General features: G+C 71.8%; 49 protein-coding genes (2 of these 49 only partly in view). 20 read left to right on the plus strand and 29 right to left on the minus strand.

Translation table 11 applies throughout. The annotated features are described in order from the left end of the window. The 11 genes from EV684_RS02415 to EV684_RS02465 all read right to left on the minus strand — a co-directional run. On the minus strand, window positions 1-1,012 hold the 5' portion of the coding sequence (locus EV684_RS02415) for a TIGR03087 family PEP-CTERM/XrtA system glycosyltransferase (protein ID WP_132644599.1). 200 nt of this gene lie to the left of the window's left edge; the window shows 1,012 of its 1,212 coding nt (coding positions 1-1,012); it begins with the start codon at window positions 1,010-1,012; its stop codon lies off the left edge, out of view. Window positions 1,013-1,014: 2 nt separating this feature from the next. After that, window positions 1,015-2,052 carry a FemAB family XrtA/PEP-CTERM system-associated protein gene (locus EV684_RS02420; protein ID WP_132644600.1) on the minus strand — a complete coding sequence of 346 codons (1,038 nt, stop codon included), beginning with the start codon at window positions 2,050-2,052 and terminating at the stop codon, window positions 1,015-1,017. Window positions 2,053-2,058: 6 nt separating this feature from the next. Continuing rightward, window positions 2,059-2,922: an XrtA system polysaccharide deacetylase gene (locus tag EV684_RS02425; protein ID WP_132644601.1), complete on the minus strand. Its 864-nt coding sequence runs from the start codon at window positions 2,920-2,922 to the stop codon at window positions 2,059-2,061. Between the two features lie 13 nt (window positions 2,923-2,935). After that, the gene (gene wecB / locus EV684_RS02430) at window positions 2,936-4,057 is read right to left on the minus strand and encodes a non-hydrolyzing UDP-N-acetylglucosamine 2-epimerase (protein ID WP_132644602.1); all 1,122 of its coding nucleotides are present in this window, start codon (window positions 4,055-4,057) and stop codon (window positions 2,936-2,938) included. Then, window positions 4,054-5,157 (minus strand): XrtA/PEP-CTERM system-associated ATPase, encoded by a 1,104-nt coding sequence (locus EV684_RS02435; RefSeq protein WP_132644603.1) that lies wholly within the window; start codon window positions 5,155-5,157, stop codon window positions 4,054-4,056. The genes wecB and EV684_RS02435 overlap by 4 nt, the downstream gene beginning before the upstream one ends. Window positions 5,158-5,159: 2 nt before the next feature. Continuing rightward, window positions 5,160-6,668 (minus strand): TIGR03016 family PEP-CTERM system-associated outer membrane protein, encoded by a 1,509-nt coding sequence (locus tag EV684_RS02440; protein WP_132644604.1) that lies wholly within the window; start codon window positions 6,666-6,668, stop codon window positions 5,160-5,162. 4 nt (window positions 6,669-6,672) lie between these two features. Then, window positions 6,673-7,608 carry an XrtA-associated tyrosine autokinase gene (locus tag EV684_RS02445; protein ID WP_132644605.1) on the minus strand — a complete coding sequence of 312 codons (936 nt, stop codon included), beginning with the start codon at window positions 7,606-7,608 and terminating at the stop codon, window positions 6,673-6,675. 7 nt (window positions 7,609-7,615) lie between these two features. Beyond that, the gene (locus EV684_RS02450; RefSeq protein ID WP_132644606.1) at window positions 7,616-9,202 is read right to left on the minus strand and encodes an XrtA system polysaccharide chain length determinant; all 1,587 of its coding nucleotides are present in this window, start codon (window positions 9,200-9,202) and stop codon (window positions 7,616-7,618) included. A 36-nt stretch (window positions 9,203-9,238) separates the two neighbouring features. Continuing rightward, complete coding sequence (locus EV684_RS02455; protein WP_132644772.1) at window positions 9,239-9,862, minus strand: XrtA/PEP-CTERM system exopolysaccharide export protein; 624 nt, start codon at window positions 9,860-9,862, stop codon at window positions 9,239-9,241. Between the two features lie 173 nt (window positions 9,863-10,035). Further along, on the minus strand, window positions 10,036-10,899 hold the full coding sequence (locus EV684_RS02460) for a ThiF family adenylyltransferase (RefSeq protein ID WP_132644607.1): 864 nt from the start codon (window positions 10,897-10,899) through the stop codon (window positions 10,036-10,038). Window positions 10,900-10,913: 14 nt separating this feature from the next. Then, entirely contained in the window at window positions 10,914-11,594 is a 681-nt protein-coding gene (locus EV684_RS02465) for a class I SAM-dependent methyltransferase (RefSeq protein ID WP_132644608.1), read from the minus strand. 42 nt (window positions 11,595-11,636) lie between these two features. On the opposite strand from EV684_RS02465, the gene pepA reads away from it, so the two are divergent. Next, window positions 11,637-12,626 (plus strand): flocculation-associated PEP-CTERM protein PepA, encoded by a 990-nt coding sequence (gene pepA, locus EV684_RS02470; RefSeq protein WP_132644609.1) that lies wholly within the window; start codon window positions 11,637-11,639, stop codon window positions 12,624-12,626. 70 nt (window positions 12,627-12,696) lie between these two features. Here the strand turns inward: pepA and EV684_RS02475 are convergent, their stop codons facing one another. Beyond that, window positions 12,697-13,545, minus strand: coding sequence for a class I SAM-dependent methyltransferase (locus EV684_RS02475; RefSeq protein WP_165908370.1), 849 nt, complete (start codon window positions 13,543-13,545; stop codon window positions 12,697-12,699). 225 nt (window positions 13,546-13,770) lie between these two features. Here EV684_RS02475 and EV684_RS02480 point away from each other — a divergent pair, with 225 nt between their 5' ends. From EV684_RS02480 to prsT (EV684_RS02515), 9 genes are all read left to right on the plus strand, one after another. Next, on the plus strand, window positions 13,771-14,463 hold the full coding sequence (locus EV684_RS02480; protein WP_132644773.1) for an ABC transporter ATP-binding protein: 693 nt from the start codon (window positions 13,771-13,773) through the stop codon (window positions 14,461-14,463). Then, complete coding sequence (locus EV684_RS02485) at window positions 14,456-15,862, plus strand: ABC transporter permease (protein ID WP_132644611.1); 1,407 nt, start codon at window positions 14,456-14,458, stop codon at window positions 15,860-15,862. Before EV684_RS02480 ends, EV684_RS02485 begins: the two co-directional genes overlap by 8 nt. Next, window positions 15,855-16,646, plus strand: coding sequence for an outer membrane lipoprotein-sorting protein (locus EV684_RS02490; RefSeq protein ID WP_132644612.1), 792 nt, complete (start codon window positions 15,855-15,857; stop codon window positions 16,644-16,646). Before EV684_RS02485 ends, EV684_RS02490 begins: the two co-directional genes overlap by 8 nt. A gap of 13 nt (window positions 16,647-16,659) precedes the next feature. Next, on the plus strand, window positions 16,660-17,913 hold the full coding sequence (locus EV684_RS23890) for a hypothetical protein (protein ID WP_165908371.1): 1,254 nt from the start codon (window positions 16,660-16,662) through the stop codon (window positions 17,911-17,913). Window positions 17,914-17,966: 53 nt separating this feature from the next. Further along, window positions 17,967-20,747, plus strand: a complete 2,781-nt coding sequence (prsT, locus tag EV684_RS02495; RefSeq protein ID WP_165908372.1) for an XrtA/PEP-CTERM system TPR-repeat protein PrsT — start codon at window positions 17,967-17,969, stop codon at window positions 20,745-20,747. A 297-nt stretch (window positions 20,748-21,044) separates the two neighbouring features. Further along, window positions 21,045-22,427 carry a TIGR03013 family XrtA/PEP-CTERM system glycosyltransferase gene (locus EV684_RS02500; RefSeq protein WP_132644614.1) on the plus strand — a complete coding sequence of 461 codons (1,383 nt, stop codon included), beginning with the start codon at window positions 21,045-21,047 and terminating at the stop codon, window positions 22,425-22,427. 69 nt (window positions 22,428-22,496) lie between these two features. Continuing rightward, a complete protein-coding gene (gene prsK, locus EV684_RS02505; RefSeq protein WP_132644615.1) occupies window positions 22,497-24,599 on the plus strand; it encodes an XrtA/PEP-CTERM system histidine kinase PrsK in 2,103 nt (700 codons plus the stop codon). Then, complete coding sequence (gene prsR / locus EV684_RS02510) at window positions 24,596-25,969, plus strand: PEP-CTERM-box response regulator transcription factor (RefSeq protein ID WP_132644616.1); 1,374 nt, start codon at window positions 24,596-24,598, stop codon at window positions 25,967-25,969. The genes prsK and prsR overlap by 4 nt, the downstream gene beginning before the upstream one ends. Before the next feature lie 70 nt (window positions 25,970-26,039). Continuing rightward, window positions 26,040-28,808 carry an XrtA/PEP-CTERM system TPR-repeat protein PrsT gene (gene prsT, locus EV684_RS02515; protein ID WP_132644617.1) on the plus strand — a complete coding sequence of 923 codons (2,769 nt, stop codon included), beginning with the start codon at window positions 26,040-26,042 and terminating at the stop codon, window positions 28,806-28,808. Between the two features lie 70 nt (window positions 28,809-28,878). On the opposite strand, the gene EV684_RS02520 is transcribed toward prsT (EV684_RS02515), so the two are convergent. From EV684_RS02520 to EV684_RS02535, 4 genes are read right to left on the minus strand one after another with little or no spacing between them, the layout of a single operon-like run. Further along, a complete protein-coding gene (locus tag EV684_RS02520; RefSeq protein WP_132644618.1) occupies window positions 28,879-29,982 on the minus strand; it encodes a nucleotidyltransferase domain-containing protein in 1,104 nt (367 codons plus the stop codon). After that, window positions 29,979-30,893, minus strand: coding sequence for an HprK-related kinase A (locus EV684_RS02525; protein ID WP_132644619.1), 915 nt, complete (start codon window positions 30,891-30,893; stop codon window positions 29,979-29,981). The genes EV684_RS02520 and EV684_RS02525 overlap by 4 nt, the downstream gene beginning before the upstream one ends. Beyond that, window positions 30,890-31,180: an HPr-rel-A system PqqD family peptide chaperone gene (locus tag EV684_RS02530; protein WP_165908373.1), complete on the minus strand. Its 291-nt coding sequence runs from the start codon at window positions 31,178-31,180 to the stop codon at window positions 30,890-30,892. The genes EV684_RS02525 and EV684_RS02530 overlap by 4 nt, the downstream gene beginning before the upstream one ends. A gap of 7 nt (window positions 31,181-31,187) precedes the next feature. Continuing rightward, window positions 31,188-31,868 carry a hypothetical protein gene (locus EV684_RS02535; protein WP_132644621.1) on the minus strand — a complete coding sequence of 227 codons (681 nt, stop codon included), beginning with the start codon at window positions 31,866-31,868 and terminating at the stop codon, window positions 31,188-31,190. Window positions 31,869-32,097: 229 nt separating this feature from the next. On the opposite strand from EV684_RS02535, the gene EV684_RS02540 reads away from it, so the two are divergent. Continuing rightward, complete coding sequence (locus EV684_RS02540; RefSeq protein ID WP_132644622.1) at window positions 32,098-33,411, plus strand: PilZ domain-containing protein; 1,314 nt, start codon at window positions 32,098-32,100, stop codon at window positions 33,409-33,411. A 120-nt stretch (window positions 33,412-33,531) separates the two neighbouring features. Next, entirely contained in the window at window positions 33,532-34,344 is an 813-nt protein-coding gene (locus tag EV684_RS02545) for a S1C family serine protease (protein WP_207184302.1), read from the plus strand. Here the strand turns inward: EV684_RS02545 and EV684_RS02550 are convergent, their stop codons facing one another. The 5 genes from EV684_RS02550 to EV684_RS02570 form a co-directional block, all read right to left on the minus strand. After that, complete coding sequence (locus EV684_RS02550; protein ID WP_132644624.1) at window positions 34,345-35,352, minus strand: NAD-dependent epimerase; 1,008 nt, start codon at window positions 35,350-35,352, stop codon at window positions 34,345-34,347. Between the two features lie 74 nt (window positions 35,353-35,426). Continuing rightward, on the minus strand, window positions 35,427-36,194 hold the full coding sequence (phnE, locus tag EV684_RS02555) for a phosphonate ABC transporter, permease protein PhnE (protein WP_132644625.1): 768 nt from the start codon (window positions 36,192-36,194) through the stop codon (window positions 35,427-35,429). Continuing rightward, window positions 36,191-37,012: a PhnE/PtxC family ABC transporter permease gene (locus EV684_RS02560; RefSeq protein WP_132644626.1), complete on the minus strand. Its 822-nt coding sequence runs from the start codon at window positions 37,010-37,012 to the stop codon at window positions 36,191-36,193. The genes phnE and EV684_RS02560 overlap by 4 nt, the downstream gene beginning before the upstream one ends. Then, entirely contained in the window at window positions 37,006-37,821 is an 816-nt protein-coding gene (locus EV684_RS02565) for a phosphonate ABC transporter ATP-binding protein (RefSeq protein WP_132644627.1), read from the minus strand. Before EV684_RS02565 ends, EV684_RS02560 begins: the two co-directional genes overlap by 7 nt. 11 nt (window positions 37,822-37,832) lie before the next feature. Further along, window positions 37,833-38,693 carry a putative selenate ABC transporter substrate-binding protein gene (locus EV684_RS02570; RefSeq protein WP_132644628.1) on the minus strand — a complete coding sequence of 287 codons (861 nt, stop codon included), beginning with the start codon at window positions 38,691-38,693 and terminating at the stop codon, window positions 37,833-37,835. A gap of 118 nt (window positions 38,694-38,811) precedes the next feature. Here EV684_RS02570 and selD point away from each other — a divergent pair, with 118 nt between their 5' ends. Then, the gene (gene selD, locus EV684_RS02575; RefSeq protein WP_132644629.1) at window positions 38,812-39,879 is read left to right on the plus strand and encodes a selenide, water dikinase SelD; all 1,068 of its coding nucleotides are present in this window, start codon (window positions 38,812-38,814) and stop codon (window positions 39,877-39,879) included. 175 nt (window positions 39,880-40,054) lie between these two features. After that, window positions 40,055-40,894: an alpha/beta fold hydrolase gene (locus EV684_RS02580; protein WP_132644630.1), complete on the plus strand. Its 840-nt coding sequence runs from the start codon at window positions 40,055-40,057 to the stop codon at window positions 40,892-40,894. On the opposite strand, the gene EV684_RS02585 is transcribed toward EV684_RS02580, so the two are convergent. The 7 genes from EV684_RS02585 to ubiU form a co-directional block, all read right to left on the minus strand. Then, window positions 40,867-42,636: a PHA/PHB synthase family protein gene (locus EV684_RS02585; RefSeq protein ID WP_132644631.1), complete on the minus strand. Its 1,770-nt coding sequence runs from the start codon at window positions 42,634-42,636 to the stop codon at window positions 40,867-40,869. The two genes, EV684_RS02580 and EV684_RS02585, sit on opposite strands and share 28 nt — an antisense overlap. A gap of 16 nt (window positions 42,637-42,652) precedes the next feature. Further along, window positions 42,653-43,834, minus strand: coding sequence for an acetate/propionate family kinase (locus EV684_RS02590; RefSeq protein WP_132644632.1), 1,182 nt, complete (start codon window positions 43,832-43,834; stop codon window positions 42,653-42,655). Beyond that, the gene (locus EV684_RS02595; protein WP_132644633.1) at window positions 43,831-45,237 is read right to left on the minus strand and encodes a bifunctional enoyl-CoA hydratase/phosphate acetyltransferase; all 1,407 of its coding nucleotides are present in this window, start codon (window positions 45,235-45,237) and stop codon (window positions 43,831-43,833) included. Before EV684_RS02595 ends, EV684_RS02590 begins: the two co-directional genes overlap by 4 nt. A 252-nt stretch (window positions 45,238-45,489) precedes the next feature. Further along, window positions 45,490-47,196: a methyl-accepting chemotaxis protein gene (locus EV684_RS02600; RefSeq protein WP_132644634.1), complete on the minus strand. Its 1,707-nt coding sequence runs from the start codon at window positions 47,194-47,196 to the stop codon at window positions 45,490-45,492. A 173-nt stretch (window positions 47,197-47,369) separates the two neighbouring features. Further along, window positions 47,370-47,822: a ubiquinone anaerobic biosynthesis accessory factor UbiT gene (gene ubiT, locus EV684_RS02605; protein ID WP_132644635.1), complete on the minus strand. Its 453-nt coding sequence runs from the start codon at window positions 47,820-47,822 to the stop codon at window positions 47,370-47,372. Next, entirely contained in the window at window positions 47,819-48,748 is a 930-nt protein-coding gene (locus EV684_RS02610; protein WP_132644636.1) for a U32 family peptidase, read from the minus strand. Before EV684_RS02610 ends, ubiT begins: the two co-directional genes overlap by 4 nt. 4 nt (window positions 48,749-48,752) lie before the next feature. After that, on the minus strand, window positions 48,753-49,772 hold the full coding sequence (ubiU, locus tag EV684_RS02615; protein ID WP_132644637.1) for a ubiquinone anaerobic biosynthesis protein UbiU: 1,020 nt from the start codon (window positions 49,770-49,772) through the stop codon (window positions 48,753-48,755). 277 nt (window positions 49,773-50,049) lie between these two features. On the opposite strand from ubiU, the gene EV684_RS02620 reads away from it, so the two are divergent. Genes EV684_RS02620 through EV684_RS02630 form a run of 3 tightly spaced genes read left to right on the plus strand, consistent with a single transcriptional unit; the run spans window position 50,050 to window position 53,019 of the window. After that, window positions 50,050-52,092, plus strand: coding sequence for a ribonucleoside triphosphate reductase (locus tag EV684_RS02620; RefSeq protein ID WP_132644638.1), 2,043 nt, complete (start codon window positions 50,050-50,052; stop codon window positions 52,090-52,092). 29 nt (window positions 52,093-52,121) lie between these two features. Next, window positions 52,122-52,340: an anaerobic ribonucleoside-triphosphate reductase gene (nrdD, locus tag EV684_RS02625; protein WP_132644639.1), complete on the plus strand. Its 219-nt coding sequence runs from the start codon at window positions 52,122-52,124 to the stop codon at window positions 52,338-52,340. Further along, window positions 52,327-53,019, plus strand: a complete 693-nt coding sequence (locus EV684_RS02630) for an anaerobic ribonucleoside-triphosphate reductase activating protein (protein ID WP_132644640.1) — start codon at window positions 52,327-52,329, stop codon at window positions 53,017-53,019. The genes nrdD and EV684_RS02630 overlap by 14 nt, the downstream gene beginning before the upstream one ends. Here EV684_RS02630 and EV684_RS02635 read toward each other — a convergent pair whose 3' ends face one another. Then, on the minus strand, window positions 53,020-54,315 hold the full coding sequence (locus EV684_RS02635) for an iron-containing alcohol dehydrogenase (RefSeq protein WP_242478389.1): 1,296 nt from the start codon (window positions 54,313-54,315) through the stop codon (window positions 53,020-53,022). A gap of 74 nt (window positions 54,316-54,389) precedes the next feature. Between EV684_RS02635 and EV684_RS02640 the strand changes: the two genes are divergently transcribed. The 3 genes from EV684_RS02640 to EV684_RS02645 all read left to right on the plus strand — a co-directional run. After that, complete coding sequence (locus tag EV684_RS02640; RefSeq protein WP_132644642.1) at window positions 54,390-56,609, plus strand: dehydrogenase; 2,220 nt, start codon at window positions 54,390-54,392, stop codon at window positions 56,607-56,609. 62 nt (window positions 56,610-56,671) lie between these two features. After that, window positions 56,672-56,812, plus strand: a complete 141-nt coding sequence (locus EV684_RS23895; protein WP_165908374.1) for a hypothetical protein — start codon at window positions 56,672-56,674, stop codon at window positions 56,810-56,812. 110 nt (window positions 56,813-56,922) lie between these two features. Next, window positions 56,923-57,186, plus strand: the start of a protein-coding gene (locus EV684_RS02645) for an endonuclease/exonuclease/phosphatase family protein (RefSeq protein WP_132644643.1). 492 nt of this gene lie beyond the right edge of the window; only the first 264 of its 756 coding nucleotides appear in the window; it begins with the start codon at window positions 56,923-56,925; its stop codon lies beyond the right edge, outside the window.

Consider the following 57,186-nt stretch of genomic DNA (forward strand, 5'->3'; position numbering starts at 1 on the left):
CCGCGCCGACCGTCGAGCCGCAGCCGGTGGCGGCGACCACCGGGCGCGCCATCGCCATCGCCTCCAGCACCTTGTTCTGGATGCCGCGCGCCAGGCGCAGCGGCGCGACGACGACGTCGGCGTGCTGCAGATACGGCCGCACGTCGGCCACGGTGCCGGTGACGTTCACCGCCTCGCCGGCCAGCGCACGCACCGCCGGCGCCGGGTTGCGGCCGACGACGTGCAGCGTCAGCCCCGGGTGCGCGGCGCGCAGCGCCGGCAGCGCCTGCTGCACGAACCAGACGACGGCGTCGACGTTGGGCCAGTAGTCCATCGCGCCGGTGAAGGCGATGGCCGGCGCGCCGGCCGGGTACGGCGAAGCACGCGCCGGGTCGGGCGCGAAGTAGTCGGCGTCGACGCCGTTGGCCAGCGCGTCGACGGCGCCGGCGCATTCGGGGGCCAGCGAGCGGAACAGCTCGGTCTCGCGTTCGGTGACGAAGTACGAACGTTCGACACGCGCGGCGACCTCGCGCTCGTAGGCCAGCAGGCGCTCGCCTTCGCGCCGGTACAGCCAGGCCAGCGGGCCGCCGCGGTCGGTGGCGAACTGGGTCCACTTGGCCGAGTCGACGTCGACGAAGTCCACCAGCGTCGGCAGCCCCAGGCCTTCGGCGTACTGGGCCATCGACGAGCAGAAGACGACGACGGCGTCGATGCGGCGCTCGGCGACGGTGCGGCGCACCCAGCGCGCCATCGCCGCGTCCTGGTAGTAGCGCAGCGTCAGCGCGCGGCCGTCGAGCAGCGCGGCCAGGCTGGCGGCGCGCGCGCGCAGCGGGTGCAGGCGCGGCGCGAACAGGCTGGCGCAGTCGCGCGCCAGCGTCGGCACGTGGGCCTCGTCCTCGGGGTCGTCGACGAAGCTGCCGACGTGCACCTCGTGGCGCGCCAGCAGGTGGCGCAGCAGGTGGTACGAACGCACCTTGTCGCCCTTGTTGGGCGGGTACGGCAGGCGGTGGGCGAGGAAGAGCAGCCGCGCCATGCTCAGCCCAGGCTGCGCACGATGTGCGGGCCGATCGTGTTGGCCATCGCCAGCGGCATCTTGCGCCAGGCGCGGATCAGCAGCTGGTACTTGGCATTGCTCGGGTTGTGCTGCGGCACCGACTCGCGCTTGAACAGCCGGTATTCGTAGGCCAGCGGCGTCGGCTCGAAACCCCAGTTCTTCTTGAAGGCGTAGGGGCCGGTGCCCTGTTTGCTGCGGCCGTAGTCGAAGGTCGCGAGGCCGCGCGCACAGGCGTGGCGCATCAGCTCCCAGTACTTGAAGTCGTTGGCCGCCAGCTCGCGTGCGGCCTCGTCGTCGCCGGCGTAGTACGGCAGGATCTCGTCGCGGAAATAGAAGCTCAGCACCGAGGACAGCGGCCGGCCGTCGGGGGCGGCGACGGTGAGCACGCTGCAGTCCTCGCCGAACTCGCGCCGCAGCGCCTGGAACCAGCGCCGGGGCATCGCCGGCGTGCCGTGGCGGTGCACGTTGTCGGCGTAGAGCGCGAAGAAGCGCTCGACGCCGTCGTCGAAGGCGCTGGTCAGGCCGTTCTTCAGCCCCTTGCGCACCATCGCGCGCTGCTTGCGCGGGATGGCCAGCAGGTTGGCCTCCTCGTCGGGCAGGATCTGCTTGCGGAAGGTGACGTAGAGCTCCTGGCGCGGCCAGCCCTCGTGGCGGCGCGCCAGCTGGCGCAGCTCCAGGTGCTCGACGCCGGTCTCGCGGCCCAGGCGCTCGGCGGCGGCCTCGAGCAGCAGCGCGGTGTCCTCGTCGTCGGCCACGGCACCGCCGTAGACGGCGAACGGCAGGCTGGTCAGCGCATGGCCGAACAGCAGGCTCTTCACGCGCGCCAGCGGCAGCACGCCGACGATGCGCCCGCCGCGTTCGGCGTAGAGGAAATGCGTGTCGTGGCGGAACACCTCGCGCAGCACACGCTGCCAGCCGGCACGGTGGAAGAAGGTCGCCTGCGGGCAGGCGAAGACGTACTCGTCCCAGGCCGCGGCGAGGCGGCCGTCTTCGGGGGCAAGACGCTGGACCGTGGTCACGGCGGCTCAGGCCGGGCGCGCCGCGTCGGCGTCGCGGGCGAGGAAGATGTGGTCCATGCGGCCCCAGCGGAAGTCGTCGAGCAGGCTGGCGAGCTTGCGCTCCATGCGGGCGATGTTCACGTAGTGGCGAAAACGCGTCTTCGCGTCGATGCCGGGCACACGCGGCTGGTCGGCGTCGATCTCCCAGGGGTGGAAGTAGAAGACTGCCGCCTGGCGGTCCTCGCGGTTGACGCGGCCGATCAGCCAGCGCGATGCGGCATACGGCAGCAGCCGGAAGTAGCCGCCGCCGCTGGACGGCAGGTTGCGGCCGGCCAGGCGCACCGTGGTCACCGGAACCTCCAGCAGGCCGCCGGCGACGCGGTGGGCGAAACGCGGCGCGTCGGGCATGCCGTAGTGGTCGTGGCGGATCGGGTAGAGGCTGCTGCTGTAGGCGTGGCCGGTCTCGGCCAGCGTGTCGAAGGCCCAGAGGTTGCGTTCGCCGATCGAGAAGCTGGGCGCGCGGTAGCCGCGCACGGCGACGCCGCCGAGGTCTTCGAGGATGGCCTTGGCGCGGGCGACGTCGTCGCGGAAGGCGGCGCGGTCCAGGTCGCTGGCGCGCTGGTGGCCGTAGCCGTGGCTGGCCAGCTCGTGGCCGCCGGCGACGATGCGGCGCACCAGCTGCGGGTAGCGCTCGGCGACCCAGCCCAGCGTGAAGAAGGTGGCCTGCACGCCGCGTGCGTCGAGCAGCGCCAGGATGCGCTCGACGTTGCGCTCGACGCGGCACTCGCGTGCGTCCCAGTCGCTGCGGCGGATGTAGGGCGCGAACGCCGAGACCTGGAAGTAGTCCTCGACGTCGATCGTCAGCGCGTTCGTGATCGCGGGGGCGAGCATCGGCAGCCGGGCCTCACGACAGCCAGTGCGCCAGATCGGCGGCGATGCGCTCGGCGGCGTGGCCGTCCCAGAGCTCGGGCACGCGGCCGCGTTTGCCGCGGCCGGCGAGGATCTCGTCGACGCCGGCCAGGATCGCGGCGCGGTCGCGGCCGACCATCGTGTTCGTGCCTTCGTCGACGGTGATCGGGCGCTCGGTGTTCTCGCGCATCGTGAGACAGGGCACGCCCAGCGCGGTGGTCTCCTCCTGCAGGCCGCCGGAGTCGGTGAGCACGACGGTGGCGCCGGCCATCAGGCCGAGCATCTCCAGATAACCCTGCGGCGGCAGCAGCGTCACGCGCGCCGGATCGAGCAGGTGGCCGAGGCCGAAACGCTCGACGTTGGCACGCGTGCGCGGGTGCAGCGCGAAGACCAGCGGCAGCCGCTCGGCCACCAGCGCCAGCGTCTCGAGCACGTCCTGCAGCGTGGCGGCGTCGTCGACGTTGGACGGCCGGTGCAGCGTGACGACGCCGTAGCCGGCCGGGCCGGCCAGGCGCGCCGACGCGTGGCCGTGGGCCTGCATCGTGGCGGCCGCCGTGCGCGCACGCTCGCGGCAGGCGAGCAGCGTGTCGATCATCACGTTGCCGACGAAGCACACGCGCTCGGCGGCGACGCCTTCGCGCAGCAGATGCCCGAGCGCGCCGCGTTCGGTGGTGTAGAGCCGGTCGGCGAGCTGGTCGGTCAGCACGCGGTTGATCTCTTCGGGCATGCGCCGGTCGAAGCTGCGCAGGCCGGCCTCGACGTGCACCACCGGCACGCCCTTCTTGGCGGCCACCAGCGCGCAGGCGAGCGTGGAGTTGACGTCGCCGACGACCAGCACGCAGCTCGGCCGGTGGGCGTCGATCGCGGGCTCGAAGCGGCGCATGACCTCGGCGGTCTGCACCGCGTGGCTGCCCGAGCCGACCTCCAGGTTGAGATCCGGGTGCGGCAGGTTCAGGTCCACGAACAGCTTGTCGTTCATGTCCTGGTCGTAGTGCTGGCCGGTGTGCACCAGCAACGCGGGAATCGGCGGCTGGTGCGCGGCGAAGGCGCGCAGGATCGGCGCGATCTTCATGAAGTTCGGCCGCGCGCCGACGACGCAGAGCACGGGGCCGTTCACGGCTTCTCCGACGGCTTGGCCGGCGCGGCGGCCTCGACGAGCCGGGTCAGCATCGCCAGCGTCTGCAGGTTGATGCGCTCCAGGCGCAGCAGGCTCTTCTCCAGCCGCTGCAGCTGGTCGCCACGCTGGTCGGCGGCCAGGGCCTGGATCTGGCGCGTCATCGCCTCGGCCTCCTCGGCCGGCAGCTGCAGGCTGGACAGGTCGACGTCCAGCGAGGCGCTGACCGCGGCCGCGGCGGCGGCCAGGGCCTCGGCCCCGGCGACGGCCTTGACCGGCTTCGTCGGCACCTCGGCTTCCTGCTGGAACTCGCGCACGACCTCGGTGACGTCGTCGGCGCCCAGGTGCGTCTTGCCGGCCAGGAAACCGGCCAGCAGCAGGCGGTCGCAGACGGTGTTGACGCGCCGCGGGATGCCGCCGGTGGCCTGGTAGATGCCGTCGAAGGCCGCCGGCTCGAAGCTCGGCTTGCCGGTCGAGCCGGCGCACTTCAGGCGGTGCTCGATGTAGCGCTGGGTTTCCTCGGCGTCGAGCGGGCCGATGTGGCAGGTGGCCGCGACACGCTGGCGGAACTGCTCCATCTCCGGGCGCTGCAGGATCTCGCGGAACTCGGGCTGGCCGACGAGGAAGCTCTGCAGCAGCGCCTGGTTGCCGAACTGGAAGTTCGACAGCATGCGCAGCTCCTCGACGGCGCGCGGCGTCAGGTTTTGCGCCTCGTCGACGATCAGCAGGCAGCGTTTGCCCTTGCTGGTCTGGCTGATCAGGAAGGCTTCCAGCGTGATCAGCAGCTCGCTCTTGGGCACGTCCTTGACGCGGAAACCGAAGGCCGCGCCGACCATGCGCAGCGTGTCCTCGGCGCCGAGCTGGGTCGTCACCAGGTGGCCGGCGATGACGTTGCTGCCGTGCAGGCCGTCGATCAGCGAGCGCAGCACGGTCGTCTTGCCGGCGCCGATCTCGCCGGTGATGACGATGAAGCCCTCGTTGCGCGAGACGCCGTACTCCAGGTAGGCCTTGGCGCGGCGGTGCTGCTTGCTGCCGAAGAAGAAGCTCGGGTCGGGGTTGAGCTGGAACGGCTTGCTGCTCAGCCCGTAGAACGCTTCGTACATGGTCAGAACCGGTAGTTGAGCGATCCGACGATCGCGGATTCCCGGTAGGGGTTCGTCTCGCTGTCGAACCAGACGCGGCGCACGGCCAGGGTGCCTTGCGTGCGTGCCCCGAGTTCGTTCGAGACGGACAGCTCCAGGCGGCGGAGTTCGGTGCCCGGCTGGGTGTCTTCGTCGAGGGTCTTCAGCAGCGTCGCCGTCAGCGACATCGAGGCCTTCGGCGTCAGCCGGTGGCCCAGCCCGGCCGTCAGGCCGTACTGGCGCACACGCGGCACGATGGCGAGGTCGCCGGCGTCGTACTGCTGGTCGCCCAGGCGCTCGGTCTTGGAGCTCGTCGCCGCCAGCGTCAGCGTGTTGCGCACGCCCTGGACGGCCAGCGTCAGCGTCTGGCTGCGCTGCAGCGACGGGGCGCTGTTGAGGAAGCCGAGCGAGTCCAGGCCGTCCAGGCCCAGGCTGTTGCGGGTGATCGTCGTGCAGCGCACGCTGTCGTTGAGCACCGCCATGCAGGTGTTGAAGACCGCCAGGTAGAGCTGGCGCAGCGTGCCCAGGGTCTCGTTGTTCTGGCCGCTGACGCCGCGCGTGTCGGTGTAGGTCAGATGCGCGCGCCGGAACCGGTGGCTGAGGCTGAAGCTGTGCGAGTTGCCGTAGAAGTGGCGGTCGGCCTGCGCCGACACTCGGGTGCGCACCGACGGCAGCCAGGTGAGCCCCCAGCCGTTGGTCGACGACTTCTGCTCGCCCGACCCGAGGATGTCCGAGCGGTCCTCGCCGTGGCGGCCGAAGACCTGCAGCCGGGGCGTCAGCGACACGCTCAGCGTGGCGGTGGCGTTGTCGCTGATGTAGCGGTCGCCGCCGTTGTAGGCGTTGGTCTGGCGCGTGCCGCTGAGGTTCCAGCCGAAGATGCCGTGCGTGGCGCCGGCCTGCACGGTCGCGTCCCAGTCGGTGCGGTCGCCCAGCGTGCTGTCCTTGGCGCGCGTCGCATCCCAGTTGGCCACCGCCGACAGCTGCACCTTGCCGCCCAGCAGCGCGCGCGCGGACGGCGAGACCGACACCGTGGCGACGTCGGTGCGGTTGTCGTTGTCGACGCCGCTGGCGCTGGACTGCTGACCGAAGGCCGAGATCGACTGCTGCGACACGCTGGCCGAGGCGTCGAGGAAGACGTGGCGCGGCACGAGTTCGGCGGCGCCGTCGGCGTTGAGCTGGTGGTGGTAGGTGCTGCGGCCCGATTCGCGCGCGTACTGCACGAGGTCCAGCCGGTAGTCCAGCGAGCCTTCGACACGCCCGGATCGCCCGGAGGCCCGGATGCCCGGGCGGATCTCGGTGATCGCTTCGGACTTGCGGTCGTCATCGCTGAGCCGGCCGTTGTCGGTGAGGGTCTGCTGCAGGTCGATGGAACGCTCGACGACGATGCCGGCACGCTCCTGCGCCAAGGCCGGCGCCGCCAGCATCGCGACGAGGCCGAACACCGCCAGGGACACCGGGTGCGGACGCGGCGCCGGATTCGTCGGGCGCTTCATGGCGCTAGTCTCCCGTCCGCTGCGCGGCCGGCTCGGCCCCCGCGGGTTCGACCCCCGGCTCCTGGTCGTAGCCGTAGCCGTAGCCATAGCCGTAACCCTGGCCCGAGCCGTAGCCCGCGCTGTCGGAACGCGCCTTGTTGAGCACCAGCAGCCGCACCGGGCAGGCGTCGATGGTGTCCAGCGCCTGCTGCACCGCCGACTGCTGGGTGCGCCCGGCCGCCACGACGACGACGATCTGGCCCATGTGCGAAGCGAGCACACGCGACTCGGTGGTCAGCAGCAGCGGCGGCGAGTCGAAGATCACGATGCGGTCGGGATAACGCGTCGCCATCTCGTCGAGCAGGCGCTCCATCGCGTCGCTGGCGAGCAGTTCGGTGGCCTTGGCGTGCGGCGTGCCGCTGGGCAGCAAGGTGAGCTTGTCGACGTTGGTGCGCAGCAGCACGTCGGACAGTTCGGCCTTGCCTTCGAGCACGTCGAGCAGGCCGGCGCTGGCCGGCAGGCCCAGCATGCGCAGCAGCGAGGGCCGCGCGACGTCGGCGTCGACGAGCACGACGGTGTGGTCGAGCTCGGCGGCGATGCTCATCGCCAGGTTCACCGAGGTGAAGCTCTTGCCCTCGCCGGCCATCGCGCTGGTGACCATGATGAGGTTGCCGTGCTTGAGCGTCGCCGCGCCCTTGCCGACGGCGTTGGCGATCAGCGGGCGCTTGATGACGCGGAACTGGTCGGCGACGACGGTGCGCGGCGCGCTCGGCGTCACGATGCCGGCCTCGTTGAGCTCGTCGAAATCGAGTTCGACGCGGCGCGAGGTGACGGCCGGCTCGGTGCGCTCCGGCTCCGGGCGTGTTTCGGGCGAGGCCGGCGCGCCGACCTCGGGGATCGCGACGCCGGCCTGGCGAAGCTGCTCGAGGCGCTGCGCGGCCTGTTCGATCAGACTGGTCATACGGGTCTCACGCGGCGATGGCGCGCTGGGCCATCAGGGCCACCGCGACGATGCCAAGGACGTACAGGCCGACGAGCCCGCCGGAAGCCCCGAGGAAACGCAGCGTCATCCTGCGTTCACGGCGGCGCTCGTCGTCGCTGAGCACCATCGACACGACGCCCAGCAGCGGCAGGCCGGTCTTGGTGCGCAGTTCGGTGGCGTCGTTGTAGACCGGGCGCAGCTGGCTGGCGGCGAACGCCAGGCCCAGCCCGGCCGCCAGCGCGACACCCAGCGCGCCCAGCAGCAGCAGCAGGCGGTTGGGCGCCACCGGCTCGGGCGCGACGCGCGGCGGGTCGATGAGGCGGAAGTCGGCCACGCCCGAGGCGACCTCGAGCTCGCCGGACATGATGGCCGACTGGCGCCGCGCCACCAGGTCCTCGTAGTTCTTCTTGTAGACGTCGTAGTCGCGGTTGAGCTGGGCGGCCTCGGCCTCGATCTGCGGCGCCACCTTGAGCCCGGAGCGGGCCTGCGCCAGGCGCGACTGGAACTCGCCGACACGGGTGCGCAGCGAGGCGACCTGCACTTCGGCGGCCGCGAGCATGCGCGCGAGTTCCTGCACGGCCGGGTTGCCGCCCGCCGCCGGGTTCGCCGACGCCGCCGCCTGCGCGGACTTGCGCAGCTCGGCCATCTCCTTCTTCTTCTGCTCCTCGAGGTCGCGGATCAGGCGCTTGGTGATGATGACCTCGGGGTGCTGGTCGGTGAAACGCTGCTCGAGGTTGTCGAGGTTGCGCTTCTGGGCGTCGATGCGCGCGTCGAGTTCGGGCGTGGAGATGCCCAGCGCGGCGTCGTCGGCCGCGACGTGGCCGGTGCCGGCCTCGGCGTTGCGCTTCTCCTCGGAGAGCTGGGCCTTGACGGCGTCGCGTGCGTTCTCGGCCTCGCGCAGCTCGAGCTGCGCCTGCTGCAACGCCGCCGAGGCCTCCGACAGGCGCGAGGTGGCGCTCTTGCCGTCGTCGGGCTGCATCTCGATGTTGCGCAGCTTGAACTCCTTGAGCCGCGCCTCGGCTTCCTCGAGCTTCTGCTCGTACTGCTTGATCTGCTCGTTGAGGAAGGTCTTGGCCGAGTCGGTGTCCTTGCGGCTGGCGCCCAGGCTGGACTCGACGAAGATCGACACCAGCGACTGGATCACGCGCTTGGCCTTCTCGCTCTCGCGGTCGCGGTAGGCCAGCGAGTACAGGTTGTCGCGGCCGGTGTTGCGGATCTGGACTTCCTTGGTCAGGCGCTGGATCAGCTCTTCCTGCTGCACCGCCGAGCCCTCTTCGAGGTCGAGATCGGCCATGCGGATCAGCTTCTCGATGTTCGGGCGGCTGATCAGCGTGCGGCTGAGCATGGAGATCTGCTGCTCGACGTTGGGCTGCACCGTCAGGCCGGACATCAGCGGCTTGAGGATCGACTGGGTGTCGACGTAGATGCGCGCCGACGCCTCGTACTGGTCAGGGATGCGGAACACGAGCACCGCGGCGACGAGTCCGACGACCCACGAGGCGATCAGCCCCTGCCAGCGGTAGTTCCACATGCCCCGCAGGACGGCGAGGGCTTGGCGAACGAGATCTTGCATGCGTACGGCCGGACGTCGGGCGGCGCGGGGCCTGGGTCAGAAGAAGCTCTGCGGGACGATCAGGATGTCGCCGGGGCGCATCTCGACGTTGGCCGAGACGTCGCCGTCCTTGACTAGGTCATCCAGGCGCACCGAGTACTGCTGGTTGCCCTCGGAGGTGCGCAGGATGGTGGCGCGGTTGCCGGCAGCGAAGTCGGTGAGGCCGCCGACGGCGATCATCACGTCGAGCACCGTCATCTTGGTCTTGAACGGCAGGAACTGCGGCCGCGCGGCCTCGCCGACGACGCGGATCTGCTCGCTGTAGGGGCCGACGAAACCGTTGACGAGCACCGTGACGATCGGGTCGCGCACGTACTTGGAGAGCACCTGCTCCAGGTCGCGCGCCAGCTGCACCGAGGTCTTGCCCTGGGCCATCACCTCGTCGACCAGGGGCGCCGAGACCTTGCCGTCGGGACGCACCGGCACCGACATCGACAGCTCGGGGTTGCGCCAGACGATGATGTTGACCGAGTCGCCGGCGCCGATGATGTAGGTGTAGTCCTGCTGGGCGGCCTGGGCAGGCGCCGGCGGATACGACTTCAGCGCCGAGCACGCCGCCAGGCTCGCCACGGCGACCAGGACACCGAACACGCGGCAGACCGAGGCCGCCGTTGCAGACATGAGCTTCACGCGAGATCTCCCGGGGAATTCCGTGTGGCCGAGGGCCGAATCTGGCCGGGAATCATGTCATATCCGATTGACGCGAATTCCGCCCGGCGCCCCCCCGAACCAAGGTTCCAGGCGGCAAGATTCCACGTTCCGTGGGGGGCGGGCCGAGCGCCGTCGCGCCGCGCTCAGTCCAGGCCGAGCTGGGGCCGTATGAAGCGCAGCAGCAGGCGCTGCAGCGGGTTGGCGTTGCCGCCCGGGCGCCAGGTGAACGACAGCTTCTGACGGTAGGCGTCGAACTGCATCGCCCAGGGCGCGGGCTTGAGCTCGCCGCGCCCGCACAGCAGCTTGAGCACCGCCGTGCCGGTGACGCCGGCGCACAGGTCGCAGGCCATGATCGTCGACGGCCCGCGCTGCTCGGCGAAGTTCACCGCCTGCGGATGCACCAGGTAGCCGCGCTGCAGCATCGCCGGCGACAGCCCGGCGATGAAACGCGCGAACTGCTCCTGGCGGGTGCAGCCTTCGAGCCGGAAGTAGTCCTCGAAGCTCATGCCGCGCGGCGAGAAGTACAGCAGCGACACGCCCATGCCCAGCGGCGCGGCGGTCACCGCCGGGATGCCGCGCGCGTGGCAGGCGGCGAACAGCATGCGCCGGGCCTCGACGGCGAAGAAGTCGATCGCGTCGACGTAGACGTCCACGCCGTCGAGGAAGGCGTCGAGGTTGTCCTCGTCGACACCACGCTCGAAGGCGACGACCTCGGCCTCGGGATCGACGTCGCGCGCGATGCGCGCCATCACCTCGCACTTGGGCTGGCCGATGGTGGAAACGAAGGCGCCGGCCTGACGGTTGAAGTTGTGGACCTCGAAACGGTCGAAGTCGGCGATGCGAAAGCGCCCGATGCCCAGCCGCGCCAGCGTCACGAGGTGCGCGCCGCCGACGCCGCCCAGCCCGGCGATCGCCACGCGCGCGCCCCGCAGGCGCTGCTGCTCGGCGGGCGTGAGCCAGCCGATGTTGCGGGAGACCGCCGCGTCGTAGTCGAAGGGCTGGGCCACGGTCCGACTCGCGCCTAGGGCTGCGGCTTGCGGGCCATCACGTCGTAGCAGTTGCCGACGACGCGCTCGCTGAGGATCTCGAAGCCCGCCTCGACGATGCGGCGGCGGATCTCCGTGGACTCGTAGGGCGTGTAGAGAATGCCTTTGCGGATGCCCCAGCGGTTGATGGCGTCGGCCAGCGGGCGCAGCGGCCAGGAGCCGCGCGGGAACAGCAGCACGTTGGCCGCCAGCGTGCCGCCGGGCTTGAGCACACGCAGCATCTCGCGCAGGCTGGCGTCGACCTCTGGCAGGCAGTGCACGGCGTTGGCGATGTTGACGGTGTCGAACTCGCCGGTCTGGAACGGCATCGCCGCGGCGTCGGCGTGCCTGAAGCTCAGGCGCGGCTGGCCGCGGAAACGGTGGATCGCGCCGGCGAGCATCGACTCGGCGTAGTCCGCGCCGACGATGTCGACCTCGGGCAGCTTCTTCCAGCGCCGCCAGCGCAGGAAGAGCTCGAGCAGCGTGCCGGTGCCGCAGGCCAGTTCCAGGTGCCGCGGGCCGAAGTGCGGGCCGAAGAAACGCAGCTGCGCCGGCAGCGTGCTGTTGTAGGCGAAGGTCAGGATGAAGAAGCCCCGGACGTCGTACCACCACGGCTCCGACTTGTAGGCCGTGGCGATCTCCTCCTTCGATTTGGGTCCGCGGGGGGCGTCGCTCATCGCTGACTAGTCTACTCAAGGAAGACCCCGCGTTACGCCTTCTTGCGGCGCGATCCGCGCCCCGCCGCGGGCAGTGTCGGACGGCTTTACACCGCCTGGCCAGCGAAGCCGAAACATAAACGCAAGCCGTTGTTTTTCAAGGATTTTCCCACTCTGGCACGGCAGCTGCTTTATCCACCGCGCAACCTTCCCGGTTCAACCCACGGAGTCCTCAACATGTTTCTCAAGCGCGCTCTCTCCATGATCGCCGTCGGTGCGGCCGTGGCGTTCGGCCCGGGGCAGGCCTTCGCCGCCGCTGCGCCGGTTCCGTTCTGTATCGACGACTCGGCGGCCAACGGCGGCGCGCTGAGCACCAGCAGCAACTGCTCGAACGGCTCGGGCACGAACGGCTTTGCGGTCGACCTGATCAACGGCGGCTACGTCGAAAAGGCCCTGGTCACCGACACCGGCTCGGGCCTGGCCTTCAACGCGACGATCGTCGTCGATTTCGGCCAGTACCAGCTGGGCGGCAGCGAGGTCGATGCGGGCCTCGGCGGCGTGTACGACCTCTACGCTGTCGTCACGGCCAGCGGCGTGCTGACCGGCGCGAACACCTTCAAGGCCAACACCGCCACGCTGAGCTTCTACCTGGACACCGGCGACAACACGACGCTGGACCTGACGTCCATCGACAGCGGCACGCTGGCGTTCACGCCGGGCCTGGGCGACCTGCTGCTCGGCACCTCGACCACGCTGCTCAGCGGCTCCGGCTCCACCGCCTCCAGCGGCGGCAGCGACGGTTTCGCGGTGACCTTCACCGACTTCGGCCTGAGCCCGGACGGCGAAGAATTCTTCATCGCCCCGCGCCCGTTCTACTTGTCGGTCTACAGCGACGGCGACATCAACGACGGCACCGTCGACGTGGTCGGCCCGGGCCTGCTGGAACTTCGCGGCGACGTCAGCGCGAACTTCTTCATCCCGGAACCGGGCACCCTGGCCCTGGTCGGCCTGTCGATGCTCGGCCTGGGCATCGCCCGCCGCCGCAAGGCCTGAAGCGGTTCACCCGCACGGCAAAAGGAGCGCTTCGGCGCTCCTTTTCTTTTGTGCGGCGCGCGGACGCTTCTCAGCGCAGCGCCTGCAGGCGCCGCAGCATCGTCTCCTCCAGGCGCACGCCGGCGTCGCAGCGTGCGCGCATCGCACGCACGTAGGCCTCGACCACCGGCGACGGCGGGCAGCGGTCGGGGCTGGAGATGAAATAGAAGAAGTCGACGAAACGGCTGGAGGTGGCGCGCAGCGGGCGACGGAACTGGCGCCGCGCCGCGCCGATCACGGCGTCGATCGGGAAGGCCGCGCGCAGCGAATGCGCGTAGTCCACCGCCGTGACCGGCGGCGCCTTGCGCGCGACCTCGGCCACCAGCAGGTCGCGCGTGTGCTGCGAGCGCACCAGGCCGAAGTCGAAGAAATAGACCGCGCCATCGGCCGCGAGCACGTGTTCGGCACGCGCGAACACCTGCTCCAGGCAGTCCAGGTCGGGCAGGTGGTGCAGCGCCGAGGTGGAGATCACCACGTTCACCGCGCCGGCGTCGATCCCGGGCAGCTCCCGGATGTCGGCACACAGCGTCTCGATGTTGCGGATGCCGCGCTCGCGGCATTGTTCGGCCAGCGCGTCGAGCATCGGCGGGGACAGGTCCGCGCCGATGAAGCGGCAGTCGGGGAACAGCGGAGCCAGCTCGAGCAGCAGCGGGCCCGGCCCGCAGGCCAGGTCGAGCACGGTGTCGCCGGGCCGGATCAGCGTCGACAGTCGCGTCAGATGGTGCAGTTGCAGCGCCGAGGTCGGCCCGCCCCACTCGTAGGCCTTGACGTAGGCGCGGATCTGCCCCGGATCGACCATCGCCTCGGAGGGCTCGGGAACACGCGGCGCCGGCGCCGCCGAACGCCATTCATGCCACACGAGTTTGTGAATGGGCAGCATCAGTGATCCCCCGACGTGACGCCACGCCGCCGAAACCGAGTATGGCGGAAGTGCCGCATCCCACCCTGAACAGTGGGTCGCCGCCGCCGGCGGCGGCTTGCACGGCGACATCGCTGACGCAATGATCGGAGGATCTAGACTGCTTCGCCGCCCTGGAGCCCGCCCTTGTCGACAGAACCTGACCAGCCGGTCGCCGTGCTGAGCGGCATCGTGAAGTCCTATCAGATGGACGAAGTCACGGTGCCGGTGCTCAGGGGCATCGACCTGCTGGTCCGCCCGGGCTGCTTCACGGTGCTGCTGGGCCCCTCGGGCAGCGGCAAGACGACGCTGCTGAACCTGGTCGGCTGCCTGGACCGCCCCGACGCCGGCACGCTGACGGTCGCCGGCCAGGACGTCGCGGCGCTCGGCGACGACGAACTGTCCGACTTCCGCTCGAACAACATCGGCTTCATCTTCCAGAACTTCAACCTGATCCCGGTGCTGACGGCCGAGGAGAACGTGGAGTACCCGCTGGTGCTCGCCGGGATGCCGGCGGCGCGCCGCAAGCGCCGCGTCGCGCGGCTGCTCGAGGCCGTCGGCCTGGCCGACCGGGCCCGCAACCTGCCCGGCCAGCTCTCGGGCGGCCAGCGCCAGCGCGTGGCCATCGCGCGTGCGCTGGCACGCAAGCCGCGGCTCGTGCTGGCCGACGAACCCACCGCCAACCTCGACACCGAGACCGGCCGCGCGGTGCTGCGGCTGATGCGCCAGATGCAGGAGCGTTTCAGGATCTCCTTCCTGTTCTCCTCGCACGACCGCGAACTGCGCATGGCCGCCGACGACCTGGTGATCCTGCGCGACGGCGTCATCCAGTCGATCCGCCGCGGCCCGGGCTCGGTCCCCGCTGCCGGCCCCGACAGCGAGGCGGCCCTCGATGAATGAGTGGTCGCTCGCGCTGCGCAACCTGCGCCGCAACCGCCGGCGCTCGCTGTCGACGCTGATCGCGCTGGGCCTGGGCCTGATGGCCGTGCTGCTGTTCTCGGGCTTCAAGGCCAACCTGATCGACACCGGCCTGACCACCTACGTGCGCGCCGGCGGCCACCTGCAGGTGCAGCACCGCGACTACGCGCTGTTCGGCAGCGGCAACCCGACGGCCTACGGCATCGAACACTACGAACGCCTGGTGCGCACGATCCGCAGCGACCCGGAACTCGCGCCGATGCTCGCGGTGGTGACGCCGTCGCTGCGTTTCGGCGGGCTGGCCGGCAACTTCACCGCCGGGATCTCGCGTGCCGTGATCGGCAACGGCTATGTCGCCCCCGAGGTGCAGCTGATGCGCCGCTGGAACGAGTTCGGCGTTCCGATCGCGCGGCCCGACTTCCCGCTCGTGGGCACCGCCGACGACTCGGCGGTGCTCGGCGAGGCGCTGGCGCGGGTGCTGCAGCTGTGCGCCGCGCTGCGCATCGCCGACTGCCCCCAGCCCCAGATCGCGCCGCCGGCGCCCGCTGCCGCCGCCGCTGCGCTGCCCGACGACATCGCCGCGCTCGCGGCGCAGGAGCAGCCGGCCGCATCCGGGCCGTCCGCCGACGGCGAGCCCCGGGTCGAGCTGCTGGCGAGCACGTCGCGCGGCACGCCCAACGTCGCGTCGCTCGTCGTCGCGGCGGCCGAGAACCAGGGCTTTCGCGAACTCGACGAGATCTCGGTCGTGCTGCACCTGGAGCAGGCGCAGAAGCTGGTGTTCGGCCGCGATGCGCCCAAGGTCACGTCGATCATGGTGCTGCTGCAACGCAGCGCCGACCGCCCCCGGGCCTACGCCAGGCTCAGGCAACTGGTGGCCGACGACCCCGAAGGCGCGACGCTGGCGGTGCGGGACTTCGAGGAACTGAACCCGTTCTACGTCCAGACCGAGCGCATGTTCGACGTCATCTTCGGCTTCATCTTCGTGCTCATCTCCAGCATCGTGCTGTTCACGGTGGGCAACACGATGAGCGCCGCGGTCATCGAGCGCACCGTCGAGGTGGGCACGATCCGTGCGATCGGCCTGCGCCGCGGCGGCGTGCGCCGCCTGTTCGTCATCGAGGGCTTCATCCTCGGCTGCACCGGGGCGCTCGTCGGCCTGGCGGCGGCCGTGGGTGCGGGCGAACTGATCAACATGTCCGGGCTGACCTGGCTGCCGCCGGGCAGCGCGGAACAGCTGCCGCTGCAGCTGCGTGTGCTGCGCGACGTGCCGGCGGTCGCCGGCTCGACGCTGGGGCTCGTGCTCGTGGCGACGGCCTCCGCCTGGTGGCCCGCCTGGCGCGCCGCCCGGCTCGAAATCGTCAACGCACTGCGCCATGTCTGAACACTCGCCGCGGCGCCGCCGCTTCGCCCTCGTCGCCGCCCTGCTGGCGGCCCTGCCCTTGGCCGCCGCCGCCCAGGCCGACGCCCAGCAGCTGCTGAGCGCCAGCGACGCGATCCGCAACCCGGAGCGGTCGTTCCGCGCCACCGTCACCGTGACGGAGTTCGAGAAGGGCGCGCAGGTGAACTCGCTCACGCTGCTGAGCTTCGCCCGCATGGCCGAAGGCGGCGGCCAGTTCGCCACGCTGATGCGCTTCACCCAGCCGCCGCGCGACGCCGGCAAGGTGATGCTGAAGAACGGCGCCGACCTCTGGTTCTACGACCCGTCGACCAAGGCCGCGGTGCGCATCTCGCCGCAGCAGCGCCTGATCGGCCAGGCCGCCAACGGCGACGTCGTGACGGTGAACTTCGCACGCGACTACCAGGCACGCCTGGCGGGCGAGGAGACGATCACCGACGGCGAGCGCAAGACGCGCGCTTCGCAAAAGCTCGAGCTGCGCCCCTCGGGCGACGGTGCGGTCTACGCGGCGATCGAGCTCTGGATCGACGCGGCGAGCAAGGCGCCGATCAAGGCGCGTTTCTTCGCCGACTCCGGGCGCCTGCTGAAGACCGCGTACTACCGCAAGTTCCAGCGCCAGCTCGGCGCCGACCGGCCGACCGAGACGGTGATCATCGACGGCGTGGACACCCAGTCGGTGACGCTGGTGCGCCTGTCGGACTACGCGGTCCGCGACCTGCCGGCGGCCTGGTACCAGAAAGAGTTCCTGCCCCGATTCAACGCCGAATAGAAGAACCCGCTCCATGCGAACGTTTCCGCTGACGGCGCTGGCCGTCGTGCTCTGCGCCGTTTCCGCCGGGCCCTGCCTGGCCCAGGACTTCGACCCGCTGGCCCTGGAGGCCGAGGCACCGCCCGCGGCCGGCAGCTCGCCATGGCGCATCGGGCTGGATCTCGCCGCCGGCCGCCTCTCCACGCGCGGCGGCGCCAGCGACGACACGTCGCGCGCGTCGGTCGACCTGCGTTACACGCACGCGTTCTCGCCGGCCTGGCAGTTCGTGCTGTCCGACCGCGTCGACCGCGTCGAGCCGCCGCTGCCCGGGCGCCCGAACACGACCAACAGCCTGCGCGAGCTCGCGCTGGGCTGGCGCAATGCCGACGCCACGACCAGCGTCGACCTGGGCCGGGTCACGGTGCGCCAGGGGCCGGCCTACGGCTACAACCCGACCGACTTCTTCCGCGACGGCGCGCTGCGCGCCGTCACCACCACCGACCCGGTCGCGCTGCGCGAGACCCGCCTGGGCACGGCGATGCTCCGCGCCGGCACGCTCTGGGACGACGGCGGCCTGTCCGTCGCCTACGCGCCGCGGCTGGACGACCCCGATCCGGCCACGGCCTCGGTCGACCTGGGCAGCACCAACCATCGCGACCGCTTCGTCGCCACGCTGGACCGCCGCTTCGGCGAGCGCAGCAGCGTGCAGGGCCTGGTGATGCTCGAGGCCGGGCGCGGCGCGGCGCTGGGCGCCAGCGGCAGCACGCTGATCGGCGACGCGCTCGTCGCCTACGGCGAATGGAGCTGGGGCAAGAGCGGGAAACTGCTGCCCCAGGTGCTCGGGCTGGACGAGGCGCTCGAGCGCCATCATCGTGCGGCCACCGGCCTGACCTACACCCTCCCGACCGGCCTGGCCCTGACCGTCGAGGCCGAGTACAACGGCGCCGGCCTGGACGAGGCCGACTGGCGCACGCTGGCGGCCATCGGCGCCCCGGCCTACGCGTCCTACCTGGGCGTGACCCAGCCCAGCCAGGAGATGGGCGCGCGCCGCGCCTGGCTCGTCTACCTGTCGCAGAAGTCGCTCGGGACGAAGAACCTGGACCTCACCGCGTTCGTGCGCCACAACGCCAGCGACGGCAGCCGCCTCGCGTGGCTGGAGCTGCGCTACCACTTCAGCGCGCTGGACCTGGCGCTGCAGTGGCAGCACAGCAGCGGCGACGCGGCCTCGGAGTTCGGCGCGAATCCCTATCGCCGGGTGCTGCAAGCCGTCGTCGGCGCCGTCTTCTGACGGCTGCCGGCCAGAGCGCCTCCCCTGACCCGTTCGCCAAAGGAACCGACCCCGTGTCTGCCATCGCCTTCAGACAACTCGCCGCCCGCAGCCTGCTGGCCGGTGCCGTCGCCCTGGCCGCCGGCTGCGGCGGCGAGTCGGAGCAGGAACTCACGACCGCGGCCAGGAGCTCGCTGGAACAGAACAAGCCCGACACGGCCATCGTGCAGCTGAAGGCGGCCCTGCAGAAGAACCCCGACTCGGGCGAGCTGCGCTTCCTGCTCGGCGACACCCTGATGAAGACCGGCGACGCCAAGGCCGCGGTCGTCGAACTCGGCAAGGCCGCCGACCTCAAGTTCGACGACAAGCGCGTGCTGCCGGCGCTGGTGATGGCGATGATCGCCACCGGCCAGTCCAAGCAGGCCGTTCACCTGTACGGGCGCACGACGCTCACCGAACCCAAGGCCGCCGCGGAGCTGAGCGTCGCGCTGGCGACGGCGCACGTCGTGCTCGACGAACGCGAGGCGGCCGAAGCCGCGGTGCAGCGCGCCCTGGCGCTGGACCCGAAGAACGAGGCCGCGCAGCTGCTGGACGCGCGTTTCATGGCCGGGCACGGCCTGACGGCCAAGGCGCTCGAACGCGTGCGTCCGCTGACGCAGCAAGGCGGCAAGCGGCGCGAGGCGCTGCAGCTGGCCGGCGAGATCCAGTGGAAGGGGCTCAACGATCTGGACACGGCGGCCAAGAGCTTCCGCGAGGTCATCGCGCTGGACCGGCGCTACGTCAACGCCTACACCGCGCTGCTCGCGATCGATCTGCGCCGCCAGGACCACGAGGGCCTGCGGCGCGACCTGAAGGCGATGAAGGAAGCGCTGCCCAACCACCCGGAGACACGCTTCTACGACGCCCAGCTGGCGCTGATCGACGGCGACGTCAAACGCGCCCGCGAGACGGTGCAGCAGCTGCTGAAACTGAACCCGAACAACGTCCGGGTGCTGCAGCTGGCCGGAACGATCGAGTCGGCAGCCGGCTCGACGCTGGTCGCCGAGACGCACCTCACGAAGGCGCTGCAGCTGTCGCCGGAACTGTCGTTCGCACGCCGGCTGCTCGCCGAGGTGCTGATCCGGGCCGGCCAGCCCGCGCGTGCGGTGACGACGCTCAAGCCGCTGCTGGACCAGGACGCGCCTTCGGCCGACGTGCTGGCGCTGGCCGCCGAAGCCCTTCTGATGACCGGCGACGCGGCGCAGGCGGAGCGGCTGTTCGTGCGGGCGTCACGCGCAGACCCCAGCAACCTGAAGCTGCAGGCCAACCTGGCGCTGACCGAGATCGCACGCGGCCGCACCGACGACGGCTTCGCCCAGCTCGAGTCCGTGGCGCAGCGCGACCGCTCTGCCTATGCCGATCTGGCGCTGATCGGCGCCCGGCTGCGGCGCCAGGACGGCAAGGGCGCCCTGGCGGCGATCGACCGGCTGCAGGCGAAGACGCCGGACAAGCCGCTCGCGGCGCAGCTGCGCGGCCAGGTCCTGATGCAGCAGGGTGACCGGGCGGGCGCGCGCAAGAGCTACGAACGCGCGCTGACGATCGATACGCAGTACCTGCCGGCTCTGGCGGGGCTGGCGACGATCGACATGGCCGAGAAGAAGCCCGAGGCGGCGATCAAGCGCTACGAGGACCTGATCCGGCAGGAGCCGAAGAACAGCCGCGCCATCACCGCGCTGGCCGAACTCAAGCGCGCCAACGGCGCTCCGGCCGAGGAGGTCGCCAAGGCGCTGCAGGAGGCGATCCGCCTCAACCCGACCGATCCGACCCCGCGTGCGCAGCTGGTGGAGCTGCACCTGTCCACGCGCAACACGAATGCCGCGATGGCGACCGCCCAGGAGGCGGCCGCCACCTTGCCGGATGACCCTCAGACGCTGGTCGCCCTGGGGCGTGCGCAGATCTTCGCCCAGGAGGTCCAGCAGGCGATATCGACCTTCGGCAAGCTGGCGGCGTCGCGGCCGTCGGACCCCCGGTTCCAGTTGCTGCTGGCCGACGCCTACGACCTCGGCAAGGACAGCGCCGGGGCCGAGCGGGCGCTGGTGAAGGCACTGGAACTCGACCCGGACCTGCTGGCAGCGCAGAGCCGCCTGGTGCAGGGCCGCGTCGCCCAGAAGCGTTACGAGGCGGCGCTCCAGGTCGCGAGAACCGCCCAGAAGCAGCGCCCGAAGGAAGCCGCCGGCTACCTTCTGGAAAGCAACGTGCACGTCGCGACGAAGGCCTGGCCTCAGGCCATCGGCGCGATGCGCGCGGCGCTCGATCGCCAGCCGAGCGCCGACAACGCCATGAAGCTGCACGGCATCCTGCTGCTGGCCGAGCAAGCCCAGGAGGCCGAGCGCTTCGCGGCCGACTGGATGCGCACGCACCCTCGCGACCCGGTGTTCCTGGCCCACCTGGGCAACGTGTCCCTCACGCGCGGCCAGTGGGCGCGCGCCGAGACCCATTACCGCAGTCTGGCCGCGCTGCACCCCGACGACGCCACCGCCCAGAACAACATCGCCTGGCTGCTGCTGCAGCAGAACAAGCCCGGCGCGCTCGCGGTCGCACAGCGCGCCGTCGAGCTCGCGCCCGGGCGCCCCGACTCGATGGACACGCTGGCCAGCGCCCTGGCCGCCGAAGGCCAGATGGCCAAGGCCATCGAATGGCAGCGCAAGGCGGCCGAAACGCCGAACGCCTCGCCCAGCTACCGGCTGAACCTCGCCCGGCTGCTGATCAAGGCCGGTGACCGCGCGGCCGCACGCGGCGAACTGGACAAGCTCGCCAAGCTGGGCGACAAGTTCCCCTCCCAGAAGGAAGTCGGCGACCTGATGAAGACGCTGTAGCCCCGAGACCGGGCTCGCCTGCCGCGATGGCGTCGCTTCCCGTGCGACAGCCTTGCGACAGCCACGGCATTTCATGACCGAAATCACGATCCGCAGCGCTACAGCGCGCTAGGGGCACCGATCCCGCGAGCCGGGGGTTGTGACGCCCTCGCGCCGATCCCTACAGTGGCCGCACAGGTCACGCCTGCTTGCAACCGCAACAAACAACCGGCCGGGCGCACCGGTCTGCCGACATCACCCAGAAGCGCTCGCGCGCGGGGTGGTCGTCGCCTCGGAGCCGTCACCCCGGTAGCGAACATGATCCGCATCTTCAGCCACTACGTGCATCGCCAGACCGTTCTGCAGGTCTCGTCGGACTGCGCCCTGCTCGTGCTGATGCTGGTGGCGGTGTTCTTCGTCCCCTTCGGCCATGCGCCCGAGCTGCTGTCGGTGGCCGGCCCGCACGTGCTGTCGCTGGCCGCCGGCATGGTCGTCATCAGCGCGGCCACCGGCATCTACCAGCGCGGCCCCCACCTGACGCCGGTGCAGTCCTGCGCACGCGCCACCGCGATGCTCGTCATCGCGCTGCCGCTGGCCTGGCTGACCTTCGGCCTGCTGCCCGAGGCCACGCCCGACCGCCACGTGGTGCAGGTGGCGGCGATGGCCGGCATCGCGGCGGTCGTCACGCGCCGCGTCTACGTGACCCACTGGGGCGCGCATGACCGTGACCGGGTGCGCGTGATGGTCTTCGGCTCGGGCACGGCGGCACACATCGTCGGCCAGACGCTGGAGTCCTCGGACCCGAGCGTCGAGATCGTCGGCTTCGTGCCCGGCCCGAACGAGAAGGAACCGGCGGTGCCGGAAGAACGCATCCTGCGCTCGGACCAGCCGCTGCCGGCGCTGGCCGAGCAGCTCGGAGTCGACGAGATCATCGTCGCGCTCACCGAGCGCCGCTCGGGCAGCATGCCGCTGCGCCAGCTGCTCGACTGCAAGCTCTTCGGCGTCAAGGTCTACGACCTGTCCACGCATTTCGAGAAGCGCCTGGGCCAGATCCGCATCGACTTCGTCAACGCCGGCTGGCTGATCTTCGGCGAAGGCTTCAACCAGGGCGCGCTGCGCACCGCGATCAAGCGTGTCTTCGACATCCTCTTCAGCACGCTGCTGATCGTGCTGGCGACGCCGGTGATGCTGCTCACGGCGCTGGCGATCAAGATCGACAGCCGCGGCCCGGTGTTCTACAGCCAGGAGCGTGTGGGCCTGGGCGGCGCGAGCTTCATGGTGACCAAGTTCCGCAGCATGCGCACCGACGCCGAGAAGGACGGCAAGCCGCGCTGGGCCACGGCGCAGGACGACCGCGTCACGCGGGTCGGCCACGTCATCCGGCTGCTGCGCATCGACGAGCTGCCGCAGCTGTTCAACGTGCTCAAGGGCAAGATGAGCCTCGTCGGCCCGCGCCCTGAACGGCCCTTCTTCGTCGAGCAGCTGACGCGCGAGATCCCCTTCTTCGCCGTGCGCCACAGCGTCAAGCCGGGTGTCACCGGCTGGGCCCAGGTGCGCTACCAGTACGGTTCCACCGTCGAGGACTCGCAGCAGAAGCTGCAGTACGACCTCTACTACGTGAAGAACCACTCCCTGTTCCTCGACCTCGTCGTGCTGTTCGAGACGGTCGGCGTCGTGCTGACGGGCAAGGGCGCGCGCTGAGCCGCCGGCCGGGGCCCTAGAATTTCCCGCTCCTCGCACGGAGCGCCCCCGCCGGTGCACGCCTGAACCATGGAACGCCCCGAGGCCGGACTCGCCCTGCTCGGTTTCGCGCTCGCGGCGCTGGTGCATGCCGGCTTCGTGGCGCTGCTCGTGCGTGCCCAGGAGTCGGCGCAGGAGCGCAGCCCGCACCGCGGCCTGTTCCTGGCGGCGCTGCTGGCCACGGTCGCCTGGGGCCTGGCGTCGGCCTGGCAGACCGGCGCGCCCACGGTCGCCGGCGGCTATCTGGCGGCGCTGGCCGACCTGCTGCGCCTGGGCCTGTGGCTGGCCTTCATGCTGGCCCTGCTCGAACCGGGGCTCGGCTCCGAGCCCGACCCGGCGCTGCGGCCGCTGCGCACGGCCGCCGGCGTTGCGCTGATCGTGGCCTTGTGCGGCGTCGTCGGTTTCGGTCTGGCGCGCGAGGCCGGCTCGATGCTGCGCCTGGTCTTCGCCGGCTGGCTGCTGATCGCCATCGTCGGCCTGGTGCTCGTCGAGCAGCTGTTTCGCAACCTGCCCGAGGACTCGCGCTGGAACGCCAAGCCGGTGTGCCTGGGGCTGGGCCTGCTGTTCGCGTTCGACCTCTACGTCTACGCCGAAGGCGTGCTCTTCGGCCGCCCGGACCCGGACGCGCTGGCCGTGCGCGGCTTCGTCGTGGCGCTGGCCATGCCCTGGCTGCTGGTGGCGGCACGCCGGCGGCGCGACTGGATCCGCCGGCTGCAGGTCTCGCGTTCCGCCGCCTTCTATTCGGCGACGCTGATCCTCGTCGGCGCCTACCTGCTGGTGATGGCCGGCGTCGGCTACTGGGTGCGCGACTTCGGCGGCGACTGGGGGCGCGGGCTGCAGATCGTGCTCGCCGCGGCCGGCGTGCTCGGCCTGGCGCTGCTGGTGCTGTCGGGCGCGGCGCGCTCGCGGCTGCGCGTCTTCGTCGGCAAGCACTTCTTCAGCTACCGCTACGACTACCGCGAGGAATGGCTGCGCTTCACGGCGATGCTGTCCTCGCGCGGTTCGCCGCAGGAGATCGGCGGCCTGGTCGTGCGCGGGCTGGCGAACATGGTCGAGTCGCCTTCGGGCAGCCTGTGGCTGCGCGGCGGCGCCGACGGCGCGTATCGCCAGTCGGCGCGCTGGAACACCGCCGAGGTCGACGCCGCCGAGGCCGCCGACTCGGCGCTCGCCGCCTTCCTCGCCGAACCCGGCTGGGTGGTCGACCTCGACGAGTTCCGCGACGCCCCGCGCCGCTACGGCAGTCTGGCGCTGCCGGCCTGGCTGCAGCCCGGCGGCGACACCTGGCTCGTGGTGCCGCTGCCGGTGGCCGGCGAACTGCTGGGCTTCGTCACGCTGGGCCGGCCGCGCACGCCGCAGGAACTGAACTGGGAGGTGCGCGACCTGCTCAAGACCGCCGCGCGCCAGGCCGCCGGCATCCTGGCGCAGATGCAGGCCACCGAGGCGCTGCTGGAAGCCCGCAAGTTCGAGGCCTTCAACCGCATGTCGGCCTTCGTCGTGCACGACTTGAAGAACATCGTCACCCAGCTCTCGCTGATGATGAAGAATGCCCAGCGTCTGCACGCCAACCCGGAGTTCCAGCAGGACATGCTGATGACGGTGGAAAGCTCGCTCGAGAAGATGCGCCGCCTGATGCTGCAGCTGCGCGAGGGCGCGACGCCGCCCGGCGGCTCGCGCGGCGTCGAGCTGGCGGCCGTCGTCGGGCGCATCGCCTCGGGAGCCCGCAGCGCCGGCCGCCATGTCGAGACCGACTGCGCTGCGGGCCTGGCCACGCGTGGCCACGAAGACCGCCTCGAGCGCGTGCTCGGCCACCTGGTGCAGAACGCACTGGACGCGACACCGGCCGAGGGCCGCGTCTGGGTGCGTTGCTCGCGCCACGGCGGCCAGGTCAAGCTCGAGATCGGCGACACCGGCTGCGGCATGAGCGAGGACTTCATCCGCAACAAGCTCTTCCGCCCGTTCAGCAGCACCAAGACGAGCGGCATGGGCATCGGCTCCTACGAGAGCTTCCAGTACCTGCGCGAACTCGGCGGCAGCGTCGACGTCGACAGCCGCGTCGGCGAAGGCACCGTCATCACGCTGCTGATGCCGCTGTTCGAGCCCCACGCCTCTTCCGACCTCCGGATGTCCGCATGAGCCTGACCCCCGACACCGCCGGCCGCGTGCTGATCGTCGAGGACGATCTCGCGCTGCAGAAGCAGATCAAGTGGTCGCTCGACCGCTACGACTGCGCCACCGCCGCCGACCGCGAAGCCGCCGTGCTGCAGTACCGCCGCGTGCAGCCCACCGTCGTCACGATGGACCTGGGGCTGCCGCCCGACCCCGACTCGGTCTCCGAGGGCTTCAAGCTGCTCGAGCAGCTGCTGGACCTGGACCCGCACGTCAAGGTGATCGTGCTGACCGGCCAGAACGACCAGGCCAACGCCCTGCGCGCCGTCGCCCTGGGCGCCTACGACTTCCTGGCCAAGCCCTTCGACCCCGAGGTGCTGGGGCTGACGATCGAACGTGCGATGCGCCTGGCCGAGCTGCAGGCCGAGAACCGCCGGCTGCAGGCGCTGCAGCAACCCGACGCGCTGTCGGGGCTGATGACGCGCGACCCGGAGATGCTGCGCATCTCGCGCATCGTCGAACGTGTCGCCTCCAGCGACGCGACGGTGCTGCTGCTGGGTGAGAGCGGCACCGGCAAGGAGGTGCTGGCCCAGGGCCTGCACCAGGCCTCGCGGCGCAGCGGGCGTTTCGTCGCGATCAACTGCGCGGCGATCCCCGAGAACCTGCTCGAGAGCGAACTCTTCGGCTACGAGAAGGGCGCGTTCACCGGCGCGGCCAAGACCACGCCGGGCAAGATCGAGACCGCGCACGGCGGCACGCTGATGCTCGACGAGATCGGCGACCTGCCCGCGTCGCTGCAGGCCAAGCTGCTGCGCTTCCTGCAGGAACGCAAGATCGAGCGCCTGGGCGCGCGCCAGGAGATCGCGGTGGACGTGCGCGTCGTCGGCGCCACGCACCAGGACCTGCAGACGCTGATCGCCGAAGGCCGCTTCCGCGAGGACCTGTACTACCGCCTCGCCGAGATCGAGGTGAAGATCCCGCCGCTGCGCACGCGCCAGGGCGACGCGGTGCTGCTGGCCCACGCCTTCCTGCGCCGCTTCGCGCAGGAGCAGCGCCGCGGCTCGCTGGTCTTCAGCGAGGACGCGCTGCAGGCCATCGCCGCCCACGCCTGGCCGGGCAACGTGCGCGAGCTGATCAACGTCGTCAAACGCGCCTCGATCATGGCCGACGGCGCGCGTGTCACCGCGCAGGACATGGGTCTGAAAGTGCCGGCACGCGACGACGGCGCGGCCACGGCCTGCGAGTTCGACCTGCGCGCCGCGCGCGAGGCCGCCGAGCGCCAGACGGTGATCGCCGCGCTGGCGCGCGCCAACAACAACATCGTCAAGGCCTCCGAACTGCTGGGCATCAGCCGGCCGACGCTCTACGACCTGATGCACCGGCTGGCGATGAAGTGACGACGGCGCCCCGGGCGACGCCGATCCCTGCGCCCGAAGACCGCGCCGACTCCGGCCTCGAACACCCGACATGAACACCTTTGCCCGCACCGCCGCCGCGATCGCCGTCGCCACGCTGCTCGCCGCCTGCGGCGGCCCGTCCGAGGCGGAACTGCTCGCCTCGGCCCAGGACTCGCTCGCGCGCCAGGACACCAAGACGGCGACGATCTCGCTGAAGTCCGCGCTGCAGAAGAACCCCGAACTCGCCGAGGCCCGGCTGCTGCTGGGCACCACGCTGCTGGCCAGCGGCGACGCCGCCGGCGCCAGCGTCGAACTGCGCAAGGCCTCGCAACTGAAGCTGCCCGAGGCGCGTGTCTTGCCGCCGCTGGCCCGCGCGCTGCTCGCCAGCGGCGAGGACCGCCGCATCGTGCAGACCTGGGCCGCCACGCGGCTGGACACGCCCGAGGCCGACGCCGACCTGTCGACCACGCTGGCCCAGGCCTACCTGAGGCTGGACCAGCCCACCCAGGCCCGCGAGGCGGTCGACGCCGCGCTGCGGGCCCTGCCGGCCTACGCGCCGGCCAAGCTGCTGAAGGCGCGCCTGCTGGCCGCCGACCAGGACGTGGACGGCGCGATCGTCCTCGTCGACGAGATGACCGCCGCCGACACGCGCCAGGCCGACGCCTGGCTGCTCAAGGGCCAGCTCGAACAGTACGGCCGGCGCGACGCCCAGGCCGCGATCGCCGCCTACCGCCGCGCCGTCGAGGCCGATCCGCGCCGCATGGCGGCGCATCAGGCCCTGGTCGGCCTGCTGGTGGCCGGTGGCGATATCGCCGCCGCCGAGGCCCACGTGCAGCAGCTCGTCAAGACCCAGCCCGACATCGCGGGCACGCAGCTGCTGCAGGCCCAGATCGCCTACCTGCGTGCCGACTACGAAGGCGTGCGCCGCCTGGTGCAGCCGCTGGTGCAGGCAACGCCGAACAACCCCGTCGTGCTGCAGCTCGCCGGCGCGGCGGAGTTCCAGCTGCGTGCGCTGCCGCAGGCCGAGACACTGCTGGCCAAGGCCGTGCAGCTGCAGCCGGGCATGCCGCTGGCGACGGGGCTGCTGGTGCAGCTGTACCTGCGCACCGGGCAGGCGGACAAGGCGCTGGCGCTGCTGCAGCCCGAACTCGACGGCGGCAAACCGCGGGCCGAGACGCTGCTGCTGGCCGGCCAGGCCCACCTGCAGAACGGCGAAGCGCGCCAGGCCGAAGCCGCGTTCGCCCAGGCGGCCAGGCTCGCGCCGCAGGATCCGCGCGCCCGCACCGCGCTGGCGCTGGGCAAGATCGGCCGCGGCGAAGCCGCCGCCGGGCTCGGCGAACTCGAATCGCTGGCCGCCAGCGACGCGGGCATCGGTGCCGACATGGCGCTCATCGCCTCGCAGCTGCGCCGCGGCGAGCGTGCCAAGGCGCTGAAGGCGATCGACGCGCTGGATGCCAAACGCCCGCAGGACCCGACGCCCCAGCTGATGCGCGGCCGTGTGCTGCTGGCCAGCGGCGAGCGCGCCGCTGCCCGCAGCGCGTTCGAGAACGCACTGGCACGCGACGCCGCCTACTTCCCCGCCGTCGCCGGCCTGGCCGCGATCGACCTGGCCGAGGGCAACACCGCCGCGGCGCGCCAGCGCTTCGACGCCGCCCTCGCGCGCGACCCGAAGAACTGGCGCGCGATGCTCGCACTGGCCGAATGGCTGGAGCGCACCGGCGCCGGCGCCGACGCGGTGAGCGCGCAGTACGCCGCGGCCGTGAAGGCGGCCCCCGGCGAGGTGCTGCCGCGGCTGCGGCTGATCGACGAGCGCCTCGCGCGGCGCGACACCAGCGGCGCCCTGGCCGCGGCCCGCGAGGCCGCAGCGGCCCTGCCGTCGAACCGCGAGCTGCTGGGCGCGCTGGGGCGCGCCGAACTCGCCAACCGCGACTACCAGCAGGCGTTGACCCGCTTCCAGAAGCTCTCCCAGCTGCAGCCGCGTTCGCCGGCCGGGCTGCTGGGCCAGAGCGACGCCTACATCGGACTGAAGGACATGGCGGCGGCCGAACGGGCGCTCAAGTCGGCGCTGGAGCTGGTGCCGCGCCTGCTGCCCGCGCAGCAGGCGCTGGTGGCGCTGTACACCGGCGAGGGCCGCTATGCCGAGGCGGTGGGGCTGGCACGCGAGATCCAGAAGCAGCGCCCGGCCGAGGCCGCCGGTTACTTCGCCGAAGCGGCGGTCGAGCAGGCGCGCCGCAAGCCCGAGGCCGCCCTGGCGATCTACCGCACGGCGCAGCAGAAGGCGCCGGGCGCCGAGACGGCGATCCGGCTGCACGCCGCGCTGCACGCCGCCGGCCAGGCCGAGGAGGCCGGACGTCTCGCCGCCGGCTGGCAGAAACAACATCCGCAGGACCTGGCCTTCCGCTTCCACCTGGGCGACCTCGCGCTGACGCGCCAGGACTGGGCCGGTGCCGAGGCGCGTTACCGCGAGGTGCTGGCGCGCCAGCCGGACAACCCGCTGGCGCTGAACAACGTCGCCTGGCTGATGCTCAGGCAAGGCAAGCCGGGCGCCCTGGCGCTGGCCGAGAAGGCCAACACCGCCGCGCCCGGGCAGCCCGCGCTGCGCGACACGCTGGCGCTGGCGGCCGCGGCCGAGGGCCAGCTGCCGCGGGCCCTGGCGCTGCAGAAGGACACGGTGCAGCGCGCACCGGAAGCCCCGGCGCTGCGGCTGACGCTGGCCAAGCTGCTGCTGCAGTCGGGCGACAAGGCGGCGGCCCGCGTCGAGCTGGACAAGCTGAACAAGCTGGGCAGCGGTTTCGACGGCCAGGCCGAGGTCGCCGAACTGCTGAAGAAGGCAAGCTGAGCCGGCACCTGCGAGGCCGCAAGGCCTGGCACGCCCGCCGCCGGGCGCGACATCACCCCGACCGGCCGGGTCAGCCTTCCTGGCGCTGCGCGGCTTCCTGCTCGCGCAGCTCGGCGCCCGTGACACGGCGCCAGGCCTTGCGCGCGAGGTGGCGCACGAGCAGCGGCAGCGGCATGCGCAGCCAGTGCGAGCGCAGATACAGCGCCAGCCTCGCCGCCGGCGCGCCCGGCGTCTCGCAGCTCGGGTGCTGCGGCTGCAGCACGCGTTCGTAACACGCGTCCAGCAGCGCCGGCAGCGGCCAGGGCGGGGCCGAGCGCGCCAGTTCGCGCTGCACCTCGGGCGGGACCGGCGTGCCCAGCACACGCGCGCTGTGGCGCAGCGCGTAATGCAGCGGCCGGCGCAGCCCCAGCCGGCCGGCGCGTTCGACCGTGCGGTCCCAGTAACCGGGCTCGGCGCCGCCGTGGCGAACCAGTGCGTCCAGGTCGAACAGGTCGCGCAGGCCGTTGGCGAACTCGCCTTCGTGGAACAGGTGCGTGGCGCTGTGCAGCAGCAGGTCCGGCGGCGCGAAGGTCGACAGGCCCGGCCAGTCGGCCAGCGGACGAAGGTCCTCGAACAGCGCCGGCGTCGCCAGCGCGGTGCGCGAGGTCAGCGGCAGCAGCGTGTGGTGCACGTCGAGCACGGTGCCGCGGCGGCGGTGGCGCATCGGCGGCAGCTCGTGCATCCAGCGCCGGTAGTACTGCTCGTCGTAGGGCGACAGCGGCTCGACGACCCAGCCGTGGCTCAGCAGCCGGCTCTCGACTTCGGCCAGGGTCTCGCGTGGCACCAGCAGGTCGAGGTCGCCGTACAGCCGCGAGCGCGCCAGCGGCAGGTCCAGCGCCAGATAGGCGCCGCCCTTGAGCACGACGGCCTGCGCCGCCCCGTCCAGCGCCTGGGCGACACGGTCGAGCTCCCAGCGCATGCGCTGGCGCTGGGCGTCGGCGATGCGGCGAGCCGCTCCCAGGTGCACCCGGGCCACGGCGGGCGCCTCGAGGCCGGCATCGGCCAGCGCGTCGTGCAGACGGGCGAGCAGGTTCGCGCGCCGCGCCTGGCGCAGCAGCAGGTCCCAGCCGGGCAGGGGCAGCGAGGCCGCGCGTGCCGGATCGAGCAGCACCTCGACGAGCAGGCTGCGATTCACGGCAGATCCCCCGCGGCGAGCGCGTCGAAAGCCGGCGCCAGCTCGTCGAGCGCGCCATAGCTGAAGCGCAGGCAGGCGGTGTGGCCGACCATCGTCGTCAGCGCGTCGAAGCCCTGCAGCCCGAGCACGTGGTAGTTGAACGACTGCTCGGCCAGCAGCAGCGCCGCCTCGGCGCGGTCGATGCGCTCGAAGGCGGCGCGCGCACCGGCCTGCCAGCGTGGCAGCACGACCCAGGCCGGCCGTGCCGGCTCGGCACGCCGGCTCACGGCTTGGGCCGGCGGGCGCATCAGCGCGATCGTGCCCTTGAGCGTGTCGGGCACCGGCGGCGAGATCACCGCCTCGGGCACGAAACCGGCCACGAGGCCGATCGACGCGTTCTTCAGGTTCACCGCGCGTGCCATGCCATGCACCAGGCCCGTCGCCGGGTCCAGCAGCGCGAGCTCGTCGGACAGCAGGCGCCAGCCACGGTGCGCCAGCACCGCCGTCAGCGTGCTCTTGCCCGAGCCCGGCGGCGCCGGCAGCACGAGCGCGCGGCCGTCGCGCTCCAGAACCGCCGCGTGGCAGACCAGGAACTGGTGCGCGTGCGCGGCGACACACCAGTTCAGGCCCCATTCGAGCATCGTCGGCGCCTGGTTCGCCGGCAGGCTGACGAAAGCCGGCAGGCCGTCGAAGACGAAACGGGCGCGCCGCCGCCCGGGCAGCCCGAAACGCGACGCCCGGATCTCGAGGTGGTAGTCGACGAAACCGTCCTGCGGGGCGAGCGGGAAGTCGGCGTACAGCAGCGCCACCGCGTCGGCGACGGCCGGCAGGCCCGAGCGCACGCAGGCCACGAAAGGCAGGATGTCCAGGCGCAGCCCGTCGGCACGGAGGCGGCGCAGCAGCGACGCCCGGTCAAGGTCGGATACCTTCAAGGCGCAGGCAGCAGCGTGGCGAGGCCCCGGGTCGACAGACGCAGGAGTTCGACCTGGACGTCGCTCGCGAGCGAGCCCGGAGCGGCAGCCCCGAGATCCCGGGCCAGTTCATCGACCAGATCCTCGAGCACGCCCGCCGGGTGCTCGGCCAGGCGCAGCAGGAGCTCCTGCGCCAGGGCGCTCAGCAGGAAGGTGTCGCCGCTGCGATCGTCGTAGGCGATGGCGCTGCCGTCGTCGCCGAAGGTCCGGATGTGCACCGCCGGCTGCGGCACCAGGGCCCAGCGCACGACGGCGTCACTTCGGTCGCGCCAGGTTGTTCTGGACCACGTAGTCCGTGATCTCCGAGCGACCCCAGGCGGACTTGCCGGACTTCGGATCGAAGCTGCCGGTGGCCATGTCCCGGACATGCGAGGACGGGGCGCAATTCGTGGGCGAGTAGCTGCTATTGGACAGCAGCTTCTGGTTCAGCAGGGCGACGAGGACCGCCCGCGTGAAGTCGCTGGAGCCGCTGCAGCGGCCGTTGAGCGCGGCGTCCAGAAGCTCGGTCTTGGCCAGCCCCGACGGCACCGCGTCGAGACCGCACTGCTCGAGCGTCAGCTTCTTCTTGGCGTCGGTGTAGTTGAAGTTGCCCCACTTGTCGTAGTGCTTCTTCAGGTTCGAGCACAGGACGTTCCAGGGCTTGCCGTAGCCGGCGTAGTCCTGGTTGCCGCACCAGTGCGTATGCGACCAGCCGTCGATCTTGGTGCCCGCCGACGAGCCGGTGCCCGCGCTGGCCGAGGCCATCGCCGAGCCCCAGGCCGAGGTCGAGATGCAGTTGTAGGTGGCGTGAACCGGCCGCCCGACCAGCAGCAGCGAGGCCGGCGCAGCCCCGCCGGCGATCTTCAGCAGGCGCCGGCGGCGTGCAGCGAACGCGGCCGACGCGGCGGCGTCGGGGCGCGGTTCGGGGGATTCGACGGGGTGTTGGCTGTCGTTCATCGCGGCTCCCTCGGAATGGGCGCAGGGCGTGGCCCTGGAGCGGGTCCGGTCAGCCGGAGTGTAGACCGCCACCCCCGGCGGACACACCTTGCAACGGGCCCTTGAATCGGTGGTCGAGGCCAGCGTCGGGCGGCCATCCGTGCGGAGTTCCTCGGCTGGCGCCCGGCACTCAATTGCGACAAGCTGTTGCAGGGCCTCAATCCGGCGCCGCGCGCGCCGTAACCGTGTCATGAGCACCCGCCTGCGCAAGAACCTCCACGCCGGACTGCGTTCGGCGATGGGCATGCTGCCCCAGACCACGCGGCACGCGATCTTCCGGCGCATGGTCGACTGCGACCCGGCGCCGGACGACCGGCTGCAGGTGCGCATCGTCGACGCGCGGCAGGACCTGGAGGCCTGTTTCGGGCTGCTGCACGACGCCTACGTTGCCAGCGGCTTCATGAAGCCCCACCCCTCGGGCCTGCGCGTGACGCCCTACCACGCGCTGCCGACGACGACGACGATCGCCGCGTTCTGGGACGGCGAGGTCGTCGGCACGATGTCGATGATCCGCGAAGGCGTCTTCGGCTTTCCGCTGCAGTCGGTGTTCGACCTGAGCGCGGTGCGCGCCCAGCCCGGCCGCGTGGCCGAGATCTCGGCGCTGGCGGTGCACCGGAAGTTCCGCGCCAGCGGCGGCAAGATCCTGTTCCCGCTGATGAAGTTCATGTACGAGTACTGCTCTCAGTACTTCGACACCCGGCATCTGGTCATCGCGGTCAATCCGAACAAGATCGAGCTCTACGAGTCGCTGCTGTTCTTCCGCCGCCTGCAGGCCGCCACGGTGGAGAACTACGACTTCGCCAACGGCGCGCCGGCCGTGGGCGCGACGCTGGACCTGCACCAGGCGCCCGAGACCTTCCGCGCCGCCTACACCGGCCGCGAGGGCCGCAAGGACCTGCACCACTACTTCGTCGAGCAGCGCCTGCCCAACCTGAAGCTGCCCGAGCGCCGCTACTTCACCACCAACGACCCGGTGATGACGCCGGCGCTGCTGGACTACTTCTTCACCCAGCGCACCGACTGTTTCGCCCAGCTCGACCCGCGCCGCCTGGGGCTGCTGCACAGCATCTACGACAGCCCCGAATACGCCGCGGTGCTGCCGCCGCTGCCCTACGGCCACCAGGCCGGCAGCGCGGCGCTGCGCCGCCATCCGCGCTACTCGATCAAATGCCCGGCGGTGCTGACGCTGGAGGACCGCCCGCAGGCGCTGGAAGTCGTCGAGCTGTCGCAGCAGGGCTTCCAGGCCCATGGTGCCAACGACCTGGCGATGGGCGCCCGCGGCTGGATGAAGGTGCAGCTCGGCGAGGGCGTCGAGTCCACCGTGCTGGCCGAGGTGGTGCGCCGCGTGCCGACGGCCGTCGGCCACTTCCACGGCTTTCGCGTCGAGGCGCCGGACCCGGCCTGGCTGCGCTGCGTGCGCCTGCTGGAGACCGGCACCACACACGCCGACCTGGCCGCCGAACGCCCCGCCGGCAGCCTGCCCTCCGAACGCCGGGCGGCCTGAACGCGGGGGCGGCCCCGGCCCGGCCGGGTGCTATGCTGGCCGCACCGTGCGTGCCCCGCTCCCGATCCGGAATCCAGGCCCGTCCGTCCGCGTGATGACACGCGGCCGACGGACAGACGTTTGAAACCCGATACCCGTCGCCGCGCGTGGCTCGCCGCCACGCTGCTGGCGCTGGCACTGCCCGCGCGCGCCGGGCTGCCGGAGGTCATCGCCGTGGCCAAGCCCGGCGTCGTCGCCGTCGGCACCTTCAACCCGCTGGACAGCCCGCGCTTCGCGTTCCGCGGAACCGGTTTCGCGGTGCACGACGGCAGCTACGTGATCACCAACCAGCACGTGCTGCCGTCGCCCGGCGAAGCCGAGCAGCTGTCGCGGCTGTCGGTGCTGGTGGCGCGCGGCGGCCGCGTGTCCGAGGCGCGGTCGGCGCGCATTGCCGGCACCGATCGCGCCCACGACCTGGTGCTGCTGAAGATCGAGGGCCCGTCGCTGCCGCCGCTGGCGCTGGGCGACGCCGACGCCGCGCGCGAAGGCATGTCGATCGCGCTCGTCGGTTTCCCGATCGCCGGCGCGCTCGGTTACTCGCCGGTCACGCACCGCGGCATCGTCTCGGCGATCACCGCGATCGCGCTGCCGGCCTCGACCTCGCGCCAGCTCGACCCGCGCGCGCTGCAGAAGCTGCGCGAGGGCCCGTTCGACATCTTCCAGCTCGACGCGACGGCCTATCCGGGCAACAGCGGCGGGCCGGTGCTCGACGCCGAGACCGGCGAGGTGGTCGCCGTCGTCAACATGGTGCTGGTACGCGGCACGCGCGAGAACGCGATCCAGTTCCCCTCGGGCATCAGCTACGCGATCCCCGTGCGCCACGTGCACGAGCTGCTGCAGCAGGCCACCACGCCGGCGGCTGAGCCGACGGCCTCGGCTCAGCCGCCGCGCTGATCAGACGCGGTAGTAACCGCGGTACCAGTCGACGAAACGGCCGATGCCGGTGCGCAGGTCGGTGGCCGGCGCGAAGCCGGTCCAGGCGCCCAGCGCGTCGACGTCGGCGTAGGTCGCCGGCACGTCGCCGTCCTGCATCGGCAGCAGGTTCTTCTTCGCCTGAAGGCCCAGCGCGTCCTCGACATGGCCGATGAAGGCCATCAGCTCCACCGGCTGGTGGTTGCCGATGTTGAAGACGCGGTAGGGCACGTTGCTGGTGCCCGGGTCCGGGGCGTCGGGCAGGTAGGCCGGGTCGGGCTCGGCCGTGCGGTCGAGCACGCGGATCACGCCTTCGACGATGTCGTCCACGTAGGTGAAGTCGCGCTTCATGCGGCCGTGGTTGAAGACGTCGATCGCACGCCCTTCGAGGATCGCCTTGGTGAACAGGAACAGCGCCATGTCCGGCCGGCCCCAGGGGCCGTAGACGGTGAAGAAGCGCAGCCCGGTGGTCGGCAGGCCGTACAGATGGCTGTAGGTGTGCGCCATCAGCTCGTTGGCCTTCTTCGTTGCCGCGTACAGGCTGACCGGGTGGTCGACGCTGTCGTGTTCGGCGAACGGCATCTTCGTGTTGCCGCCGTAGACGCTGGAGCTGGAGGCGTAGACGAGGTGCTGCACCTTCGTATGGCGGCAGCCCTCGAGGATGTTCATGAAGCCCACGACGTTGCTGTCGATGTAGGCCTGCGGGTTCTGCAGCGAGTAGCGCACCCCGGCCTGGGCGGCAAGGTGGATGACGCGGTCGAAACGTTCGGCGGCGAACAGCGCCTCCATGCCGGCGCGGTCGGCGACGTCGAGCTTGACGAAGCGGAAACCCGGCAGCGGCTCGAGCCGCGCCAGCCGGTCGAGCTTGAGCTGGACCTCGTAGTAGTCGTTGAGGTTGTCCAGCCCGACCACCTCGTCGCCGCGTTCGAGCAGGCGCAGCGCGGTGGTCATGCCGATGAATCCGGCAGCGCCGGTGAGCAGGATCTTCATGTCGGCGACGATTCTGGCATGCGGTCCTGGCCGCCGCCGCCCCCGTGCTCGCGGGCGGCGGCGTGCAGTTCTGCTCAGCGCATCAGCATTCGTCGCGCGAAGACGCTGGCCGCGTCGACCGCCAGCACCAGCACGATCATCGCCAGCAGCACCGTCGCCGTGCGCCCCATCTGGAACAGCCCGAGGTGAAAGGCCAGCATCTGCCCCAGCCCGCCGGCGCCGACGACGCCCAGCACCGCGGCGGCGCGGATGTTGTTCTCCCAGCGGTACAGCGTGTAGCTGACGAGCTGCGGCAGCACCTGCGGCAGCGTCGCCCAGGCGGCGACGCGCCAGCCCTCGACGCCCTGGGCGCGCAGCGCCTCGGCCGGACCGGGCGGCGCGTTCTCGATCGCCTCGCCGAACAGCCGGCCGAGCACGCCGGTGGTGTGCAGCGCCAGCGCCAGCGTGCCGGTCATCGGCCCCAGGCCGGCGGCCACCAGCAGCAGCGCCGCCCAGACGAGTTCGGGCACCGCACGCAGCGCGTTCATCAGCCAGCGCGCCAGCCAGCGCCCGCGGCGCGGCAAGGCCAGCGCCAGCCCGCCGACGGCCGCCAGCGCGGTGCCCAGCAGCGACATCGCCAGCGTCTCGCCGGCGCCGCGCAGCACCTTGGCGACGAACACCGGGTCGTGCGCCGGCGGGAAGAACTCGGCGACGAAGCGCGCCATCGAGCCCAGCGCCTCGGCCGAGAAGAAGGCCCGCCACTGCAGGTCCAGCGAGACGAAGCTGGCGACGACCAGCGCCGCCAGCGCGGCCAGCAGCACACGCGTGCGGACGTCGGTGCGCGGAGGGCGGCGCGGGTTCATCCGAGCACCTTGCGGATCGTCGCGCTGGCGCGGTCGGCCAGCGCCACCAGGGCGACGAAGACGATCAGCATCGTCGCCACCTCGGCGCCGGCAAACATCTTCAGCGAACCGTCCAGCTCCTGGCCCAGGCCGCCGGCGCCGACGAAACCGAGCACCACCGACGAGCGGATCGCGCATTCCCAGCGGTAGACGGTGTACGAAGCCAGTTCGTGCGCGTTCTGCGGCAGCAGCGCCCAGAAGAAGGCCTGCAGCCGGCCCGCGCCCTGGCGCAGCAGCGCCTGCGCCGGCGCCGCCTCGCCGCTGTCCAGGATCTCGGCGTAGACCTTGCCGAGCATGCCGCCGTAGGTCAGCGCGATCGCCAGCACACCCGCGGTCGGCCCGAGGCCGACGACGCGCACGAAGACCAGCGCCCAGACGAGTTCGGGCACGCTGCGCAGCACCACGAGCAGCGCGCGCACCGCCTGGCGCAGCACCAGCGGCGCGGCGGCCATCGGCCCGGCCAGCGCCGAGAGCGACAGCACACGTGCCGTCAGCAGCGCGCCCGGCACCGCGATCAGCAGCGCCAGCGTGATGCCGGCGGTGGCGATGGCCACCGTGCGCCAAGTCGCTTTGGCGACGAGTTCGAGGAACTCGGGCGAGAGCGCCGGCGGGAAGAAGGCGGCCAGGAATCGGCCGCTGACGGCCAGCGTCTCGGGCTCGAACAGGCGCAGCGGCCGGAACTCGGTGGCCACGACCAGCGGCCACAGCAGCACCAGCACGGCGCCGGTCCAGAAGACCCGGCCGGCCCAGGCCGGGTCGCGGCGCGCCGGGTTCAGCATCGGCCGGCGACCAGCGGGCGTTCGGCCGACAGATCCTCGATCACCGGCGCGAAGTCCTCGCGCGCCGCGTACAAGGCCTGCAGCCGCGCCGGCGTGACCTCGGCGGCCGGCAGGTCGAAAGCCAGGCGGCCGTCGCGCAGGCCGACGACCCGCGGGAAGGCGGCCAGCGCCGCGTCGACCTGGTGCAGCGACGCGACCAGCGTCACGCCGCGCGCCGCGGCCTCGTCACGCAGGGCGGCCAGCGCCTGGGCGGCACGCGCCGGGTCCAGCGCCGACAGCGGCTCGTCGACCAGCCACAGCGCCGCCGGCGACAGCAGCGCCCGCGCCAGGCCGACGCGCTGGCGCTCGCCGCCGGACAGGCGGTCGACACGCTCGAAGAGTTTGTCGGCGAGGTCGAAGCGCGCCAGCGCAGCCTCGGCCGCGCCGATGTCCTGCGCGTGCACCAGCGCCGCCAGGCTCTGCCAGAAGCCCATCGCCGGCAGCCGGCCGGCCGTCACCGCGGTGACGACACGCTGGCGCGGCGGCAGCGGCGGCGTCTGCGGCGCCAGGAACAGCTGGCCGCGCAGGCGCTGCAGCGTTGGGCGCGGCAGCGTCCACGGATCGCGGCCGTCGAGCACGACCTGCCCGGCCGAGGGCCGCAGCGCCGCGGCGATGAGCTGCAGCAGCGTCGTCTTGCCGGCGCCCGACGGGCCGATGACGGCGACCGCCTCGCCGGGCGCGATGTCCAGCGTCAGCGCGGCTATCGCCGCCGGCGCGTCGGCCCGTGCCGCCGGGTGGCGGCCGACCGCGGCGGCCAGCGCGATGCGCATCGGGCCTGCGCTCAGATCAGGCCGGCGGCGCGCGCCGCGGCCTCGATGCCCTTGTAGTTGTCCGGGCTGGTCGGCACGAAACGCGTCGCGCGCTGCAGCTCCAGCACTTCGCGGCCTTCGGCGCTGTCGCGCGACAGCGCCAGGAACGCGGCCTTGAGCTTCTCGCGCAGCGCCGCCGGCATCTGGGCGTGCACGGTCCAGTTGTAGTCGTAGTAGGTGGGCGTCGTGTAGAAGACGTGCACACGCTTCGTGTCGACCTTGTTCTCGGCGACCAGCTTGTCCCAGACCGAGATGTTCAGCGCCCCGGCGGCCACCTTGCCGGCGGCGACCGCGGCCACCGTGGCGTCGTGCGCCCCGCTGTAGGCGACGCGGCGGAAGTCGCGGTCGGGCTCGATGCCGGCCTGCATCAGGAAGCTGCGCGGCATCAGGTGGCCCGAGGTCGAGCTCTGCGAGCCGAAGCTGAAGTCGCGGCCCTTGAGGTCGGCCAGCGAGCGCACCGCGGGGTCCGCGCTGACGAAGACCGAGCGGAACTTCTGGTCCTCCTCGCGCTGCACCAGCGGGATCACCTGGCCGCCGGAGCGGATGCTGGCCTGCACGAAGGTGAAGCCGCCGAACCAGGCGAGGTCTATCTTGCGCGTGACCAGGGTCTCGACGGCCGCGGCGTAGTCGGTGACCGGCGTGTACTCGACCTTCATCGCGAGCCTGGACTCGAGGTACTTGACCAGCGGCGCGGCCTTGCGCGCCAGTTCGGTCGGCGACTCGTCGGGGATCGCGGTGACACGCAGCACCTGCTGGGCGTGGGCGCCCACGGCGGCGAAGGCGGCGGTGACGGCGGCGACACGCAACGCACGCGAGATCAGGCGGTGGAACATGGGCTCTCCCTGCGGCGAAATGGGGCGCGATTATGGAATTTCGGCCCGGCCCGCGCAGGCGCTCGGTTTCCCGGGCCGGACTATGCTCGCGGCCGACCCGTTCTTGCGAAAGCCGCCGATGACCCCACCTCCCGCCGCCACCGAACCCCGCCTGACCTCGCTGTCGCACGGCGGCGGCTGCGGCTGCAAGATCGCCCCGGGCGTGCTGACCGAGATCCTGCGCGGCGCGACCGCGATGCCGGTGCCGCCCGAGCTGCTGGTCGGCATCGAGACCAGCGACGACGCCGCGGTCTACCAGTTGAACGACGAGCAGGCGCTGGTGGCGACGACCGACTTCTTCATGCCGATCGTCGACGACCCCTTCGACTTCGGCCGCATCGCGGCGACCAACGCGCTGTCCGACGTCTACGCGATGGGCGGCAAGCCGATCCTGGCGCTGGCGCTGGTCGGCATGCCGATCGCGGTGCTGTCGACCGCCACCATCGGGCGCGTGCTCGAAGGCGGTGCCTCGGTCTGCCGCGCCGCCGGCATCCCGATCGCCGGCGGCCACTCGATCGATTCGGTCGAGGCGATCTACGGCCTCGTGGCGCTGGGCCTGGTGCACCCGCAGCGCGTGCGCCGCAATGCCGGCGCCAAGCCCGGCGACCTGCTGGTGCTGGGCAAGCCGCTGGGTGTCGGCGTGATGTCGGCGGCGCTGAAGAAGGGCGCGCTCGGCACCGAAGGCTATGACCGGATGATCGCGACGACGACGAAGCTCAACACGCCGGGGCCCGACCTCGCGGCGCTGGACGCGGTGCACGCGCTGACCGACGTCACCGGCTTCGCGCTCGCCGGCCACGCGCTGGAGATGGCACGCGGCTCGGGCCACGACGCCGTGCTCGACTGGGCCGCGGTGCCGCTGCTGCCGGGCGTGCGTGCGCTGGCCGGCCAGGGTTTCGTCACCGGCGCCTCGGGCCGCAACTGGGCCAGCTACGGCGCCGAAGTCGAACTGCCGGACGGTTTCGCCGCCGAGGACCGCGCGCTGCTGACCGACCCGCAGACCAGCGGCGGCCTGCTCGCCGCCTGCGCGCCCGAGGCGCTGGACGCGGTGCTGGCGATCTTCCGCGAGCACGGTTTCGGCGACGCCGCCGTCGTCGGCCATGTCGCCCCGGCCGCCGGCCCGGCGCCGCGGCTGCGCGTTCGCTGAGGCCAAAAAAACGGGGCCGCGAGGGCCCCGTAACTCGATCTTCCTGACCACCCGACGTCCGGAACCGTCAGGCAGCGAAGCCATTCTGGGCCGGGTGCGCCGCCGATGCCAAAACGCCGCTCCATGGCCCCGGACGCGAAAGGTTCAAGCCGGCACACGGTGTCAAGGTCAGGCGATGCGTGAGGGAACTTCGTTCAGCGAGCTGGATTTCGACGGCCGCCGGGTGCGCATCGAGTGGCGCGAGATCGGCCGCGACGCGCCGCCGGGCACACCCTGGCTCGTCTTCCTGCACGAAGGCCTGGGCTCGGCCGCGGCCTGGCGCGACTTCCCCGACCGGCTGTGCGCCGCGCTCGGCTGGCGCGGGCTGGTCTATTCGCGCCCCGGCTACGGCCGGTCGACGCCGCGCCCGGCCGACGAACACTGGGACGCCGGCTACCTGCACCGCCAGGCGCAGGCGCTGCTGCCGGCGCTGCTCGCCGATCGCGGCCTCGACCCGGCACGCGAGCCGCTCTGGCTCTTCGGCCACAGCGACGGCGCGACGATCGCGCTGCTGCACGCCGCGGCCTTCCCCGGCGTGGCCGCCGGCGCGGTGATCGTCGCGCCGCACCTGTGGGTGGAAGACGTCACGCTGGCCGGGCTGCGCGGCGCGCGCCGCGCCTACGTCGACGGCGATCTGCGCCCTCGGCTGGCACGCTGGCACGACGATCCCGATTCGGCCTTCTGGGGCTGGAACGGCGTCTGGCTGGACGAGCGCTTCCACGGCTGGTCCATCGTCGAGGAGGTCGGTGCGATCCGCTGCCCGCTGCTGGCGGTGCAGGGCGACCGCGACGACTACGGCACGCTGGAGCAGATCCGCACCGTCGCGCGGCAGGTGCCGGGCACGGTGCTGCTGGAACTGCCAGGCTGCGGCCACGTGCCGCATCGCGAGCGGCCGCGCGAGCTGATCGCCGCGGTGGCGAGTTTCGTCGCGCGGTCCGCCGACCCGCCTCAATCAGCCCAGCACTGGTGCACGTAGGTGCCCGGCGCGGCGCAGACGACGTCGGCCCTGGCCGGCGTGCGCGCCTTGGCGGTGTCGCCGCTGCCCTGGGCCAGCAGCCACTCGTGCCAGGCCGTCCACCACGAGCCTTCGTGGCGTGTCGCCTGCTCGGCCCAGGCCTGGGGGTCGACCCAGGCGCCGTCGACCTCGCGCGTCGCCATGCGGTAGCGCCGGTTGGCGTGGCCGGGCTCGCTGACGATGCCGGCGTTGTGGCCGCCGCTGGTCAGCACGAAGGTGATCGTGGTGTCGGCCAGCCGGTGGATCTTGTAGACCGACTTCCACGGCGAGACGTGGTCCTTCTCGGTGCCGACGACGAACATCGGTGCGGCGATGTCCGACAGCGACACTGCCCGGCCCTCGACCGGGAAACGCCCTTCGGCGATCTCGTTGCGCAGGTAGCAGCGGCGCAGGTACTCGCTGTGCATCGCCGCCGGCATGCGCGTGAGGTCGGCGTTCCAGGCCATCAGGTCGTTGGGGCTGTCGGGCTCGCCGAGCCAGAACTCGCGCAGCCGGCGCGACCAGACCTGGTCGCGCGAATGCAGGTAGGCGAAGGAGCCGGCCATCTGCGCGCCGGTGAGGAAACCGCGCTCGGCCATCATGTCCTCGAGCAGCGTGACCTGCGACTCGTCGATCAGCACCCCCATCTCGCCGGGTTCGGTGAAGTCGGTCTCGGCCGCCAGCAGCGAGACGCTGGCGAGTTCGGGCAGCAGCTCGGCGCGTGCGATGCGCCCGGGCCGCGCCAGCGCCGCCGCCGCCAGCGACAGCAGCGTGCCGCCCAGGCAGTAGCCGCAGGCGTGCACACGCTGGCCGGGGATCATCCGGGCGATCTGCGCCAGCGGGTCGAAGATGCCGAGCTCCAGGTAGTCCTGCATCGCCAGCAGCGCGTCCGACTCGTCGGGGTTGCGCCAGCTGAGGATGAAGACCGTGTGGCCCTGCTCGACCAGCCACTTGACGAACGAGTTGTGCGGCGACAGGTCGAGGATGTAGTACTTCATGATCCACGACGGCACGATGAACACCGGCTCGGCCTGCACCGAGGCGGTCAGCGGCAGGTACTGGATCAGCTCGACGAGGTGGTTGCGCCAGACCACCTGGCCCGGCGTCACCGCGACGTCGACACCGGGTTCGTAACGCCGCTCGGGCGTGCGCAGCGGCTCCAGGCCGTGCTGGCGGCGCCAGTCGTCCAGCGCGTGCAGCGTGCCGTCGACGAGGTTGGCGCCGCCGCGTTCGGCGGTGCGCTGCAGCACCTCGGGGTTGGCCAGGCCGGCGTTCGACGGCGCCAGCATGTCCAGCCACTGGCGGGCGAAGAAGCGCACGACCTCGCGGTGATGCGGGTCGACGCCGCGCAGGTCGGTCGCGTCCTGCCACCAGCGTTCGGCGGCGTGCCAGCCGTGCACCGCCGGCGCCCAGGGCCATTGCTTCCAGGCCGGGGCGGCAAAACGTGCGTCGCCGTTGCCGGGTTCGGCATGGCCCAGCATCTCGCCCCAGGCCTGCAGCCAGGACTGCTGGGCGCGCGCGACCAGCGCCAGCGCGGTGGCCGGCTGCGTCGCCAGGTGCAGCGCCCAGTCCTGCCAGGCGAGCGCCAGCGAGATCGGCGACAGGCCCGAGAAGGCCGGCGCGACGGCGGCGTGGAAATGGCTGTCGAGGCGGCGCGCGGCGGCCAGCGCCGGGTCCAGCGCGGGGTCGGCCAGCACGGCGGCGGCGACGTTCGGGTTGTGCATACGGACTCCTTGGAACTCAGGCGGCGTCGAGATGGCGGAAGGCGGCGTCGGCGGCGACGCGGCCTTCGTCGGTCGGCACGACCCAGACCTCGACCGCGCTGGCGGCAGCGTGCACCGGCACCGGCCGGTCGGGCGGCGCAGCGCGGTTGGCGGCGGTGTCGAGCACCAGGCCGGTGAAACCCAGCCCTGCGGCGACGTCCTCGCGCAGCTGCGCGTCGTGTTCGCCGATGCCGCCGGTGAAGGCCAGCAGATCCAGCCCGCCGAGCACGGCGACGATGGCGCCGGCCTCGCGCAGCAGGCGGTGGGTGAAGAGCGTGATCGCCTCGGCCGCCGCCGGCTCGGCACTGGCGCGCAGCGTGCGCATGTCGGCCGACAGCCCGGAGACGCCGAGCAGGCCCGACTGCTTGTAGAGCAGACGCTCGACCTGCTCCAGCGTCCAGCCCTCGCGCCACAGGTAGAGCAGCACGCCGGGGTCGAGCGCGCCGCTGCGGGTGCCCATCATCAGCCCGTCCAGCGCCGACAGGCCCATCGACGAGGCGACCGAACGCCCGCCGATCGTGCCGCAGAGGCTGGCGCCGTTGCCCAGGTGGGCCATCAGCAGCCGGCCGCCGGCGCGCGGCGAGACGCTGGCCAGCGTGCCGCTGACCGACTCGTAGGACAGGCCGTGGAAGCCGTAACGCCGCAGGCCACGCGACTCGAAGTCACGCGGCAGCGGCAGCCGGCGTTCGACCTCGGGCATGCTCGCGTGGAAGGCGGTGTCGAAGCAGGCGACCTGCGCCAGGCCGGGCAGCGCACGGTGGATCGCGGCGACGCCGGCCAGGTTGTGCGGCTGGTGCAGCGGCGCCAGCGGCTCCAGCGTGTGCAGGTAAGCCAGCAACTCGGCGTCCAGCACGCAGGGTGCGACGCAGCGCGACCCCCCGTGCACGACGCGGTGCGCCACCGCCGCCAGCCGCCGCCCGCGGGCCGCCAGCAAAGCCAGCAGCGCGTCCAGCGCGGCGGCGAAACCGTCCTGCCCGGGCGCCGGCACCAGCGTGCGCGCCGCTTCGCCGGCGAGGTGCCAGCTGGGCGCACCGCCGGGCTCCAGCCCTTCGAAGAGGCCGGTCCACAGCGCCGGGCCCTGGCGCTCGTAGACCCCGAACTTCAGCGACGAGGAGCCCGCGTTGAGCGCCAGCACCGCGTCGCGCGGTGCCGCGCTCATCGCGCCTTCGCGGCGGCGATGGCGCGTGCGACGACGCCGGCCAGCGCCGCCGAGGCCATGCGCGAGATCGCCGCGTCGGCGCGGCTGGTCAGCGCGATCGGCACGCGCGCGCCGAGCACGACGCCGCAGCTGGCGGCGCCGGCCAGGTACTCGAGCTGCTTGGCGAGCATGTTGCCGGCTTCCAGGTCGGGCACGACCAGGATGTCGGCATTGCCGGCCACCGGCGACTCGATGTGCTTGATACGTGCGGCCTCCACCGAGATCGCGTTGTCGAAGGCCAGCGGGCCGTCGAGCAGCGCGCCGGTGATCTGGCCGCGGTCGGCCATCTTGCACAGCGCCGCGGCGTCCAGCGTCGAGGCCAGCCGCGGCGTCACCGTCTCCACCGCCGACAGCAGCGCGACACGCGGCTGGTGCACGCCCAGCGCGTGCGCCAGCTCGACGGCGTTGCGCACGATGTCGGCCTTCTCGGCCAGCGAGGGCGCGATGTTGATCGCCGCGTCGGTGACCAGCAGCGGCTTCGGGTACGCCGGCACCTCGAAGCGGTAGACGTGCGACATGCGCCGCCCGGTGCGCAGCGAGCTCTCGTCGAGCACGGCCTTGATCAGCTCGTCGGTGTGCAGGCTGCCCTTCATCAGCATCTGCGCCTCGCCGCGTGCGGCCAGCGCGGCGGCCGCCACCGCCGCGGCATGGCTGTGCGGCACGTCGACGATCTCGATGCCGTCCAGCGACACCTCCAGCTGCTCGGCCAGCGTGCGCATGCGCAGCGCCGGGCCGACGAACACCGGCTCGATCAGCCCGTGCGCGCGCGCGTCGAGCGCGCCGTGCAGCGAGCCTTCGTCGCAGGGGTGCACGACGACGCAGCGCACCGGCGCGTGGCCGCTCTGGGTCTGCACCCAGGCTTCGAGCCGCGCCTCGGGGTCGAAGAGGTGCATCGTCGGCATCGCCGTGCGCGGACGCACGATCTTCTGCGTCGGCGCGCGCACCAGCGCACGGCCGGTGACGACCTGGTCGCCGTGCTGGTTGAGCACGATGCAGTCGAGCGCCACGTTGCGCGTCGCGTCGTCCTTCTCGGCCACCGTGACACCCACCGTCAGCGTGTCGCCGAGGTGCACCGGGCGGTGGAAACGCAGGCTCTGCTCGAGGTAGATCGTGCCGGGGCCGGGGAACTCGGTGCCCAGCAGGCTGGAGATCAGCGCGCCGGCCCACATGCCGTGCGCGATGACGCCCTTGAAACGTGTGCCCTCGGCGTACTCGGCATCGACGTGCGCCGGGTTGACGTCGCCGGAGACGAGCGCGAAGGCGTTGATGTCGTCCATCGACAGCGTGCGCATCATCTGCGCACGCTGGCCCGGACGCAGCTCGTCGTAGGTCAGGTTCTCGATCAGGCCTTCCTGGGCACCCATGGATCGGTCCTCGCTGGTCGTCTCGGCGGTGCGTCCGCCGCGGCGCGGCAGGACGGCGGCGCCGCGCGGCAAGCGCACGGCGCGGCGGCCGACCGGTCGAGACCCGGGGCAGCCGACGGACCGATTCTGGCGGGACCGGGCCGCGCCGTGTGGGGCGCAGTGCCTAGCGCGGCCGGTCAGCGGGTGGGGCGCGCTGTATTGCTGCAGCGCACATGACCTGCGTCAAGCGCGGCGACGGGCGCCGCGCCCGGGTCAGAAGCTGGTCCAGTCCTCGCTGGTGGCCGTCGTCGCCGGCACGGGCGCCGCGGCCGGGCGCGGGGCCGGTTTGGGCGTCGCAGGCCGCACGGGCGGCCGCGGCGTGGCGGCGGCGCGCGTCGGTGCCGGCTCGCCGGCGGCGAGCCGGAACACCGAGACCAGCGTCGTCAGGCGCTCGGCCTGCTGGCGCAGGCTTTCGGCGGCCGCAGCGCTCTCTTCGACCAGCGCGGCGTTCTGCTGCGTCGCCTGGTCCAGGCCGCCGACCGCGATGCTGACCTGGGCGATGCCGGCGGTCTGTTCCGCCGTGGCATGGCCGATCTCGCCGATCAGGTCGGCCACGCGCTGCACCTGGGTCACGATCTCGGCCATCGTGCGGCCGGCGTCGCCGACGAGGCGCGAGCCGGCCTCGACCTTCTCGGACGAGCTGCCGATCAGCGCCTTGATCTCGCGCGCCGCTTCGGCCGCGCGCTGGGCCAGCGAGCGCACCTCGCCGGCGACGACGGCGAAGCCGCGGCCCTGCTCGCCGGCACGCGCGGCCTCGACCGCGGCGTTCAGCGCCAGGATGTTGGTCTGGAACGCGATGCCGTCGATGACGCCGGTGATGTCGGCGATGCGGCGCGAGCTGTCGCTGATCTCCTGCATCGTCGAGACGACGGCACCGACGACTTCACCGCCCTGGCGCGCCACGGTGCTCGCCGAGCCGGCGAGTTGGGTGGCCTGCTGCGCGGTCTCGGCGTTGTGACGCACCGAGGCGCTCATCTGATCCATCGACGCGGCGGTCTCGGCCAGGTTGGACGCCTGGGCCTCGGTGCGCTGCGACAGGTCGGCGTTGCCGGTGGCGATCTGCGAGGTGCCGGTGGCGATCGAGTCGGAGGCCGAACGCACCTGGGCGACGATGCGCGCCAGGCTCTGCTGCATCGCGCCCAGCGAGGCGAGCACGCTGCCCGCCGGGGCGCGTTCGGCACCCGGCACCGGGCCGAGGTCGCCGTCGGCCACGCGCGAAGCCGCCGCACCGAGTTCACCCGGCTCGGCACCCAGCGCCCGCGTGATGCCACGCGTCACCAGATGGGCCAGCACGCCGGCCAGCAGCATCGCGGCCAGGCCGACACCGACCATCAGCCAGCGCTGCGCGGCGAACGCGGCATCGGCCTGCGCGACGTGCTCGGCGGCCAGTTCGTTGCCGTGTTGGACGTAGGCGTCGGCCGCAGTGATCAGGCGCGCCAGCAGCGGCCGGCACTGCTCGTCGATGCGGCGGATCGCCTCTTCGCGCTGGCCTGAGGCGCCCAGTTCGACGATCGCGCGCGCCACCGGGCCGTACTCGGCCTCGATGCGTTCGATGGTGCTGAAGAGTTCGCGCTCACGCTCGCCGATGTCGTCGGCAGCGGCGAGCGCCTGCTTCAGGCGCGCGAGGTTCTGCTGCACACGCTGGTCGGCCTGGCCGACGGCCGACTTCAGCGCCGCGCGTTCGGACTCGGAGTCGACGATGACCAGATCGCGCGCGCCGATCGCACGCGCGCTGGCGGCGTCGAGCACCCGGTTGGACAGTTGCAGGCGCTGCGCGTCTTCGTTGATGTAGCCGGCGAAGACGCGGTAGCTCTTCCACTGTGCGTGCAGCGCGAAGCCGCTGACCACGAGAACGAGCGAAGCGAGCAGCCCGAAGCTGGCGAGCAGCCGGGTGCGGACGGTGAAAGCGGTGATGTTCATGCCGTTGTTCTTTGGATCGAACGGGGCCCCGCACAGTGGAGCCACAGATTCGATCATCGGGAATAACGGCGGTGGCAGTCGTTGCAAAAGACCGGGTTATCGGTCCTGAAACGCGCCAGAACGGTCAAATTGCGCAAAAAGGCAAAACTGATAAATATCAGCTTTGCGCCGGATCAGAAGCGGAACAGCGGCCCGAGCGCATCGAGCGTGTTCTTCAGCACCAGGCCCATCTCGGTGTCGCCTTCCATCACCAGGGCACGCTCGAAGAACAGGCGGTCGGCGTCGTCCTCGCCGCGCAGCAGGCGCAGGTAGTCGGGCAGCGCGGCGGCGATGCGCAGCGCGACCGGCTGGCTCTGCGGCGCGAGCACGAAGCCACGTTCGCCGAGCTGCAGCTTCATCGCCAGGCCCAGGTCGGTGACCGCGACCTCGACGCTGCGGCCCGACAGCGCCGCCTTGGCATCGGCCGGCAGGCGCGGCAGCAAGAGCTTGTTCATCGCCAGCGCCAGCACCAGGCTGGGCGGCTGCATCGGCAGGCGCTGCACGACGGGCTTGACCTTGGCGGCAGCCAGCGCGTGCAGCTCGGCCAGCGAGCGCGGCGCGACGAAGGCTTGGGACTTGGGGCTCATGCGGCTTTCCATTCCATGCCGGCGCGACCTTGCGCGTACCCGTTGGCCAGGCCGCCCGGCAGTGCGATGGCCTCGAGCTCACGGCGCGCGGCCGCGGCCGGCGCACCCTGGTTCATCACCTGCTCGAAGCAGGCGAGCACGGTCGTGAAGTGCTGCGAGCACGGCGACAGGCGCAGCCGGCGCACGCCGTTGGCGACGATCTGCTCGCGCTGCTCGATCAGGCAGTGCTGCGCCGCGCCCTGGGTCTGGATGCCGTTGAGCACCAGGAAGGGCTTGCCGTCGCTGGTCGACAGCAGCAGGCCGTCGGGGTAGTCCTGGCAGCGGAACTCGCACTGGTCCTTGCTCAGCCGGTGGTGGCGCGCGGTGAAGCAGCGCGCCGAGAACGCCAGCGGCATGCGGCCGAAGGCGAAGGCCTCGGTCTCGACCGGCGTCTGGCCGGCCTTCACCGGGTCGGCGGCGGGGTTGACGCGGCCCATCGCGTCCAGCGGCAGCTCGGCCGGCGCCGTCCAGCGCACGGCGCCGAAACCGGCGTGCTCCTCAAGCGCGGCGCGGCTGTAGACGTTCAGGTGCGGGCCGATCGCGAACGGCACGCCGGCCTGTTCGAGCACCGCCAGCGCCGAGCCGTCGCCGGCTTCGACCAGGTAGTCGCGCTGCTCGGCGATGCGGCGCACGACACGCAGGTCGGATTCGGACTCGATCAGGCCCTGCGTCGCGAGCACGATCTCCTTGCCGGCGGCGCGCAGATCGGCGGCCAGGTCCAGCCAGTCGTCGAGCTTGAACTCGTAGCGGCGCGAGCAGACGACCTCGCCCAGCACGACGGTGTCGGCGGCCGATTCGGCGACGCCGGCGTAGAAATCCATCAGCGCCTGGCGCGTCCAGTAGGTCAGCACCGGGCCGACGGTCAGCTTTATGCGTTCGGAACTCATGCTCTTACCGCCACGGGCGGTCCAGGGCGCCGAGGGTGTGCTGCTGGCCTTCGGCGAGGTGGCCCAGCGTCGCGGTCCAGGTGGGCTGGACGCTGAAGCGGTCGGGCGAGGCCTTGGCGGCGTCGATGGCCTGGCGCCAGACCTTGGTCACCTGCTCGGTGTAGGCGGGGCTGCGCTGGCGGCCTTCGATCTTCAGCGCCTTGACGCCCATCTTCATCAGCTCGGGCAGGATGGCCAGCGTGTTCAGGCTGGTCGGCTCCTCGATGGCGTAGTCGCGTTTGCCTTCGACGACGAAACGGCCCTTGCAGATCGTCGGGTAGCCACGCGGCTCGTCGGGCGCGTAGTGGTCGATCAGCATGCCGCCCAGGCGCGACTCGACGCCCGAGGGCGTGTCGGTCCAGCGCACGGCCGACGGCGGCGAGCACACGCCGACGTTGTTCGGCGACTGGCCGGTGGCGTAGGACGACAGCGTGCAGCGGCCTTCGACCATCACGCACAGGCTGCCGAAGGCGAAGCACTCGATCTCGACCGAGGTGTTGCGCAGCACGTGCTGCACCTGCTGCAGCGTCAGCACGCGCGGCAGCACCGCGCGCTGGATGTTGTAGTGGCGCTGGTAGAAGTTGATCGCCTCGTAGCTCGTCGCCGAGGCCTGCACCGACAGGTGCAGACGCAGCTCGGGGTGCGTGCGCGTGGCGTAGCCCATCACCGCGGTGTCGGCGCAGATCAGCGCGTCGGCGCCGAAGTCGACCGCGGTGTCCACCGCGCGGTACCAGGGCGTCACGTCCGCCGACTGGGCGAAGGTGTTCAGCGCCATCAGGACCTTGCGGCCGCGCTTGTGCGCGTAGGCGATGCCTTCGCGGACCTGGGCGTCGTCGAAGTTCAGGCCGGCGAAGTTCCGGGCGTTGGTGGCGTTCTTCAGGCCCAGGTAGACCGTGTCGGCGCCGGCGTCGACGGCCAACTGGAGGGCCCGCAGAGAGCCCGCGGGGCAGACCAGTTCGGGCGCCGCGAAGGGGGGCTGTTGCATGGCGGGCGGAGTCTAGGCGCCGGCTCCGCCGGCGGCTTGCGGGACGTCAAGAGCGGTGCGAACCGGGCGCCCGCAAACGCCCCGAAACGGCACGGACACCACACGGCCGCCAGGGTCCGCGACCGGCGCCGGGCGCGTCAAGCGCCAGGCCGCGGCCGGCGCAAGCCCTTCGCGCAGCGAACTTGCACTGCATCAAGTGCGGCCGTGTTCGGGATCGATGGACGCTAGCGGTTGGGTATCGTTCGCCGCCTACACACCATAGATAGTGTCAACGCGCATGACAGACGCCGCCCTGCCCCCCTCTGCCGACACCCAGGCCGCCCCGCTGGCGGTCATCAAGCGTGAAGGCCGCACCGTCGCCTTCGACCCCTCCAAGATCGCCGACGCGCTGGCGCGTGCCGGCGCCGCGACCGGCGAATACGACGCCGAACGCGCCGCCGAGCTGACCCGCCAGGTCAGCGAGCGCCTGCGCCGCCGCGTCACCGGCGTCGAGCAGATCCAGGACGAGGTCGAGCGCGTGCTGCAGGAGGCCGGCCACTTCGACACCGCGCGCGCCTACATCGTCTACCGCGAGCAGCGCCGCGCGCTGCGCCAGGACCGCAGCGTCGCCGTCGACGTCGAGCGCTCGGTCAACGAGTACCTGGCGCGCCAGGACTGGCGTGTCAACGCCAACGCCAACCAGGGCTACTCGCTGGGCGGGCTGATCCTGAACGTCTCGGGCAAGGTGGTCGCCAACTACTGGCTCAACCACGTCTACCCGCCGGAAGTGGGCATCGCCCACCGCGAGGCCGACCTGCACATCCACGACCTGGACATGCTCTCGGGCTACTGCGCCGGCTGGTCGCTGCGCACGCTGCTGCACGAGGGCCTGAACGGCGTGCCGGGCAAGGTCGAGGCCGGCCCGCCCAGGCACCTGTCCAGCGCCGTCGGCCAGATCGTCAACTTCCTCGGCACGCTGCAGAACGAGTGGGCCGGCGCCCAGGCCTTCAGCTCCTTCGACACCTATCTCGCGCCCTTCATCCGCAAGGACGGGCTGACGTACGACCAGGTGCGCCAGAGCCTGCAGGAGCTGATCTACAACCTGAACGTGCCTTCGCGCTGGGGCACGCAGACGCCGTTCACCAACCTGACCTTCGACTGGACCTGCCCCGAGGACCTGCGCGAGCAGGTGCCGGTGATCGGCGGCCAGGAGATGCCGTTCGCCTACGGCGATCTGCAGGCCGAGATGGACATGATCAACCGCGCCTACATCGACGTGATGATGGAAGGCGACGCCAAGGGCCGCTCGTTCACCTTCCCGATCCCGACCTACAACATCACCCGCGACTTCGACTGGGAGCACCCGAACACGCTGCCGCTGTTCGAGATGACGGCCAAGTACGGCCTGCCGTACTTCCAGAACTTCCTGAACTCGGACCTGCAGCCGAACATGGTGCGCTCGATGTGCTGCCGGCTGCAGCTGGACCTGCGCGAGCTTCTGAAGCGCGGCAACGGCCTGTTCGGCTCGGCCGAGCAGACCGGCTCGCTGGGCGTGGTGACGATCAACTGCGCCCGCCTGGGTTATCTGCACGCCGGCGACGAAGCCGGCCTGCTGGCGCGCACCGACCGCCTGATAGCCATCGCGCGCACCAGCCTGGAGATCAAGCGCAAGGTCATCCAGGGCCACATCGACAGCGGCCTGTTCCCGTACACCAAGCGCTACCTGGGCACGCTGCGCAACCACTTCTCGACGATCGGCGTGAACGGGATCAACGAGATGATCCGCAACTTCAGCGCCGACCGCAGCGACATCACCTCGCCCGAGGGCCACGCGATGGCGGTGCGCTACCTGGACCACATCCGCGCACGCATCGTCGAGCTGCAGGAGGAGACCGGCCACCTCTACAACCTGGAGGCGACGCCGGCCGAAGGCACGACCTACCGCTTCGCCAAGGAAGACAAGAAGCGCCTGCCCGGCATCCTGCAGGCCGGCACGGCGGAGCGCCCGTACTACACGAACTCCTCGCAGCTGCCGGTCGGCTTCACGACCGACCCCTTCGAGGCGCTGGAGCGCCAGGAGGAACTGCAGCGCAAGTACACCGGCGGCACCGTGCTGCACCTGTACCTGGGCGAACGGGTCTCGTCGGCACTCGCCTGCCGCGACCTGGTGCGCCGTTCGCTCGAACGCTACCGGCTGCCCTACATCACGGTGACGCCGACCTTCTCGATCTGCCCGAAACACGGCTACCTCGCCGGCGAGCACGCGTTCTGCCCGAAGTGCGACGAGGAAGCCCTGGCACGCAAGGCCGCCAAGGCCGCACGCGCCACCCCGGCCGCCTGACGGCCGCCACCCCAACCAAGGAAAACCGCATGAGCCACAGCCAGACCCCTCTCGTCCACCCGCAGCTCGAAGAGCATGAACGCACCCGCTGCGAAGTCTGGACGCGCGTGATGGGCTACCACCGCCCGATGGCCTCGTTCAACATCGGCAAGCAGGGCGAGTTCATGGAGCGCCGCTACTTCGACGAGCCGGGGCGCCCGGCCGCCGCGGCCGACGTGACGGCCAGCGTCGAGTGTGGCTGCGCCTGAGGCGCTGGCCGTCGGCGGCTTCCAGCCGCTGAGCACCACCGACTGGCCCGACCGCCTCGCGGCGGTCGTCTTCGTCCAGGGCTGCCCCTGGCGCTGCGTCTACTGCCACAACCCGGCGCTGCAGCCGCGGGACGGCGCCGCCGGGCCGCACTGGGACGAGGTCGTCGCGACGCTGGCGCGCCGCCGCGGGCTGCTCGACGGCGTCGTCTTCAGCGGCGGCGAGCCGACGCTGGACCCGGCGCTGCCCGAGGCCGTGGCCACCGCGCGCAGCCTGGGGTTCGCCGTCGGCCTGCACAGCGCCGGCATCTACCCGAAGAAGCTCGAGGCGCTGCTGCCGGCGCTGGACTGGGTCGGCCTGGACCTGAAGACCGACCTGGCCGGCCACGACGCGCTGACCGGCCGCCCGTGCAGCGGCGCGCCGGTGCACGAGGCGCTGGCCGCCGTCGTCGCCAGCGGCGTCGACCACGAGGTGCGCACGACCTACCACCCGGCACTGCAGAGTGACGAGACGCTGGCGAAGATGGCGCTGACGCTGAAGAGCGCCGGCGCGAAACGCTGGGTGCTGCAGCAGTGGCACCCGCGAGCGGGCACACCGGGTTTCGAGCAGCCCTGGCGCTGGCCCGAGCCGGCGGTGCTGTCCTGGCTGCGCGAACTCGGCCCCGAGCTCACGCTGCGCTGATCAGGCCGGCGCGGCGGCCTTCCTGCGCGCGGCGGTCTTCTTCGCCGCCGGCTTGGCGGCTGTCTTGGCCGCCGTGCGCTTGCGCGCCGCCGCCTTGGCCGGCAGCAGTGACCGCAGGATGGCTTCGCAGTCGCCCTGCGTCATCACGCGCGGCACCGGGTAGTTGGCGTCGGCCTCGCGGCAGGCGGCCTGGGCGAGCTTGGGGATGTCGGCGGCACGCAGCGCGTCGACCGTCGCCGGGATGCCGATGCGCCGGTTGAGCTCGGCCACGGCGTCGATGAACTTGTGCGCCAGCGTCGTGTCGCCGTCGTCGGGCGCACCGACTCCGGCGCGCCGCGCCAGCGCCGCCAGCCGCGGCTCGCAGTTCGGCGCCGAAAACCGCAGCACCGCCGGCAGCACGATGGCATTGGCCAGCCCGTGCGGCACGTGGTACAGGCCGCCCAACTGGTGCGCGATCGCGTGCACGTTGCCGACGTTGGCGCGGGTGAAGGCCAGGCCGGCGTAGGTCGAGGCCAGCGCCATGCGTTCGCGTGCGACGAGGTCGCCGCCGTCGGTGACGGCGCGCTCCAGCTGCTCGAAGACCATGCCGACCGCGGCCAGCGCCCAGCGGTCGGTGGTGTCGGTGCACCAGTCGCCGATGTAGGCCTCGACGGCGTGCGTCAGCGCGTCCATGCCGGTGGCGGCGGTGATCGCCGGCGGCAGGCCGACCATCAGCTCCGGATCCAGCGCCGCCATGCGCGGCACCAGCCGCGTGTCGGCGACGACCAGCTTGCGCTGCGCCTTCGGGTCGGAGATCACCGCGGCGACGGTGACCTCGCTGCCGGTGCCGGCGGTCGTCGGCACCGCGTACAGCGGCAGCGGGCCGTGCAGGCCCTTGAAGTAACCGACCAGCGCCCGCGGCGGTTTGCCGTTGGCCACCGCCAGGCCGATGACCTTGGCCGCGTCCATCACCGAGCCGCCGCCGAAGGCGACGATGGCGTCGCAGGCCTCGTCGCGCAGCAGCGTGATGCCGGCGTCGATGACCGGGATCGGCGCGTCGGGCTCGACGCGGTCGAAGACCACGACCGCGGTGCCCGCCGCGGCCAGCGCGGCGCACAGCGGTTCGGCCAGGCCGAGCTTCATCACCGTCGCGTCGGTGACCAGCATGACCTTCCGATGGGTGAAATCCCCGATCGCCTGGCCGAGCTTGGCGCTTGCTCCCGGCCCTACGATCAACAAGGGCTGCGGGATCGGCAGCCGCTTGGTGACGACGCCTGCTGCCTGCTTCAGCTTGGGGAGCCCGACGGTGCGGGCCATGTCCCCGATCAAGTTGGCCATCTCCTCAACCCTCCACCATGCCCGTCCCGGGTCCACTCTGGCGCGAACAACGTATGAAGAGCGTGATCGGCATCAGCCTCGGCGCAGCAGCGCAGGACTTTGAACTGCGCACCACGCTGCTCGGCCAGCCCTTGCGCGTGCGGCGCATCGGCACCGACGGCGACACCGAGGTCGCCGCGCGCCGGCTGGCCTACTGGGACCGCCGCGCCGCCGCGATCGGCATCGGCGCCGGGCCCGACCCGCGCAGCGTCGGCGCCACGACCGGCGGCGCCGAACTCGCCGCCACGCTCAAACACGCGCCCTGCACCACCGGCGCCCACCTGGCCGAAATCTATCTCGAATGGGCGCTGCGCCATGTGCAGGCCGATCTCGGGCGCTACTTCGACAACGCGCTGGTGCTGTTCTTCTCCGGCGTCGCCAACCGCAAGCTGGCCTCGGCGATGGCCGAGTTCACGCCCAACCTGTTCTTCGCCGACCCGCTGCTGCAGCTGGGTGTGCCCAAGCTGCTGACCTCGCTGGACGCGCTGTCGCTGTACGCCACCGGCTCGCACTACGTCGCCGGCTGGGCTCCGAAGCGCCTGCCGAGCACCACGCTGCTGGAGCGCTGGACCGACCACGTGCTGCGCCAGGCGATGAAGAAGGCCACCGTCATCGTCGCGCCGGTGCACGAGCTCGACCGCTTCGGCACCGAGGAGCTGGCCGGCAAGACGATCGTCACCGCGACCGTCAACGACGCCCGTCTCGAAGCCTTCCGCGAGAAGGGCGTGGCGATGGTCGTCGACGCCTCGCCGGTCGTCCAGGGCCGTGTGCTCGGCCACGAGCTGCTCGACGCGATGATCCTCGCGGCCACCGGCAAGGCGCCGGGCACGCTGTACGACGACGACTACCTCGAGCTGATCCAGATGCTCGACGCACGCCCGCGCGTGCTCTACCCCAACGGCGTGCAGCGCAAGAACCGCTTCGCCTTCGTCATCCACCCGCTGTCGCAGGAGTACTTCAAGAAGGTCAAGCCGATCGAGATGCTGTCCAGGGTCTCGCCGCCGCTGCTGATGGACTCGCTGGAGAAGGCGATGGCCTACGCGCCGCCCTTCGTCTACTCGAAGATCGAGGGCATCAAGTCGCCGACCGGCGCCGAGGCCGAGGGCTGGCTGATCTCGGTGGGCGGCACGCCGCGCGAGATCATGAGCCACCCGCCGGAGTTCACCTACCGCCGGCTGCTCGCCGCCGCCGAGATGGCGAGGAAGCTCGGCGCGCAGATCATGGGGCTGGGCGCCTTCACCAAGGTCGTCGGCGACGCCGGCGCGACGGTGGCGCGGCGCGCGACGCTGCCGATCACCACCGGCAACAGCTACAGCGCCTCGGGCGCGCTGTGGGCGGCGCACGACGCGCTGCTGCGGCTGAAGCTCGTCGAGCCGCCCCAGGGCGACGAACGCGTGAAGTTCAAGGCCATGGTCGTCGGCGCCACCGGCGCCATCGGTTCGGCCTGCGCGCGGCTGCTGGTGCGCGCCGCCGAGGAGGTGACGCTGGTCTCGCCCGAGACCGCCAAGCTGCTGGCGCTGCAGGAGTCCATCCTGCGCCAGACGCCCGACGCGAAGATCGTGCTCAGCGCCAAGGCCGACACGCACATCGCCCAGATGGACATGATCGTCACCGCGACCTCGGGCGCCGGCAAGAAGGTGCTGGACATCATGAAGGTCAAGCCCGGCTGCGTGATCACCGACGTCGCGCGGCCGCTGGACCTGTCGCCCGAGGACGTGGCCAGGCGCCCCGACGTGCTGGTCATCGAGTCCGGCGAGATCCAGCTCCCCGGCCAGGTGAAGATGAAGAACATCGGCCTGCCGCCGGGCGTCGCCTACGCCTGCCTGGCCGAGACCATCGTGCTGGCGCTGGAAGGCCGTTTCGAGAACTTCACCGTCGGCCGCGCGATCGAGTGGGAGAAGGTGCGCGAGATCTACAAGCTGGGCCTGAAACACGGGATGAAGCTGGCCGCGATCTCCGGAGTCAACGGCGTCATCACCGAGCGCGACATCGCGCGTGTGCGCCGGCTGGCGCTGGCGGCGCGCAAGCGCGAAGCCGAGGCGGCCGCGCCGACGAAGCGGCGCCCGCGGGCCGCCGCGGCGCCGGCCGTCGAAGCCGCCGAGCCTAAGAGCGCGCCGAAGAGCGCGCCCAAGGCGCGCCGCGGCAAGCCCGCGCCGGCGGCCACCCCGCAACCGGCGCTGGACGGCCTGGGCCGGCGTTCGCGCGCACGCAGCCGCACCGAACCGGTCGCCTGAACGGCGCGGGCATCCGGCTTGCCCCGGGGCGGCATGGCCCCGCATTCCGAACGGTTTTCCCGATGACGGCACGGCCGCCGCTGTGCCGCCCGTTCTGCGGCCTGGCCGCCGGCCGGCCGCGTGCGCCTGCGCGCGCGCACGCCGCGGCGCGCCGGCCGCAGCACCGCCTCGCGACGCGGGCACCCCGGCTGCCGGCACGCTGACCGGCAGCGCGGCGCGGCCGGCACCGTCGTGGCCCGGCGGTGTCTTCCTACACGAGCACCCGGCTCCGCCTGCGGACACTGACGGCGGTCCTGCTGCCCTCCACCCCCCGATGAAGAGCCCGCCTTCGATCCGCGTCCTGACCGTGAACACGCACAAGGGATTCACCGCGCTGAACCGCCGCTTCGTGCTGCACGAGCTGCGCGACGCGGTGCGCGCGGTCGACGCCGACCTCGTCTTCCTGCAGGAGGTGCATGGCACCCACCGCCGCCACTCGGAAGGCGTCGCGCGCTGGCCCCAGGCACCGCACTACGAGTTCATCGCCGACCAGCTGTGGCCGCAGTTCGCCTACGGCCGCAACGCCGTCTACCCGCAC

The sequence above is a fragment of the Rubrivivax gelatinosus genome, assembly GCF_004340905.1.
GTDB classification, from domain to species: Bacteria; Pseudomonadota; Gammaproteobacteria; order Burkholderiales; family Burkholderiaceae_C; genus Rubrivivax; species Rubrivivax gelatinosus.

Coding starts and splice junctions, on each gene's coding strand:
- EV684_RS02455 (WP_132644772.1), bottom strand. CDS start 9,862: ATGTCTGCAACGGCGGCCTCGGTCTGCCGCGTGTTCGGTGTCCTGGTC.
- EV684_RS02445 (WP_132644605.1), bottom strand. CDS start 7,608: ATGACCAGTCTGATCGAACAGGCCGCGCAGCGCCTCGAGCAGCTTCGC.
- EV684_RS02540 (WP_132644622.1), top strand. CDS start 32,098: ATGAGCACCCGCCTGCGCAAGAACCTCCACGCCGGACTGCGTTCGGCG.
- ubiU (WP_132644637.1), bottom strand. CDS start 49,772: ATGCAACAGCCCCCCTTCGCGGCGCCCGAACTGGTCTGCCCCGCGGGC.
- EV684_RS02535 (WP_132644621.1), bottom strand. CDS start 31,868: ATGAACGACAGCCAACACCCCGTCGAATCCCCCGAACCGCGCCCCGAC.
- EV684_RS02590 (WP_132644632.1), bottom strand. CDS start 43,834: ATGAGCGCGGCACCGCGCGACGCGGTGCTGGCGCTCAACGCGGGCTCC.
- phnE (WP_132644625.1), bottom strand. CDS start 36,194: ATGAACCCGCGCCGCCCTCCGCGCACCGACGTCCGCACGCGTGTGCTG.
- EV684_RS02500 (WP_132644614.1), top strand. CDS start 21,045: ATGATCCGCATCTTCAGCCACTACGTGCATCGCCAGACCGTTCTGCAG.
- EV684_RS23890 (WP_165908371.1), top strand. CDS start 16,660: ATGCGAACGTTTCCGCTGACGGCGCTGGCCGTCGTGCTCTGCGCCGTT.
- prsR (WP_132644616.1), top strand. CDS start 24,596: ATGAGCCTGACCCCCGACACCGCCGGCCGCGTGCTGATCGTCGAGGAC.
- EV684_RS02565 (WP_132644627.1), bottom strand. CDS start 37,821: ATGCGCATCGCGCTGGCCGCCGCGGTCGGCCGCCACCCGGCGGCACGG.
- ubiT (WP_132644635.1), bottom strand. CDS start 47,822: ATGAGCCCCAAGTCCCAAGCCTTCGTCGCGCCGCGCTCGCTGGCCGAG.
- EV684_RS02550 (WP_132644624.1), bottom strand. CDS start 35,352: ATGAAGATCCTGCTCACCGGCGCTGCCGGATTCATCGGCATGACCACC.
- nrdD (WP_132644639.1), top strand. CDS start 52,122: ATGAGCCACAGCCAGACCCCTCTCGTCCACCCGCAGCTCGAAGAGCAT.
- EV684_RS02580 (WP_132644630.1), top strand. CDS start 40,055: ATGCGTGAGGGAACTTCGTTCAGCGAGCTGGATTTCGACGGCCGCCGG.
- EV684_RS02620 (WP_132644638.1), top strand. CDS start 50,050: ATGACAGACGCCGCCCTGCCCCCCTCTGCCGACACCCAGGCCGCCCCG.
- EV684_RS02610 (WP_132644636.1), bottom strand. CDS start 48,748: ATGAGTTCCGAACGCATAAAGCTGACCGTCGGCCCGGTGCTGACCTAC.
- EV684_RS02635 (WP_242478389.1), bottom strand. CDS start 54,315: ATGGCCCGCACCGTCGGGCTCCCCAAGCTGAAGCAGGCAGCAGGCGTC.
- selD (WP_132644629.1), top strand. CDS start 38,812: ATGACCCCACCTCCCGCCGCCACCGAACCCCGCCTGACCTCGCTGTCG.
- EV684_RS02600 (WP_132644634.1), bottom strand. CDS start 47,196: ATGAACATCACCGCTTTCACCGTCCGCACCCGGCTGCTCGCCAGCTTC.
- prsT (WP_132644617.1), top strand. CDS start 26,040: ATGAACACCTTTGCCCGCACCGCCGCCGCGATCGCCGTCGCCACGCTG.
- EV684_RS02585 (WP_132644631.1), bottom strand. CDS start 42,636: ATGCACAACCCGAACGTCGCCGCCGCCGTGCTGGCCGACCCCGCGCTG.
- EV684_RS02435 (WP_132644603.1), bottom strand. CDS start 5,157: ATGTACGAAGCGTTCTACGGGCTGAGCAGCAAGCCGTTCCAGCTCAAC.
- EV684_RS23895 (WP_165908374.1), top strand. CDS start 56,672: ATGACGGCACGGCCGCCGCTGTGCCGCCCGTTCTGCGGCCTGGCCGCC.
- EV684_RS02450 (WP_132644606.1), bottom strand. CDS start 9,202: ATGCAAGATCTCGTTCGCCAAGCCCTCGCCGTCCTGCGGGGCATGTGG.
- EV684_RS02560 (WP_132644626.1), bottom strand. CDS start 37,012: ATGCTGAACCCGGCGCGCCGCGACCCGGCCTGGGCCGGCCGGGTCTTC.
- EV684_RS02475 (WP_165908370.1), bottom strand. CDS start 13,545: ATGCTGCCCATTCACAAACTCGTGTGGCATGAATGGCGTTCGGCGGCG.
- EV684_RS02425 (WP_132644601.1), bottom strand. CDS start 2,922: ATGCTCGCCCCCGCGATCACGAACGCGCTGACGATCGACGTCGAGGAC.
- EV684_RS02440 (WP_132644604.1), bottom strand. CDS start 6,668: ATGAAGCGCCCGACGAATCCGGCGCCGCGTCCGCACCCGGTGTCCCTG.
- EV684_RS02465 (WP_132644608.1), bottom strand. CDS start 11,594: ATGAGCGACGCCCCCCGCGGACCCAAATCGAAGGAGGAGATCGCCACG.
- EV684_RS02480 (WP_132644773.1), top strand. CDS start 13,771: ATGGACGAAGTCACGGTGCCGGTGCTCAGGGGCATCGACCTGCTGGTC.
- EV684_RS02595 (WP_132644633.1), bottom strand. CDS start 45,237: ATGGGTGCCCAGGAAGGCCTGATCGAGAACCTGACCTACGACGAGCTG.
- EV684_RS02490 (WP_132644612.1), top strand. CDS start 15,855: ATGTCTGAACACTCGCCGCGGCGCCGCCGCTTCGCCCTCGTCGCCGCC.
- EV684_RS02485 (WP_132644611.1), top strand. CDS start 14,456: ATGAATGAGTGGTCGCTCGCGCTGCGCAACCTGCGCCGCAACCGCCGG.
- EV684_RS02640 (WP_132644642.1), top strand. CDS start 54,390: ATGAAGAGCGTGATCGGCATCAGCCTCGGCGCAGCAGCGCAGGACTTT.
- EV684_RS02570 (WP_132644628.1), bottom strand. CDS start 38,693: ATGTTCCACCGCCTGATCTCGCGTGCGTTGCGTGTCGCCGCCGTCACC.
- prsK (WP_132644615.1), top strand. CDS start 22,497: ATGGAACGCCCCGAGGCCGGACTCGCCCTGCTCGGTTTCGCGCTCGCG.